Annotated in this window: 43 protein-coding genes; 15 read left to right on the forward strand and 28 right to left on the reverse strand. The window is 72.2% G+C overall.

The features are described 5' to 3' along the window. A partial coding sequence (locus OQ02_RS47340) for a Clp protease N-terminal domain-containing protein (RefSeq protein WP_156077520.1) occupies positions 1-99 on the reverse strand: 99 nt, incomplete at its 3' end. 344 nt (positions 100-443) lie between these two features. Here OQ02_RS47340 and OQ02_RS41700 point away from each other — a divergent pair. Next, entirely contained in the window at positions 444-1,973 is a 1,530-nt protein-coding gene (locus tag OQ02_RS41700; RefSeq protein ID WP_051773251.1) for a DUF6239 family natural product biosynthesis protein, read from the forward strand. A 19-nt stretch (positions 1,974-1,992) separates the two neighbouring features. Next, a complete protein-coding gene (locus tag OQ02_RS44430) occupies positions 1,993-2,163 on the forward strand; it encodes a hypothetical protein (RefSeq protein WP_156077537.1) in 171 nt (56 codons plus the stop codon). Here OQ02_RS44430 and OQ02_RS36630 read toward each other — a convergent pair. From OQ02_RS36630 to OQ02_RS36645, 4 genes are all read right to left on the reverse strand, one after another. Next, positions 2,115-2,771: a winged helix-turn-helix transcriptional regulator gene (locus tag OQ02_RS36630; RefSeq protein WP_231500389.1), complete on the reverse strand. Its 657-nt coding sequence runs from the start codon at positions 2,769-2,771 to the stop codon at positions 2,115-2,117. The genes OQ02_RS44430 and OQ02_RS36630 overlap by 49 nt on opposite strands. 86 nt (positions 2,772-2,857) lie before the next feature. After that, the gene (locus OQ02_RS36635) at positions 2,858-3,820 is read right to left on the reverse strand and encodes a DUF1702 family protein (RefSeq protein WP_051773252.1); all 963 of its coding nucleotides are present in this window, start codon (positions 3,818-3,820) and stop codon (positions 2,858-2,860) included. 122 nt (positions 3,821-3,942) lie between these two features. Continuing rightward, entirely contained in the window at positions 3,943-5,667 is a 1,725-nt protein-coding gene (locus OQ02_RS36640; protein ID WP_081916200.1) for a selenium-binding protein SBP56-related protein, read from the reverse strand. 175 nt (positions 5,668-5,842) lie between these two features. Next, positions 5,843-6,688, reverse strand: coding sequence for an SAM-dependent methyltransferase (locus tag OQ02_RS36645; RefSeq protein ID WP_033443276.1), 846 nt, complete (start codon positions 6,686-6,688; stop codon positions 5,843-5,845). 166 nt (positions 6,689-6,854) lie between these two features. On the opposite strand from OQ02_RS36645, the gene OQ02_RS36650 reads away from it, so the two are divergent. From OQ02_RS36650 to OQ02_RS36680, 7 genes are all read left to right on the forward strand, one after another. Beyond that, positions 6,855-7,577, forward strand: coding sequence for a class I SAM-dependent methyltransferase (locus OQ02_RS36650; RefSeq protein ID WP_197043663.1), 723 nt, complete (start codon positions 6,855-6,857; stop codon positions 7,575-7,577). A gap of 4 nt (positions 7,578-7,581) precedes the next feature. After that, positions 7,582-8,514, forward strand: coding sequence for an NAD-dependent epimerase/dehydratase family protein (locus tag OQ02_RS36655; protein ID WP_051773254.1), 933 nt, complete (start codon positions 7,582-7,584; stop codon positions 8,512-8,514). Between the two features lie 57 nt (positions 8,515-8,571). Continuing rightward, the gene (locus OQ02_RS36660; RefSeq protein ID WP_231500390.1) at positions 8,572-10,014 is read left to right on the forward strand and encodes an NDP-hexose 2,3-dehydratase family protein; all 1,443 of its coding nucleotides are present in this window, start codon (positions 8,572-8,574) and stop codon (positions 10,012-10,014) included. A 97-nt stretch (positions 10,015-10,111) separates the two neighbouring features. Beyond that, positions 10,112-11,254: a nucleotide disphospho-sugar-binding domain-containing protein gene (locus OQ02_RS36665; protein ID WP_033443277.1), complete on the forward strand. Its 1,143-nt coding sequence runs from the start codon at positions 10,112-10,114 to the stop codon at positions 11,252-11,254. A 34-nt stretch (positions 11,255-11,288) separates the two neighbouring features. Then, positions 11,289-12,113, forward strand: a complete 825-nt coding sequence (locus OQ02_RS36670; RefSeq protein ID WP_033443278.1) for an SAM-dependent methyltransferase — start codon at positions 11,289-11,291, stop codon at positions 12,111-12,113. A 184-nt stretch (positions 12,114-12,297) separates the two neighbouring features. Beyond that, the gene (locus tag OQ02_RS36675) at positions 12,298-13,929 is read left to right on the forward strand and encodes an MFS transporter (protein WP_051773255.1); all 1,632 of its coding nucleotides are present in this window, start codon (positions 12,298-12,300) and stop codon (positions 13,927-13,929) included. Further along, a complete protein-coding gene (locus OQ02_RS36680) occupies positions 13,926-14,468 on the forward strand; it encodes an EF-hand domain-containing protein (protein ID WP_033443279.1) in 543 nt (180 codons plus the stop codon). The genes OQ02_RS36675 and OQ02_RS36680 overlap by 4 nt, the downstream gene beginning before the upstream one ends. A gap of 28 nt (positions 14,469-14,496) precedes the next feature. On the opposite strand, the gene OQ02_RS36685 is transcribed toward OQ02_RS36680, so the two are convergent. Both OQ02_RS36685 and OQ02_RS36690 read right to left on the reverse strand, forming a co-directional pair. Then, positions 14,497-15,840 carry a cytochrome P450 gene (locus OQ02_RS36685; protein WP_033443280.1) on the reverse strand — a complete coding sequence of 448 codons (1,344 nt, stop codon included), beginning with the start codon at positions 15,838-15,840 and terminating at the stop codon, positions 14,497-14,499. An 18-nt stretch (positions 15,841-15,858) separates the two neighbouring features. Continuing rightward, positions 15,859-16,368, reverse strand: coding sequence for a pyridoxamine 5'-phosphate oxidase family protein (locus tag OQ02_RS36690; protein ID WP_033443281.1), 510 nt, complete (start codon positions 16,366-16,368; stop codon positions 15,859-15,861). A 204-nt stretch (positions 16,369-16,572) separates the two neighbouring features. Here OQ02_RS36690 and OQ02_RS36695 point away from each other — a divergent pair, with 204 nt between their 5' ends. Further along, positions 16,573-17,061 (forward strand): SRPBCC family protein, encoded by a 489-nt coding sequence (locus tag OQ02_RS36695; protein WP_051773256.1) that lies wholly within the window; start codon positions 16,573-16,575, stop codon positions 17,059-17,061. 361 nt (positions 17,062-17,422) lie between these two features. Here the strand turns inward: OQ02_RS36695 and OQ02_RS36700 are convergent, their stop codons facing one another. From OQ02_RS36700 to add, 13 genes are all read right to left on the reverse strand, one after another. After that, on the reverse strand, positions 17,423-18,259 hold the full coding sequence (locus tag OQ02_RS36700; protein ID WP_033443283.1) for an ArsR/SmtB family transcription factor: 837 nt from the start codon (positions 18,257-18,259) through the stop codon (positions 17,423-17,425). Between the two features lie 64 nt (positions 18,260-18,323). After that, positions 18,324-20,084 carry an ABC transporter substrate-binding protein gene (locus OQ02_RS36705; RefSeq protein ID WP_197043664.1) on the reverse strand — a complete coding sequence of 587 codons (1,761 nt, stop codon included), beginning with the start codon at positions 20,082-20,084 and terminating at the stop codon, positions 18,324-18,326. Between the two features lie 110 nt (positions 20,085-20,194). Then, positions 20,195-20,866, reverse strand: coding sequence for a crotonobetainyl-CoA--carnitine CoA-transferase (locus OQ02_RS36710; RefSeq protein WP_033443284.1), 672 nt, complete (start codon positions 20,864-20,866; stop codon positions 20,195-20,197). A 73-nt stretch (positions 20,867-20,939) separates the two neighbouring features. After that, positions 20,940-21,581: a hypothetical protein gene (locus OQ02_RS36715; RefSeq protein WP_033443285.1), complete on the reverse strand. Its 642-nt coding sequence runs from the start codon at positions 21,579-21,581 to the stop codon at positions 20,940-20,942. Positions 21,582-21,747: 166 nt separating this feature from the next. After that, positions 21,748-22,434, reverse strand: a complete 687-nt coding sequence (locus OQ02_RS36720) for a winged helix-turn-helix transcriptional regulator (RefSeq protein WP_231500391.1) — start codon at positions 22,432-22,434, stop codon at positions 21,748-21,750. Between the two features lie 159 nt (positions 22,435-22,593). Continuing rightward, positions 22,594-23,481, reverse strand: a complete 888-nt coding sequence (locus tag OQ02_RS36725; RefSeq protein WP_033443287.1) for a homocysteine S-methyltransferase family protein — start codon at positions 23,479-23,481, stop codon at positions 22,594-22,596. Then, on the reverse strand, positions 23,478-24,665 hold the full coding sequence (locus OQ02_RS36730) for a trans-sulfuration enzyme family protein (protein ID WP_231500392.1): 1,188 nt from the start codon (positions 24,663-24,665) through the stop codon (positions 23,478-23,480). Before OQ02_RS36730 ends, OQ02_RS36725 begins: the two co-directional genes overlap by 4 nt. A 21-nt stretch (positions 24,666-24,686) precedes the next feature. Continuing rightward, positions 24,687-24,989 (reverse strand): winged helix-turn-helix transcriptional regulator, encoded by a 303-nt coding sequence (locus OQ02_RS36735; RefSeq protein WP_051773257.1) that lies wholly within the window; start codon positions 24,987-24,989, stop codon positions 24,687-24,689. A gap of 57 nt (positions 24,990-25,046) precedes the next feature. After that, positions 25,047-25,472: an acyl-CoA thioesterase gene (locus OQ02_RS36740; protein WP_033443288.1), complete on the reverse strand. Its 426-nt coding sequence runs from the start codon at positions 25,470-25,472 to the stop codon at positions 25,047-25,049. Position 25,473: 1 nt separating this feature from the next. Then, positions 25,474-31,011: a type I polyketide synthase gene (locus OQ02_RS36745; RefSeq protein ID WP_051773258.1), complete on the reverse strand. Its 5,538-nt coding sequence runs from the start codon at positions 31,009-31,011 to the stop codon at positions 25,474-25,476. Next, the gene (locus OQ02_RS36750; protein ID WP_197043665.1) at positions 31,008-32,000 is read right to left on the reverse strand and encodes an enediyne biosynthesis protein UnbU; all 993 of its coding nucleotides are present in this window, start codon (positions 31,998-32,000) and stop codon (positions 31,008-31,010) included. The genes OQ02_RS36745 and OQ02_RS36750 overlap by 4 nt, the downstream gene beginning before the upstream one ends. Beyond that, the gene (locus OQ02_RS36755) at positions 31,997-33,898 is read right to left on the reverse strand and encodes an ASPIC/UnbV domain-containing protein (RefSeq protein WP_033443290.1); all 1,902 of its coding nucleotides are present in this window, start codon (positions 33,896-33,898) and stop codon (positions 31,997-31,999) included. Before OQ02_RS36755 ends, OQ02_RS36750 begins: the two co-directional genes overlap by 4 nt. A 448-nt stretch (positions 33,899-34,346) precedes the next feature. Beyond that, positions 34,347-35,483, reverse strand: a complete 1,137-nt coding sequence (gene add / locus OQ02_RS36760) for an adenosine deaminase (RefSeq protein WP_051773259.1) — start codon at positions 35,481-35,483, stop codon at positions 34,347-34,349. 203 nt (positions 35,484-35,686) lie between these two features. Between add and OQ02_RS36765 the strand changes: the two genes are divergently transcribed. From OQ02_RS36765 to OQ02_RS36785, 5 genes are all read left to right on the forward strand, one after another. Next, entirely contained in the window at positions 35,687-37,165 is a 1,479-nt protein-coding gene (locus OQ02_RS36765) for a TldD/PmbA family protein (RefSeq protein WP_033443291.1), read from the forward strand. Beyond that, a complete protein-coding gene (locus OQ02_RS36770; RefSeq protein ID WP_033443292.1) occupies positions 37,162-38,532 on the forward strand; it encodes a metallopeptidase TldD-related protein in 1,371 nt (456 codons plus the stop codon). Before OQ02_RS36765 ends, OQ02_RS36770 begins: the two co-directional genes overlap by 4 nt. Positions 38,533-39,085: 553 nt before the next feature. Further along, a complete protein-coding gene (locus OQ02_RS41705; protein ID WP_156077539.1) occupies positions 39,086-39,538 on the forward strand; it encodes a hypothetical protein in 453 nt (150 codons plus the stop codon). A 5-nt stretch (positions 39,539-39,543) separates the two neighbouring features. Then, positions 39,544-41,061, forward strand: a complete 1,518-nt coding sequence (locus tag OQ02_RS36780; protein WP_051773265.1) for a PP2C family protein-serine/threonine phosphatase — start codon at positions 39,544-39,546, stop codon at positions 41,059-41,061. Between the two features lie 59 nt (positions 41,062-41,120). Next, a complete protein-coding gene (locus tag OQ02_RS36785) occupies positions 41,121-41,891 on the forward strand; it encodes an SDR family oxidoreductase (protein ID WP_051773261.1) in 771 nt (256 codons plus the stop codon). 6 nt (positions 41,892-41,897) lie between these two features. Here OQ02_RS36785 and mmuM read toward each other — a convergent pair whose 3' ends face one another. The 8 genes from mmuM to OQ02_RS36825 form a co-directional block, all read right to left on the reverse strand. After that, positions 41,898-42,788, reverse strand: a complete 891-nt coding sequence (gene mmuM, locus OQ02_RS36790; protein ID WP_033443293.1) for a homocysteine S-methyltransferase — start codon at positions 42,786-42,788, stop codon at positions 41,898-41,900. Next, positions 42,785-43,387: a phosphoribosylanthranilate isomerase gene (locus OQ02_RS36795; protein ID WP_033443294.1), complete on the reverse strand. Its 603-nt coding sequence runs from the start codon at positions 43,385-43,387 to the stop codon at positions 42,785-42,787. Before OQ02_RS36795 ends, mmuM begins: the two co-directional genes overlap by 4 nt. A gap of 87 nt (positions 43,388-43,474) precedes the next feature. Beyond that, the gene (locus tag OQ02_RS36800; RefSeq protein WP_197043666.1) at positions 43,475-44,698 is read right to left on the reverse strand and encodes a hypothetical protein; all 1,224 of its coding nucleotides are present in this window, start codon (positions 44,696-44,698) and stop codon (positions 43,475-43,477) included. A gap of 249 nt (positions 44,699-44,947) precedes the next feature. Then, on the reverse strand, positions 44,948-45,631 hold the full coding sequence (locus OQ02_RS36805; protein WP_033443295.1) for a polysaccharide deacetylase family protein: 684 nt from the start codon (positions 45,629-45,631) through the stop codon (positions 44,948-44,950). A gap of 132 nt (positions 45,632-45,763) precedes the next feature. Next, positions 45,764-46,438 (reverse strand): hypothetical protein, encoded by a 675-nt coding sequence (locus OQ02_RS36810; protein WP_033443296.1) that lies wholly within the window; start codon positions 46,436-46,438, stop codon positions 45,764-45,766. A 41-nt stretch (positions 46,439-46,479) separates the two neighbouring features. Further along, a complete protein-coding gene (locus OQ02_RS36815) occupies positions 46,480-47,874 on the reverse strand; it encodes a hypothetical protein (RefSeq protein WP_033443297.1) in 1,395 nt (464 codons plus the stop codon). 143 nt (positions 47,875-48,017) lie between these two features. Further along, positions 48,018-49,424 carry a cellulase family glycosylhydrolase gene (locus tag OQ02_RS36820; protein ID WP_033443298.1) on the reverse strand — a complete coding sequence of 469 codons (1,407 nt, stop codon included), beginning with the start codon at positions 49,422-49,424 and terminating at the stop codon, positions 48,018-48,020. A gap of 344 nt (positions 49,425-49,768) precedes the next feature. Beyond that, positions 49,769-50,330: cellulose binding domain-containing protein (locus OQ02_RS36825; protein ID WP_033443299.1), on the reverse strand; the 562-nt coding region annotated here is incomplete at its 5' end.

A 50,330-nucleotide genomic window follows, 5' to 3' on the forward strand; every position in this document is an offset into this window, starting at 1 on the left:
GATGTGTTCGGTGCCGATGTAGTTGTGGTTGAGCATCCTGGCCTCTTCCTGGGCCAGGACAACCACCCGCCTCGCGCGGTCGGTGAACCTTTCGAACATGTGCCCACCCTCCCAAGACAGATCCCAAATAGATATTTTATCGTATAGTTATTTACCGGGGAGGTCGACCCTCAGGACGGTCACGACCTGGGGCGAATGGCCTGTGTTGAGCCGAACGGCTGCCGCCGCTACCCGCCGTCAGCGGCACGTAGTACGATCGGCACAGTTCAGCTCGCTATAGCGAACACCCCGCCGCGCACGGCATCGGCTCCGCTCGACCCAGGCAGCAACCGGACCACCGCTTCGGCCGCGACCGTCAGGGGGACCGTCCTTGCACACGACATGGGCGCACACGACACGAGCGCGCGCAACAGCAGTTCGTCGGCGGCGTCGGGGGAACACCCGTGTCCGCCCTCGTTGACGCGCTCCTCTCGGCAACGCTCCTCTCGGCCGGACCCGAGCACGGCCACGCCCCACCGGGGGGAGCCGTCGCCGGTCCGGCGACGGCCGTCCTCCTCGCGCTGCCCTTCGTCGCCGGGTTCGCCCTGCTGCGACCGTTCGTCCCGGCGCCAGGTCGCGGTTCGCGCGAACTGCTCGCGACGGCCACGGCCGGCGCGGTGTTGTGGGAGGTCTTCCGGCTCCCGGCCGACGCACCCCGTCCGCTCGTCGCCGCCCTGGTCGCCCTCGCCCTGCTCGTTCCCCTGGCAGTCACGCTCAGCCGGTCGACCAGCGCACGCACGGACGCGGTCCAGTCCTGGCTGTTCGCCGCTGCCGCTGCCACCGCCGCCGTGGCGTTCCAGCACGCACGTGGACCGGCGGGGGTGGCCGTCCTGTGCGGGATGACCGCCCTCGCGTGGTACCCGTTGTGCGCCACCCGGTCGCGCGGCGGCACCGTCGTCCTCCGGACCGCCGCCGCGGTGCTCGCACTGGCGCTGATCGGCGGCGTGGCCCAGGCGGTGATCGTCGGGACCGGCGGTCCGAAGCCGGGCGTCCCGGTCCTCGCCCGGATCACAACGGGCACGACCACGCTCGACGTGGTCGTCGTGCCGCACCTGCCCGGCCCCAACCTCGTCCACGTCACGCCGGCCCGCGGCCTGCTCATCACGTCGGCCGCGGACAGCGCCACGACCGCCACGCGACCGGGCACGACCGGCGAGTGGGCGGTGATCGACCTCCCGGAGGGGCAGTCCACGCTGCGTTTCGGTGCCGGCACCGTCCCCGTGGACACCGGCGACGCGGTGCCGGGCGCACCGGACCTCACCGGCGCGGACGGGCCGGAGTGCGCGAGCGCCCTGCTGGGCGGCCTGGTCGGGGAGCCCGCCGCGCGGCGTGGCACGTCCACGTGCCCGGCCGAAGCCCTGACCACCCCCGACGCGGAGGCCCTGCGCGTGGTGCCCGCGTTCCTCGCCGGTCGCGGGCAGCGGACCATCTCCCTCGTTGCCGACGACTCCCCCCGGTCGGCAGCCGCCGCGCGCACCGTCCGGGAATCAGCCGAAGCCCGTGGCATCCGGGTCGTCGACGACCCGACCGCGCCCGTCGTGGTGGTCTCCGGGTGGGAGGCCGCCGCCGCGACCGTGGCCGCCATCGCCGCCGGCGACCACCCCGCCCAGGGCAGCTACCTGGCGCCCTGGCTGCTGACTCCCCCGCTGCTCGAACCACCGGCGGGCCAGGTCGTGCCGCTGACGTTCACGCCGACCGACGAGTCCCCGATGCGCTACGTGGCCGCGCTGACCGACCGTGCGCCCGGCGCGGCGCCCAGCACCTCCGGCTACCGGGCCTGGCTGCGAGCACGCGGCGATCACCCGGCCGCGACCGTGCGGCTCCACGCCGCCGGCACCGCCGCCGTCCCGGGGACCGGCCACCACGACCACCGCCCGTCGTGGCTGCACGGCGGCATCGTCATCCCCGTCACCGGCCCGCTCGACCCGGGCTGACACCAAGAGGAGGAGCACCATGGCACCGGCGCACGACGAATCGTCCTATGTGGAGCACCTGGCCGGGGTGGAGTCCGTGCTGCACGGCGAAGGGCGGGAACCCGACGTGCCGCCGCCGGACCGGTCCGAGCCGGGCGCGGATCACACCAGGCCGAGCATCCGCGTGCACCGCTGGATCGCCTCGGGCTGACCCTCGATCGACACCCGCCCGGTGGCGATCGCGGCGAACGGCGTGATCAGGCGGGCGCCGATGCGGACGAACGTGTCCGGGTCACTGGTGATCACCAGGTCCGGCTGCTCCGCCTGACCGCGGCTGAACGCCACCTCGCCCGCCTTGACCGCGACCGTGAACGCCTGGTCGCCGACCCGGAACTCGTACACCTCGTCGATGTCCGGGATCTCGGTCTCGACCACCATGGCCTGGATCGCCAGGAAGCCCCACTCCGCGCGGACGACCCCGGTGCTCGCGGACTCGTCCAGGAACGACAGGCCCCACCTGGTGAGCGACAGCACGGGTCCGGACAGCTGCCGGCCCAGCTCGGTGAGCTGGTAGAACTTGCCGCGCCCGTCACCGGGGACCGGCACCTGCTCGATCACGCCGTGCTCGGTGAGCGTCTTGAGCCGTTCGGCCAGGAGGTTCGGGCCGATGCCCGGCAGGTTGTCGATCATCTCGTTGAACCGGGACGGGCCGATGAGCAGCTCCCTGATCACCAGCAGGGTCCAGCGCTCACCGATGACGTTCATCCCGGCGGCCAGTCCGCAGAACTGCCCGTAGTCCCGCTTGCCGACCACTGCCACCCCTAGCCTCACCGACGGACAGGTCGGCCAAGCCTAGCAACGGGGGTGGCGGACCAGCCGTATTCCACCCGGGTGCGCGCAGCCGGTCACCGGCCACCGCCGTCGATCAGGGCGCGCAGCCGCGCCTTCCACTCCAGGTACGCGTGCACGTGGCGGTACCCGAGCAGGTCCGCGGACGTCTCGTCGGTCCAGCGCGCCGCTTCCTCCACCGTCACGCCCACCAGCTGGGCGCACGCGTCGCGGGTGTGGTCCGGCACGACGCCCGAGCGTGCCCTGGCGCCGACCGCGAAGACGACGCCCTGGGCGAAGTGAGACCGGTGGGGCCGGGCCAGGTCCAGCAGCGCGGCACGACCGGCGTCGTCCACCGCACCGGCGTAGGCGCAGGCCAGCCCGACCCCGCTCCACAGGTGGGGCCTCGCGGCGACGGGTGCGCGTTCGATCACCTCGGCCACGCCGTCCGGGTCGGCGGACTGCACGAACCACAACGCCCGACCGCACCCCGCGAGACGTGCCTGCCACACCGGCCCCGGGGTCCGCCCGGCCCGGCGCAGCAACGCTTCCACCCCGCCGAAGTACACCTCGCCGAAACCGTTGCCGTCGAGCGCGAGCCAGCGCAGCAACGGGGCGGACGGCAGCCGCACCACGGCCGGCACCCGCGCCGCGGTGAACAGCCAACCGGCGCCGACGTGCACCAGGTGCGGGTACCCGGCGCCCGGCCCGGCGAGCAGGCGGTCGAGCGCACGCGCCCGACCGGCGGTGGCCAGGTCGAGCAACCCGGCGAACATCGCCGCGCCCTCGTACGCGAACCCGCGCTCTTCCTCCGCCACCTCGCTCAGCGGCTCGTGCGGCGCACGCCACGACCGCACGGCGAGGTTGAACCCGCCGAGGAAGTTGCCCGCGTGCCGTTCCAGCACCGCCCGCTGTGTCGGCCGGTCGAGCCGGAACCCGCGCCGGGCGAAATCGGCCATCGACAGCGGCAGCCGCGGTCGTAGTCGCGCGAGCGGGTTCGTCGTGCCGGGTGTGGACGGAACCGCGCGCGAACGCCCCACAACTCCTCCAGGCCAGGAATAGTCCGTCAAACTATAGTGAATTCCTTTCCTACCAGGTCGACCGGTGGCAGACCAGAGGGCGGGGCCCGCTGACCCCGCCCTCGGCGGCCCTTGCGGCGCGGTCAGCGCCTCGGGGCCTCGGACACGGCGAACAAAACGCCGTGAGGCCTGGCGAAGCCGGTGGCGCCGTGCGGCCACCGGGTCCGGTTCATCTGGACGCACGGGGTGCCGGTGTGCTCGTCGCGGAACGAGACGTCCTCCGACAGCGTCCCGTCGGACGCCTGGTTGATCATGCACACGCGGTGGTCGCCGTCCAGGCCGACCGCGGCCACGAAGTAGTTCGACACGGCCAGCCTGGTCACCCGGTCGGTCTCCCGGACCTTGCCGTTCGGCAGCCGCTCGAAGGTGTCCAGCGTGCCCCAGTGCGGGCCGACGCCGACGTCGGGCGACACGGCGTCCCGGATCGGCACCGCGTCGACCAGCTTCGGGCAGTCCGGTTCGAAGCCGCCGCGCTCGACCTCGGCCAGCTCGTCCACGGAGCACGTGGTCCGGTCGCCCGACGCGACGAGGTCGCGGATGTCGAGCACGTACACCATGCCCGTCTGCTCCTGCCGCGGCAGGAAACCGTTGGTGCCCATGACGGTGTGGTAGAGGTACCGGTCGTCCGGGCTGACCTGCAGCCAGCTCGCGCCGTCGTACGCGCCGCTGAGCCGGCTCTCGTGCTGGAACGAGGCGTAGGCCGCGGTGTCGTCGAAGACCTCGCGCCACTGCGGTGACGGGCTGGTGATGTCCGGCGTGTAGAAGACGGCGCCGCCGAGCATGGTGGAGGCGAACGCGCCGCGGTGGCCGGGTCTGTTGGTCACCGCCACTTCCATCACCATGCGCTGCTCGTCGGAGTAGCCGTCCGGGTCCGGTGGGCGCGGCCCCTTGGGCAGGGACGCCTTCGACACGACCCTGGCGTCGTCCCGGTCGCTGATGTCCCAGATCCGGACCGTGTCCCGGTAGAGGTACGGGCTGCCGGGGCCGGTCTGCTCGCCGACGAGGTTGCGGATCTCCACGTAGTCGCTGGTGATCATCCGGTCCAGGTCCTCGCGGACCTGGATGCCGTGCGGGTTCGCGCAGGACGGCACGGGCAGCGCGGGCACCGACGGGCACGTCACGGCGTCCTCCGGCGCGAGTGAGGCGGCCGGCAGCTCGGCGAGCGTCCGCCCCTTCTCGTCCAGTCGGACGACTTCGCCCGGCGTGCCCGCGAAACCGTTGCCCTGGCGCACTTCGCCGTTGGTGTAGGTGCACGGGCCCGGCACGTTCGGGCCGCCCATGTAGGTGCCGTACGCCGTGCCGTCCCGGAGCACCGCGAAGGCGTCCGGCGCGGTGCCGCACGGCGTGTCCATCGGCAGGTTGACGCCGGTGATCCGGACGAGCGGCAGGTCGTCGACGTCGAGGACGAACACCGTGTCGCTGAGGATGCCGCCGGCGTAGAGCCGCTGCCCCTGGTGCCAGGTGTACTGGAGGTGGTGCGGCTCGTTGCCGGACTGCGGGCCGACCGTGGCGGTGTTGACGACCTTGCCGTACGTGGGCGAGTCCGGCGACGCGTCGACCACCGCCAGGAAGTCCGGCTCGGCGCCGTCGGCGGTCGGCGCGCCGCCCGCCCAGACGAGCAGCCATTCGTGCGACTTCCACCGGTCGCCGTAGCCGACGAGGTGGTTCGTCACCGTGTAGGTCCCGCCGTCCGTGCCCACCACGCTGGTGGGCACCACGCGGACCGGGTCGGCGGACGCTGAAGGGGTGAGGAAAGCGGACGGGAGCAGGATGGCGGCGGCCACCCGGCCCCAAGCGGTTCTGATCATGGGGTTACCCCAATCGGGCGCGACCGATCGCGGTGGCACGTGTCGCCCGCGGCGGTTCGGCGGCGCGTCATGGGCCCCAAGGTCGGCGGCAGTGGGCTTGCTACGACGGGCGTCGACCGCAATCGACGCCGACCGGCGTACCGGGGTGACCGGTGTCCGCGACGGCGGGGGCGGGTCAGCCCCCGGCCTTCGCCATCCGCTCCGCGGAGAGCAGCAGGTAGCCGGGTTCTCCGACTTCCAGGCACTCCTCGAACACCGAGATGAAGGCGTCCAGCATCCCGGGGCCGTACACGGGTTCCAGTTCGGCGCGCTGCCGCTGCACGGCGAGCACCATCTCGCGGTGGTGGCGATCGGTCTGGCGGGTGATGTCGAGGTACTCGGTCAGGTGGAACCCGGCCGAGCGCAGCAGCGGCGGGTAGTCCTCGACCACCAGCAGCTCGCTGTTGAGGGCGAGCCTGCGATAGGCCTCCACGGCCGCGAGCCGCCGGCCTTCCGGCGGCTCCTTCACGAAGAAGTCGGTCAGCACGAAGCGCCCGCCGTCCCGCAGCACGCGCCCGAGTTGGCCGAACACCCTTGGCAGGTCGGGCATGTGCACGATCGACTCGATGGCCAGCACCGCGTCGAACGAGTCGTCGGGGAACGGCAGGTCGAGCGCGTCGGCGACCTCGAAGCTCACCAGATCCGTGAGCCCTTCCCCCGCCGCGCGGGCCCGTGCCTCCGCCACGAGGGACGGGCTGGTCGCCACGCCGACCACGGTGGCGCCCGTGGTGCGGGCGAGCCGGACGGCGGGCATGCCGAGCCCGCACCCGAGGTCGAGGACCCGGCTGCCGGGGCCGACGCGCAGCCGTTCGACCATCATGTCGGTCAGCCGGTCGGTGGCCTCCTGCACGGTGCTCGTGTCGTCCGCCGAGTCCCAGTAGCCCAGGTGGACGTTGACCCCGACCAGCCGGGTGATCAGCGGGATCGCGTTCTCGTAGAACTCCACGACCTCTTCCTTGGTCGGTGTGTACGACGAGACCATGCGGATCCTCCCGAGGGGCTGTCCGGTCGCTGCGGCGCATTCCACGCCACTCGCTTGAGTAAGCTATACCTTACTCGGGTAAGCGGACAAGACTGCCCAGGTGAACTGCGCACACGTCCGTTCATCGGCGGTTTTCGCTTAACTAACGGAGTGCTAGCGTCACGCGGTGACCACCGTGTACCGCGACGGCTACGCCGAGGTCTACGACCGGGTCATGCGGGCCAGGGGCCGCGACCACGCCGCCCAGTCGCGTGCGATCGCCCGGCTGGCGCGCGACCACGACTCCGGCGCGACCCGCCTGCTGGACGTGGCCTGCGGCACCGGGCTGCACCTGCGGTTCCTGCGGGAGGAGTTCGACGTGACGGGCGTGGACGCCTCGGCCGCCATGCTGGCCGTCGCCGAGGCCAGGGTGCCGGGACTGCGGACGCACCGCGCCGACATGCGCGAGGTCGAGCTGGCGGCCCGCTTCGACGTGATCACGTGCCTGTTCGCCGTGCCGCACCTGGCATCGACCGCGGAGTTGGAGCAGGTGGTCGCGCGGTTCGTCCGGCACCTGGCGCCGGGCGGCGTGCTGCTGGTCGAACCGTGGTACGAGCCCGGTGAGTTCATCGAGGGGCACGTGTCGCGGGACGTGGTCGAGGAGCCGGAGCGCACGACGGTCCGGCTCTCGCACTCCACCCGGCTCGACGGCTCCCGCGTCCGGATGGTGGTGCACCACGCCGAGGCGCACTCGGTGACCGGCATCCGGCACGCCACCGACACGTTCGACATGACCCTGTTCACCGCACCGGAGTTCGAGGCCGCCTTCGCGGCGGCGGGGTGCGACGCGGAGCACGTCCCGGCCACGCCGTTCCGGTGGGGGCTCTGGGTCGCCCGACCGCGGGGCTGACCCGGTGGCCGCCGGCAGGAGGGTGCTCGTGCTCGGCGGCACCGGGTTCGTCGGCACGCACGTCGCCACGGCGTTCGCCTCGGCGGGCTGCCGCGTCTCGGTCGTCGCGCGGCACCGCCCCGACGACGTCGCCCACCACTTCATCCCGGTGGACCTCACCACCGCGCGGGACGCCGTGCTGGCCGACCTCCTCGCCGCCGAGCGCCCGGACGTCGTGGTGGACGCCACCGGCAGCAGCTGGGGCCTGTCCGCCGCCGAGATCACGGCCCGCTGCGCCGGCGTGCCGCGGCGGCTGACGGACGCCCTGGCCCGCACCCGCCGCCGGCCGCGCCTGGTCCACCTGGGCTCCGTGCTGGAGCACGGCCGTCCGCCACCCACCCACTACGGGCGCGCCAAGCTGGCCGGCACCGCCGCCGTGCTGTCCGCGACCGCGGCGGGCGACGTGGCCGGCGTGGTCCTGCGGCTGGCGAACGTGATCGGCCCCGGACTGCCCCGCGGCAGCCTGCTCGGCCGAGTGGCCGACTCCCTGCTGACCGCGACCCGGTCCCCCGCCGTGGTGCGACTCTTCCCGTTGATCGCCGAACGGGACTACGTCGACGTGCGCGACGCGGCGGAAGCGGCGGTCGCGGCGGCGGACGCCCAGGCCGTCGGGCGCGTGGTCGACATCGGCCGCGGCGAGGCCGTGCCGGTCCGGTCCTTGGTGCGGTTGCTGGTGGACGTGAGCGGCGTACCGGCCACGGTGGTGGAGCAGGAGGACGCGGTGCGGGACTGGCGGTCGCAGGTGGGCTGCACGCGGGTAGACCCTGGCCCCGCCCGGGAAGCGCTGGGGTGGCGGGCGCACCGGGAGCTGGACGAGGCCGTGCGCGCGTTCTGGCGCCACGTGGCCGGCGGCTCGGAGCGTGGTCGCCGGCCACCCCCTCCTGTTACTGTCGATTAGTGTAGTTATCTGGCGCGCAGAGCCCGACGGGAGTGGGAGCTCATGGCCGGAGGCTCCTTGGCCGCACGGACCCGGCGCGACCGGGCGCTGGCGATAGCCCGGTCCGCGTCCGCGATCCGGGCACCCGAATCGGACGCGGTGCGGCGGTGGCTCACCACACCCGGACCGGCGTCCCGGATGACCGCGGACGTCGTGCCGCTCACCGCGTTGCAGGGGTGGCGCCGCGACCCGGCGACCGGCGACCTCCACCACGAGAGCGGCCGGTTCTTCACCGTCCAGGGCCTCACCGCCGAGATACCCGGCGCGCCCGTGGACCGCTGGAGCCAGCCCATCATCAGCCAGCCGGAGATCGGCATCCTCGGCCTGCTGGCCCGGGAGTCGGACGGTGTGCTGGAGTTCCTGATGCAGCTCAAGCGCGAACCGGGCAACCACAACGGTGTCCAGCTCGCGCCCACCGTTCAGGCCACCCGCAGCAACTACACCAGGGTGCACGGCGGTCGGAGCGTGCCGTTCCTGGAGTTCTTCCGCGATCCACCACCGCACGGGTTGGTCGCGGACGTGCGGCAGTCCGAGCAGGGCGCCTGGTTCTTCCGCAAGCGCAACCGCAACATGATCGTGCTGACCGACGGGCACGTCGACCCGCCGGAGGAGTTCCGCTGGCTCACGCTCGGCCAGGTGCACCGGGCGCTGGCCGAGGACGACCTGGTGAACATGGACGCCCGGACCGTGTTGTCCTGCCTGCCTTTCGCGGACGCCGGCCTGGCCCGCGAACTCGGCGGCGGATCGGGGTTCCGGGCCGCGCTGGTCCGATCGTGCGACGAGGACGAGCCGTCGAGGCACACCACCGACGACCTGCTCATGTGGATCACCGACGCGCGCAGCCGGCACGAGATCCGCACCAGTCGCGCGCCGCTGGACGGCCTGCCGCACTGGCGGCGCACCGACGAGAAGATCAGCCACGAGAGCGGGTTGTTCTTCGACGTGGTCGGCGTCGACGTGCGGGCGGGCAAGCGCGAGGTGCTGCGCTGGGCACAGCCGATGATCAGGCCGCACGGCGAGGGCGTGGTCGCGTTCCTGGCCAAGCCCATCGACGGCGTGCTGCACGTGTTGGCGCACGCCCGCGTCGAACCGGGCTACGTCGACGTCATCGAACTGGCGCCGACCGTGCAGTGCACCCCGGCGAACCTGGCCTGCCTGCCCGCCGACGCGCGGCCACCGTTCCTGGACGAGGTGCTGGGCGCCGGGCCGGAGCGCATCCGGTACGCGGCCACGCTGTCGGAGGAGGGAGGCCGCTTCCACCACGCGCGCAACCGCTACCTCGTGGTCGAGACGGACGTCGAGGACGCCGAATCGGGTGATTACCGCTGGGTCGCCCTGCACCAGCTCGCCGCGCTCGTGCGGCACAGCCACTACGTCAACGTGCAGGCCCGGAGTCTGCTCGCCTGCCTGCACAGCCTGTTCGGCGGCTCGGGTCGTGGCGGCGCGGCATTGCCCACGTGATCCCTCTTCGCTATATTCGCCGATAGTATTCGCGGTCCCGGGGCCCACCGCCCGCAGCTGATCCCGCCCACACCTCGACCCCCGACTGGGGTGGACCATGCGCGTGCTCTTCCTGCCCGCACCTGCCATCGGCCACACCTTCCCGCTCGTGCCGCTCGCGTGGGCCTTCCAGTCCGCCGGGCACGAGGCGGTGTTCGTCACCGGCGGGGACGGGCTGGCCGTGGCGAACGCGGGCCTGCCGGTGCTGGACGCGCTGCCGGGCCGCACCACCGGCGAGATGCTGGTCGGCTTCGCCGCGGCGCTGCCGCACCTGTTCGCACCGCTGGACGGTCCGCCGCTGGCGACGATGAACAGCCGCAAGCCGCACATCGTTGCCGCGTGGGACCCCTACGTGGACGCGCACGTGGCCGTGGCCGCGCGGGTCCGGCCCGACCTGGTGGTCTACGACCCGATCTTCGCCGTCGGCGCGGTGGTGGCCGCGGTGCTGGGTGTGCCCGCCGTCGCGCACGCCGTCTCCATCTCCCGCTACGACGCCGACCTGGTCCGCGACCTGCCCGGCGCGGTGTCGCTGCGGCGGTACGGGCTGGCCGCGCCGGCGGTGATCCGGAGCGTGGACGTGGCGCCGCCGAGCCTGGCCGAGGGCGTCGCACCGGACCTGCTCATGGGCCACGTGCCCTACAACGGCTCGGGCGTGCTGCCCGCCTGGCTGCTGGACTCGCCGCGTAGGCCGCGGGTCGCGGTCACGTGCGGTGCCACGTACGGGACGCGGGCGTTCATCGGGCGCGCGGCGCAGGTCGCGGCGGCGGACCCGGAGGTGGAGTTCGTCGTCACCCTCGGCGCGGACGTGCCGGGTGACGTGCCAGGTGACGTGCCGGACGACCTGCCGGACGACCTGCCGCCCAACCTCCGGCTGACCGGCTGGGTTCCGCTGAACGCGCTGCTGCGGACGTGCGACGCGGCGATCCACCACGGCGGGGACGGCACCCTGCTGACCTGTTGCGCGCTGGGAGTTCCGCAGCTCGTGCTGCCGAACGCGCCGGACGAGTTCGTGAGCGCCGAGCTGCTGCGGGCGCGCGGCGCGGCGCACGTGCTGGACGAGGCCGAGCTGGACGCCGCCGCCGTGCGCGAGCTGCGGTCGGACGAGAAGCTGCGCCGGGTGGCCGAGGAGCTGCGCGCCGAGATCGCCGCGATGCCGTCGCCCTCGCAGGTGGTGGCGCAACTGACCCGCAACGGTAGTTGACCTGGAGCAGGAACGACGAGCGGAAGGGTGGCCGATGTCCGCGAGCGACACGTCACGGACCGACGAGATCGGCGAGGTCTACGACCAGATGGCCGAGCTGATCGAGGTGCTGGGCGGGAACATCCACGTCGGCTTCTGGCTGGGCGACGACGATCCGACGCCGTTCCTGGAGGCCATCAACCGGACCACCGACGTGGTGGGCGAGAAGCTGGGGCTGAGGCCCGGTCAGACGCTGCTCGACGTCGGCTGCGGCGCGGGTGTGCCCGCGATCCGGCTGGGCCAGCGCACGGACGCCGTCATCACCGGCATCACCAACAGCACGTGGCAGGTGACCGAGGCGACCAGGCGGGTGAAGGCGGCCGGCCTGAAGGCGCAGGTCCGGATCGAGTTCGGCGACGCCGCCGCGCTGCCGTACCCGGACGCCGCGTTCGACGCGGTGCTGGCGTTCCAGTCGCTGCAGCACGTCGAGGACAGCGCCGTGTGGATCCGCGAGATGGTGCGCGTGGTCCGCCCCGGCGGCCGGGTGGTGCTGACCGAGTTCACCGAGGAGGAGCCGCTGACGGAGGAGGAGCTGGAGATCGCGCGGGCCGGCGGGATGGAGCGACCGCGCCCCGCCGACGAGGTGGTCGCCGTGGCGCGGGACAGCGGTCTGGAGATCGACGAGGTGGTGTCGTGCGGCGACAACATCCGCCGGTCCTACCCCGAGTACTTCAAGCGGCTGGAGCGGCTGCGACCACACCTGGTGACGGCGCTGGGAGAGGACAAGGTGGACCAGCAGCGGGACGCGATGGGCAGGCTCCTGCCCATCTACCGGGACAAGATCGGCTACCTGATCATCACCGGGCACCGACCGGACTGACGCACGCCACCGCCCGTTCGGGCGACACGGCGCGATTGACATGCAGACAGATGGTTGCCTATATTGACCCGGGCATGGCTATAGCTTTACGAACGGTGACGACGCCCGTCGGCCCACTGCCGACCGCTGCCGTCACGCACCAGCGCCTTCCTCCCTCTCGCCCAGATCCGTGAGGACACCAGCGATGGACGAGCAGACACCCAGTGCCACCGGCTCCGCGGACCCGGGCTCACCGGCCGCCGCCCCCGACGAGAAGGTCCCTCCCAGGCTGTGGCTCGGCCTGACCGCCATGGCGCTCGCCGCGATGATGCTCGGCGTGGACGCCATGGTCGTCACGGTGGCGAACCCGACCATCAGCGCCGAGCTCGGCGCCACGCTCACCCAGCTGCAATGGGTCACCACCGGCTACATGCTCGCGTACGCGGCGCTCCTGGTCGCTGCGGGCAAGGTCGGCGACCGGTACGGGCACCGGAAGGTGTTCCTGGCGGGCATCGTCGGCTTCGTCGCGAGTTCCGTCCTGGTCGGGTTCTCGCACAACATCGAGGCGCTGGTCGCCTGGCGTGTCCTCCAGGGCATGTGCGGCGCGACGCTGATGCCGTCGGCGCTGGCCATCCTGCGGCTGACGTTCCCACCGAGCAAGATCAAGATCGCGATCGGCGTGTTCATCGGCACGTTCGCGCTGTCGTCGGCGGGCGGGCCGTTCTTCGGCGGGCTGGTCGTGGAGTACGCGGGCTGGCGCTGGGCGTTCTTCATCAACGTCATCGGCGGCGCGGTCACCCTGCTCCTGGCGAGCACCCTCATCCGCGCGGTGCCGCCGGCGGACGCGAAGCGCGGGCTCGACCTGCCCGGCATCGCCCTGGTGGCGGTGTCGCTGGCGACCCTCGTGTACGGCATCACCGAAGTGCCCGTGTCCGGCTGGACGGGGTTCGTGCCGCTCGCGTGCTTCGTCGTCTCCGCCGTGCTGATCGTGCTGCTGGTCCTGCGCGAACGCACCACCACCGAGCCCTTGCTGCCACCGAGGCTCTTCCGCTCCCGGACGTTCGTGGCGGGCAACCTGATCCTGCTGGTCAGCTCGGGCCTGATGTTCTCGGTGTGGTTCTACCTCTCGCTGTTCCTCCAGAACGTCCAGGGCGCGGGCCCGCTGGACACCGGCCTCCGGCTGCTGCCGATCCCGGCCGCGGGCATCGTCGTCGCACCGCTGAGCGGTCTGCTCAACCAGAAGTTCGGCCCGAGACTGCCGCTGGCGCTGGGCCTTCTGCTGTGCGTGGTGAGCCTGTTCGGCCTGTCCCGCGTCGGTGTGGACGACGGGTACGCCTCGATCTGGCCGTTCCTGGTCACGCTGGGCATGAGCATGAGCTTCGTGGTGCCCGTCGGCACCGAGGCCGTGGTCAGCAGCGCGCCCAAGCGGTTGGCCGGTGTCGCCTCCGGTGTCGGCGAGACGATGGACAGCCTCGGCCCGGCGCTAGGCGTGGCCTCACTGGGCACCGCGCTGACCGTGGTCGTCCAGGGCGACTGGGAGGAACGGCTCGAAGCCGCCGGTCTGCCCGCCGACACGGTGGCACAGGCCCGCGACGGCGTGCAGTCCGTCGCGCAGGGCGTCGCGCCGGAAGGCCTGGGCGGGACGGTCGCCCGGATCGCGCAGGAGACCTACACCAGCGGCCTGCACGCGATCCTGCTCGGCTCGGTGGTCGTCGTGCTCGTGTTCATCCCGCTCATCATGCTGATCAAGCCGACCGATCCCGAGGCCGAGGACGCCGCCGACGCGGCGGAAGCGTCCGAGGGAACCGCCGCAACCGCCGGGGAGGCCGCTCGATGACCACGGAACTCAGACGCCTCAAGCTGGAGAAGGCGTACTACTCCATCGACGTCGACCGGGACGGGGTGATCGACGAACTCGACGTCACCGCGCTGGCCCAGATCTGGTGCGACACCTACGACCTGGAACCGCGCTCGGAGGACTGGCGCCGCATCCACTTCCACGCGCACAAGCTCTTCCGGGGCATGCCGGGGAAGACCGACGGCGAGGGCGTCAAGCGGGTCACCGTGGAGGACTGGGTGGCCTGGGGCGACGACCCGGCGTTCCCCGCGTTCGTCGAGGACGCCGCGATCCCGTTCAGCATCGCCGTGTTCACCGCCGCGGACAAGGACCGCGACGGCAGGATCACGGCGCCGGAGATGATGGCCGCCCAGATCCGCGGCGGCATGTCCGAAGAGGAGACGACGCAGGCCTTCGGCATGCTCGACACCGACGGGGACGGCTACGTCACGACGCAGGAGTACGTCGAGGCGGCCCGTGCGTTCTACCTCAGCGACGATCCCGATGAGCCGGGCAACTCCATCGCCGGTGACCTGTAGCCGTGCCGTTCCGGGGCGACCGACCTGCTCAGTCGCCCCGGCGGTGCGCGGTCATCGGCAGCGAGTCCACCGGCATGGTGACGGCGGGCTTCGGCTTCGGCGAGTGGCCGGGCACCGGCACCAGCCGCCAGCGCGCGGCCACCGTCGCCAGGGCGACGATCATCTCGGCCCACGAGAACTGCTCGCCGACGCAACCGTGCACGCCGAGGCCGAACGGCGTGAAAGCGCCGCGTGGCACCGATTCGACGCGTTCGGGCAGCCAGCGGTCCGGGTCGTACCGCCCGGGATCGGCGTGGACGTCCGGGTTGTGGTTGAGCGCGTGGAAGCTGTAGAGCACGGTCGAGCCCGCCGGGATGTGGTAGCCGCCGAGGTCCCGGTCCGCCGTGGTCACCCGGCTCTGGAAGTACCCCTGCGTCCGGAACCGGAGGGTTTCGGTGAGCACCCGGCGGGTGTAGGGCAGCCGGGCGATGTCCTCGTACCCGGCGGGCCTGCCCGCCAGCACCTCGTCCACCTCGTCGTGCAGCCGCCGTTCCAGCTCGGGCCTGAGGGCGAGTTCGTGCCACGTCCAGGCGAGCGTGTTGCTGATGGTGTTGCTGCCGGCGATGAAGAACGTCATCACCTCGTCGTGCAGCTGGCCGTCGCTCATGGCGGGCGCGCCGTCCGCGCCGTGGGCGAGCATCATCATGGACAGCAGGTCGCCGTGGTCGGCACCGCCCTCTCGGTACGCGGCGATCACGTCGGCGATCGTGCGGCGCAGGTGCGCCATGGCCTGCCGGTAGCGGCGGTTCGCGGGCGTCGGCAGCTTCGTGAGCACGCCGGTGGCGTCGGTCATCCACCGGAACAGCCCGCCGAGGACCAGGGCGGTGGCGGCGGTGAAGCGCTCCCGGTCCAGCGCCACGTCACCGTCGAAGAGGACCCGGGTGATGTTGGCCAGGGCGAGCTGGTCCATCTCCTGCTCGACCGCGAGCCGCTGACCGTCCTGCCAGGACCGGGTCCGCTCTTCGACTTCCGCGCTCATCAACGCCGTGTAGTGGATGATCCGGTTGCGGTGGAACGCGGGTTGGACGAGGGCGCGCTGCCGGCGGTGGAACTCGCCGTCGGAGATGCCGAGGCCGTTGCCGAACATCAGCCGGAACCGCTCGGCGATCGGGCCGCCGCGGCCGAAGACCTCCGGGTCGCGCATGACCTCGCGCATCAGCCGGTGGTCGTTGACCACGTACATGGGCGCGCGGCCGAGCCGGATCACGGTGACCGGGTCGCCGGACTGGAGGGACAGGAAGAAGGCGCCGGTGTCCTTCTTCATCCGCAGCGCGTGGCCGAGCAGCGGGAGACCGCCGGGCGCGAGGCCGGGCGACTGGAGCGTGCCGGTCATCGGTTCGCCTCCGCCGGTCTAGTCGCCCGCGTGCCACACGCGGGAGGAGCCGATGGTCTGGCCGTGCGCCAGATCCTGGAGGGTCACCTGGACGCGCCATGGGTCCAGCCGCAGCACCTCGAACTTCGGATCCTCGGCGCCCTGCGCCCAGATGCCGAGCGGGTCGAAGCCCTGCCGGGTCGCCTCGGCGGCCACGATGCCCCACACGTGCCGCTTGTCACCGGGCTCCTCCACCCACGACGCCCGGCAGTCGGCGAAGACCGCGTCGTGCGCCGAAGTCCAGTAGCCGCACGAGACGTAGGGCGTGTGCGCGAGGTGGGCGACCTTGGTGGGCGAGCGGCGGGTGCTGACCCACCCGATCGGCGTGTCGCCGTCGATCTCCCACGTCACCCGCAGCACCCGCGTCCTCGGGCGGCCCTTGGTGTCGACGGTCGCGACCGTGCACCAACCGATGTCGCTCGTCAGCCGCACGAAGTCCTCGCGGAGTTCGGCGAACGGCGTTTCGACGCTGAACAGAGTGGAGGTCACCCGGGAAGAATAACGTCCACGATGGAATACTGCTACTGCTTTCTAAAGTGTTCACCGCAACGGCGGAGCCGCACCAGTGCGCATGACCGCAAGAGAATCGCCCGAAAGGGTTAAGAAAAGCGGCAGCACATGCCTCTGGGCACGCCGTTCACCGTGATAACTTCCGCCACACGAGAATGAATCGAACAGAAGGGTTCCACCACGATGTCCAGCGCAGTTCCCCAGCTTGAGAACATCCCGGTCATGGAGACCGGGATGCTGATCCGCAAGCCGGCGAACGAGGTTTTCGAGGCGATCGTGGATCCCGCGATCACCACGAAGTTCTGGTTCACCGACAGCACCGGCCGGCTCGAACCCGGCGCCGAAGTGCGCTGGACGTGGTCGATGTACGACATGTCGTCGCCGGTCAAGGTCAAGGAGTTCGAACAGGACCGCCGGCTCGTCGTCGAATGGGGTGACGAGCCCGCCACCACCACGGTCGAGTGGACGTTCGACGCGCGCGACGACGGCACGACGTTCGTCGAGGTGAAGGAGACCGGGTACGCGGGCGAGACGGGCGACGAGATCGTCGGCTGGGCGATCGGCTCGATGGGTGGGTTCACCCAGGCGCTCGCCGGGCTGAAGGCGTGGCTGGAGCACAAGGTCCAGCTGGGACTGACCGAGGACCGGTTCCCCGACGGCCACCCCGCCTGATCGGACGAGGGGTGCCGCCCAGGACGGCGCTCCGGGCGGCGCGGCACCGGGTCTGCCGCGTCGCCTTGGGCGGCATCCCTCATCCGGCCAGCGGCGCGCGGCACACCCGGCCGGCGGCGTTCGGGGCGGCACACCCGGTCGGCGGCGTTCGGGGCAGCGCACCCGGTCGGCGGCGCCCGGGGCGGCACACCCGGTCGGCGGCGCCCGGGGCGGCACCCCTCATGCCGCGTCGTCCCACGCGAACCCCCGTCCGGCCGGCGTTTCCACGGGGCGGCAGAGCTCGTCCGGCTGGAGTCGCCTTCGGGTGGCGCACCTCATCCCCTCGGCGTTGCCCTGTCGGCGTTGCGGGCTCAGCGCGCGATCACCACGACGGCGGCAGGGGGTCGCCGGTTTCCAGCAGCGTCTTCAGGTTCGCGATCAGCTCCGGCCAGCCGCCGCTGCCGGGCAGCTTGCCGCTGATCGCCGCGCACATCACGCTGTCCGGGTCGAAGTCGTCGTGCGTCACGGTGAGCCGGACGGCCTTGACCGCCGCGTCCTCCGGCGCCGGCTCGATCTCGAACGTCACCTTCGACCGCTTCTCCTTGAGCAGCTCGGCGAACTTCTCCTCGCTCCAGCCGAAGTGCTCGGCGTGCTCGGGCTGGAACAGGTGCCAGCTGTAGGACAGCCGCCGGTACGGCTCGGCCTCCAGGACCACCTGCTGGAGGTCCTTGGCCTCCTCGGTGGGCGCGTTCTGCCACAACACCGGCGACCCGACCTGCCAGTCCGACTCCAACGCGACACCGGACCAGTAGCGGCGGGTGAAAGCGGGGTCCGTCAACGCCTGCCACAGCCGTTCCGGCGTGGTGTTGATGTAGGTCGTGTAGACGAACTCGGTGTTGCCCATGGGGATGTGCTCCGATTCAAGCGCTCGTTTGAGGTCATCGAGGGTGCGCACCCGTTCCCGCGCGTACTGGTCGATCCAGCGGTCCGCGATGGCGTTGATCGGCGCCGCGTTCAGGTGGTGCAGCTTCTCCCGGCCGCGCCACATCGTCGTCACCAGGTTCGCCGCTTCCAGCACGGCCAGGTGCTTGCTCACCGACTGCCTGGTCATGTCCAGGCCCGCGCACAGCTCGCGCAGGCTCTGGCCGTTGCGGGCGTTCAGGCTGTCGAGCAACCTCCGCCGGCTGACGTCCGCCAGCGCCTTGAACACCTCGTCCATTCCACACCACCCGGACATGCAGTCTCTCGGCTGCCTGAACAGTAGGTAGACCGGCCGCTGCGTGTCAATTCGACGGCTCACCCCGAGCGTCGTCGGCGAGCCACAGGTTGGTCAGGTCGCCGTTGAGCACCGGGTAGGGCAGCCAGTTGCGGACGCGGGTCGAGTGGAACCAGTACTGGTGCGCGAACAGCACCGGCACGATCGCGGCGTCCCGCAGGACTTCCGCCTCCACCTCCCGGAACAGCTCGCCGGCTCGCTGCTCGTCGGCGGAGGTGAGGGCGGCGGTCAGGAGTTCGTTGACCCGCTCGTTGCGGTAGCGGCCGAAGTTCGCGCCCCAGTCGCCGTCCTCCGGCACGTCGCGGCTGTCGAACAGCGGCTGGAGGTAGGTCCGGGCGTTGTTGCCGTACCAGTCGGGTTCCCAGCCGGTGAGGGCCAGCTCCCAGTCGCCGGTCCGCGCGGATGCCGTGGAGGAGAAGAACTCCGAGAACAGCTCGGTGATCGACGCGGGCACGAGTTCCACCCGGATTCCCGCCCTGGCCAACGATTCCCGCACCGCCTCGGCCGTGGCGGGGTGGATGTCGCGGTCGCGGAAGACCAGCCGGAGGGTCAGCCCGTCCGGGTAGCCGGCCTCCGCCAGCAGTCGCCGCGCCCGCTCCGGGTCCCCCCGGCCGGCGTCCGTCCCGTGCGGCCGGGTCTCCCGGTGTGCCAGGCACAGCGGTGGCAGCACCTGGTCGGCGATGTCGTTCAGCCGGGGGCCGCCCCACACCTCCGACACGGCGGCCTTGTCCACCGCGTACTGCAGCGCGGTGCGGACGGCCCGCTTGCCGGTGGCACCGTCCTGCGCGGGGCTCGCGAAGTTGACCACGATGTAGGGGCTGAACAGTCCGGCCGGGTAGACCTCCAGCCTCGGGTCGTCGGTCGCCAGCAACGGCGGCAGTTCCTCGGTGAGGGGCTGGATGTCCCACAGCATGTCCGCCTCGCCGACCGCCACCAGGTCGTGCGCTTCCCGCTCGTCCAGTCCCTCACGGATCACGATGCCGTCGATGTGGGCGGCGCGGAGGTCGTCGGTCGCCGGGTCCCAGGCGGGGTTGCGGCGCAACTCGATCCGCTCGCGCGGCACGTACCCGGTGAGCCGGTACGGCCCGCTCGCGATGATCGCCTGGTCCAGCTCGGGGCTGCCGGGCACGAAGTCCAGGTACTCCACCGGCGCCGGCGTCGCGAACGGGAGCGCCAGCATGTTGAGGAAGTCCGACATGGGGTACCGGGTGGTGAAGACGACCTCGGTGTCGTTCAGCGCCACCACGCCGCTGATGGGGGTCTCCTCCAGGCGTTCCGCGACTTCCTGCGCGGTGCCCGGTGCGTCGGCCAGCGCGTCCCTGAACTCGGCCATTCCGTCGACGGCGTTGAGGTAGTAGGCCAGGCCGGGGCTGTTGGCCATCGGGTGCGCGAGCCGCTTGATCCCGCGCACGACGTCCCCCGCGGTGATCGGGCGCGGCCCGCCCGGGGCGTCCCAGCGGATGCCGTCGCGCAGGGTGAACGCGAACCGGGTGCCGTCACGCGTCACCAGGCCGTTCGCCGCGGTCGGCACCTCCACCGCGAGGTCCGCGACGAGCTTGCCCGCCTCTTCGCGGTTCCGACTGGCGACGTACCCGACGAGCTGACGGGTGTACGCACGCAGGATTCCCCTGGTCACCGTGTGGTAGGCCAGCGCCGGGTCGAGGTGGTCGACGTCCCCCGCGCCCACCATGGTCAGCGTGCCGCCGCGCCGGGGCGTCGTGCGCCCGTCCGCGCCGCGGGTCAGGTCGAGCGTCTCCGGTCGCGCCACGGACGCACTCCTCCCAGTTGCTAACATTTCTAGTAGCAACATACCGGGAGGGTGCGGCCGGGACCAGCCTGCGGGCGGCGGTCACCGACGAGCTTGTCACTGGCGAGCGGTCACTGGCGAGCGGGAGCACCCGTTTCCAGGCCGAGCAGCTCGCAGCACCGGACCACGGCGTCCATGTCGCCTTCCAGCACGAGCCGGCCCGTCACCATCGCCATGAGCGGGGTGAGGTGGCCGCCGCCGATCTGCACGAACGTGGCCGCGTCGGTCTTGGCGCGCATCACCGGCTCGGTCGCCGCGCCCTTGACGGCACGGGCCCGACCGTCGGCCACGGCGACGTGGAACACCTGGTCGTCCACCTGGAACTCGTAGCTCTCGGCCGCGTCGGACGCCCGCCCCTGGTCCAGCATGGCCTCGACGGCGAGGAAGCCCCACTGCGGGCGCACGGCGTCCTCCGCGCGCAGCTCGCCGACGAACTCCATGCCCCAGCGGGCCAGGCCCAGGATCACCGGGCGCAGCTCCTCGCCGACCGGCGTCAGCGCGTAGGCCAGCTGCGCGCCGGTGCCGCGCACGTCGACCTGCTCGATGACGCCCTTCGCGACCAGGAACTTCAACCGCTCGGCGAGCAGGTTCGTGCCGAGTCCGGGCAGGTTCGCCAGGAGGTCGCTGTACCGCGCGGGCCCCATCAGCAGCTCACGCACGATCAGCAGGGTCCACCGCTCGCCCACGACGTCGAGACCCGACGCGAGGCCGCAGAACTGCTGGTAGGTCCGCTTGGTCGTCATCGTTCACCTCCACCACACCCCGCTATTGTATCCGATAGCGGCCTTGCTGCGGTGCGATGCGGGATCTACGGGTTCACTCGGTGCCGTCGATGCCCGGCACCTCGATCGCCCGCAGTTGGAGGTTGGTGTGGTCGCAGTACCAGATCCGGCTTCCGTCCCAGGTCAGACCGGTCGGGTTGCCCGCGACGTGGTAGGACGCGACCTCCCGACGCCGGGCGATGTCGACCAGGTTGATGGTCCCGCCGCCGTAGTCGGCGTAGGCGAGGAAGTGGTCGGAGACGGTCAGGCCCGCGATCGGGTGGGAGACCGGGATGGAGTCGAGGAGCCTGCCGTCGTCCGCGTCGCGCAGGTCGAGCACCCGCAGGTCCTCGTAGCCGAACCAGATGCCGTCCCGGGCGGCCTCCAAGCCGCACAGCACGTTGCCGGGTCGGGGGTTGGGGATCTCCTCCACGACGTCGCCACCGGCGGGGTCGACCACCTGGAGCGCACGGCGTTCGCCGACGACCTGGACGAGGTTGCCCGACAGGGTGGTGAGGTCGGTGCGCACCTCGGGGCACGGGACGCGGTGCTCGACCTGCCCGGTGACCGGGTCCAGCGCCATGATCTCGTTGGACACCGACTCGGAGAACCACAGGAACTCCCCCGACCAGGTCAGGCCGCACAGCTTGAGGGCGCGGACCGGGATGTCGCGGACGGTGCCTACGGAGATGGGCATTCGGGCGCTCCTTCGTCGGGGAGGTCGCGCAGCGGGATCGCACAGTGTGAGCCGTGGAGCGGGGTCGCGCAGGAGGTCGCGCAGTCCAGGCGCAGCGAACACCCGATCGACTGCTAGCCGAATTTAAACCAGTGCCGGCGGCCCCGCAACCAGGCGCCCGAGGCGGTTAGTTCGACACCGGGAGATCCGACCGCGCCGCCTCGGACCAGCCCAGCATCCGCGTGCAGCGGTCGATCGCACCGGGATCGCCCTCGATCCGGACCCGGCCCGTCGCGATGGCGATGAACGGCGTGACCAGGTTCGCGCCGAGCCGCACGAACGTGCGGGGATCGCCCACCACCACGAGGTCCGGGTCCGCCGCGCCACCGGAGGCGAACGTCGCCTGGCCTCCCTTCACCTCGATCAGGAACGCCTCGTCGCCGATCCGGAACTCGTAGACCTCGTGCACGTCGGGGACCGCGTCCTCCCGCACCATCGCCTGCACCGCGAGGAACGCCCACTTCGGGTGGGCGACGCCTTCCGCGTCGCCCTCGCCCAGGAACGCCATGCCCCACCGGGCGAAAGCCAGCAGCGGCGCGCGCAACTCGCGCCCGCGCTCGGTGAGCTGGTAGAGCTTGCCCCGCCCGTCGCCCACGACCGGCAACTGCTCGACCACGCCCGTCTCGGCCAGCATGCGGAGGCGTTCGGCGAGCAGGTTGGGGCCGATGCCCGGCAGGTTGTCCATCATCTCGTTGAACCGGGCGGGGCTGACCAGCAGCTCGCGGACGATCAGCAGCGTCCAGCGCTCGCCGACGACGTTCAGCCCGGCGGCGAGGCCGCAGAACTGCCCGTAGTCCCGCTTTCCAGCGACCACCAGCGCCACCATCCTCGACCCGGTAGGGGAACGTCGAGCGTAGCAACGGCGCGGCGGGCGTTCTCCCCCCGATTCGGGAGGTCGAGCGGAAGCCGCGCCGGCCGGAGCGGTGGCGGAAGCGCTGGAGGGAACGGTGGTGTGGGCGGGCGGAGGCGCCCCTCACGAAGCCCGTGCGCCGGCGAGGTCGAGGGCGGTGCGGAGTGCGGCGATGTGGTCGGGTGTGCTGCCGCAGCAACCGCCCAGAACCCGCGCGCCGTGCTCGTCGTGCCAGCGGGCCAGGGTTTGGGCGAACTCGTCGGAGGTCACCGCCGTGGCCGGCGGCTCGTCGTGCTCGGCCGGACGTCGCTCCAGGTTCGGGTAGGCACCGATGACACCCGAACAGGCGGCGCGCAGGACTTCCAGGCACCGCTCGGTGCGGTCCAACGACGTGCAGTTGACCAGCACGGCCTCCGCTCCCCCGTCCTCGACCGCTCGGGCGGCCTCGGCCAGCGACTCACCGGACAGCAGCCGGGCGTCGTCACCGCAGACGAAGCCCACCCACGCGCGCAGACCGGCGTCACGGGCGGCGGCCAGCGCGATGCGTGCCTCCCGCACCGTGTTGACGGTCTCGACCAGCACGAGGTCCACCCCCGCACGCGACAGTTCGGTGGCTAGCCACCGATGCTCTTCGCGCAGCTCGTCGTCGGACGGCACGAGGTCGGGACGGTAGGCGTCCTCGACCGGCGCGACCGATGCCGCGACCAGCGCGTCCGGGCAGTCGGCGGCCCGACGTGCGGACTGCGCCACCCCGACGGCCGCGTGGACCATCCACGCGAGGCCCGCGGCGTCCAGGCCCATCCCGCGCAGCGCCCGCAGGTTGCAGCGGAACGTCGCGGCGGTCACCACCTCCGCGCCCGCCTCCAGGTAGCGCCGGTGCACGTCGCGCAGCCGGGTGCGGTTCGCCTCCGTGATCAGTGCCTTCGTCGTCCACCACGGTGGCCGCACCACCAGCCCGCCGCGTTGCAGCTCGGTGGCGACACCCCCGTCGAGCAACGTCGTCCCGTTCATCCCCGACTCCTCTCCGCGCGTGCGGCCACCGCGAGCGCGGCGGTCAGGTCTTCCACCAGGTCAACCGGGTCCTCGATACCGAGGGACAGCCGGACCAGGCCGTCCGTCACGCCCGCCGCCAGCCGCACGTCCCGCGGCACCGACCAGTGGCTCATGGACGCGGGGTGCTCGATCAGCGACCGGACACCGCCCAGGCTCACCGCCGCCGCGAACAGCCCGGTCCGGCGCATCAGCGCCTCCACGTCGCCCCGGTACTCGAACGCGACGATCGAGCCGGGCGCCGACATCTGCCGCGCGGCGAGCGCGAAGCCGGGGTGCTCGGGCAGCCCCGGGTAGTGCACGGCGCCGACGGCGGGCGACGCGGTGAGCACGTCGACCACCGCCCGCGCGTTCGACACCTGCCGCGCGACCCGCAGCGACAACGTCTTCAGCCCCCGGTGCACCAGGTAGCAGTCGAACGCCCCCGGCACACCGCCGAACGCGGTGCGGTGACCGACGAGCCGTTCACGCAGCCCCGGGTCGTCCAGCACGAGCGCGCCACCCAGCACGTCGGAGTGACCCGCGATGAACTTCGTGGTGCTGTGCAGGCTGATGTCGGCGCCCTCGGCCAGCGGCTGCTGGAGCGCGGGGCCGGTGAACGTGCCGTCCACGACCACCACCGCGCCGTGCCGGTGGGCCGCGTCGGAGACGGCCGCGATGTCCGCGATCTTCATCACCGGGTTGGTCGGCGTCTCCAGCCAGACCAGGTCCGCCGGCTCGGTCAACGCGCGGGCGGCGGCGACCGGATCGGCGAGGTCCGCCCGGTCGACCCGCACCCCGCGAGCGCGGAACAGGTCGAACAACGTGTGCGTGCCGCTGTAGACGTCGTCGGAGGCGACGACCCGCCCGCCCGACGGCACCAGCGACAGCACCGCCGCACCGGCCGCCTGCCCGGACGAGAACGCCACCGCGTACCTCGCGTCCTCCAACGCCGCCAGGCACGTCTCCAGGTTCTCGCGCGTCGGGTTCTCGCCGCGGCCGTAGTAGTACCGGGCCGGGTCCTGGGCGAAGCGGTCGTAGGTCACCGAGAGGTGGATCGGCGGCACCAGGTCGCCCGCGGCGCTGTCGGTGCGCATACCTCCGTGCACCAGCTTCGTGTCGAACCGCATCGCCCGCGCCCGGCCGTTCGCGTCACGTCGCTCCACAGCAGCACCTTTCGCCGTTCGCTAGTCCTGAGTCGTGCAGCCGCGGCCCCAGCGGGCCAGGACCGTGAGCGGGCCGTCCAGCCTGCGGCCGAGCCCGGTCAGCCGGTACTCCCCGTCCTCGTCCCCTTCGACGACCCCGTTGGCGCGCAACCAGTCCAGCCGGTCGCACAGCAGGGCGCGGTCCATGCCGGGGATGCCGTTCAGCAACGCGTCCTCGTCCGCCGGCGCCACGAGCAGTTCGCGGACCAGCAGCATCGACCACAGGTCGCCCACCACGTCGAGCCCGGCGGCCAACGCGCAGAACTGGCGGTCGTCATCGGTCATGGGCATCGCTCCTCGTCGTCTTGCGGATCACCCTCGTGCGGACCGTGCGGACGGCGGTCATGTCAACACCTCCGCCGCGTACGGCCTCAGCGCACCGGCCAGTTCCTCGGGGACGTGCACGGGCCGCACGCCGTCGTCGCCGCGCCGCAGGCACGACACGGTCTGGTTGCCCCGGGCCACCAGCCGTCCGGCCCGGCGGAACTCGTAGTCCATCTCGACCCGGTTGCCGTGCGTGCCGCGCAACGTCATGCCGACCTCGATCTCGTCCAGCGCGAAGGACTCCGCGAAGTACTCCATCGAGCACGACACCGTCACCAGCACCAGTTCGCCCCGGCGCAGTTCGGCCAGCACACCGGGAGCGTGATCGGCGAGGAACGACTCGCGGCAGTGGCCCTGCCAGTGCAGGTAGTGGGCGAAGTAGACGTTGCCCACCACGTTGGTCTCGTCGAACGTGACCCGGTGTCGGAAGATGTACTCGCGCACGTCAGACCCCTCCCACGGCGATCGCGATGACGGGATCGCCCAGACCGACGACCCGCGGCCTGGCCACCACCACCGCGGCGTCCGCGCCGGACAGCACGAGCAGGCCGTCGTCGGTGATCTCGTCCAGTTCCAGCGGCGCCGAGCGGTCTCCGCCGAGACCGGCCAGTGCCGCGCGACCGGCGGCCACCCGGCCGGCGGTCACGTCGACGGGTTCGTCCAGCTTGCCCGCGGCGCACACGACGACCTCGTCGTCGGCTTTGGTCACCGGTTCGTTCGCCGGCGCGCCCCACGCGATGCCGACGGGTCGGTCGGCGCGGGCGAGGAGCACGTGGTCGTCCCGGGTGGCGGTGGTCCAGTCGTCGCCGGGCGGCACGGGCCGGTCCGTTCCCGCGACGACCAGCTCCACGTGCTGCGCGACGTCGAGTTCGATCAGCCGGCGGCTGAGCAGCGGTCCGACGAGCGGCACGAGCAGCGGCTCGTCCCACCTGGTCGGGCCGATCGCACGGAGGCGGAGGGCGTCCCAGCGGGCCACGAGTGCGCCCGTCGAGTCCGAGACGTCGACGTCGAACACGTAGTCGTCGGCGGTGTGGGCGCGTTCGAGCGCGTGCACCCGCAGCACGCCGGTCGGTGCGCGCCACACCGTGAACCGGTCCGCGCCCACGGGTAACGCGCGTCGGTGCGGCACGCAGGCCAGCAGCACGTGCAGCGCGGCGTCGTGCGCTCCGGGGTCGCCGAGCAGCAGTCGTTGGTGGTGGAACTCGGAGAACCACGTGGTGTCCGGCTCGGCGCGGACGCGGGCCAGGACTTCGAACGCGGACAACAGGTCGTAGCCGAGCAGCCGGCGGAACCTGCCGCGGTGGAACAGCAGCGGACCGTAGAACGGGTGCGCGTCGTGCGTTCCGGCGCCGTCGACCGGCGGGAAGCTCCGGTCCTGCGCTGCCGCGTCGCGGACCGTGGCGGTGAACCGGTCGGTGCGGAAGCCGTCGGACTCGTCGCTCAGCGCCACGCGCACGCCGTCCTCGCCGTCGTGCAGCGCGAGGACGCGCACCAGGCGGGAGCCGCGGTCCTCCACGGTCACCGGGCTGCGCAGGTCCACGTCCTCAAACGCCCACCCGCGCCGTTCGCCGGTCACCGCGTCGACGGCCTGCGCCATCGCCTCAAGGCCGACCACGGCGGGCAGCACGGGCACGCCCTCGATGCGGTGCTCGTCCAGGTAGGGGTCGTCGCCGAGGGACAGCGACGCCTCCAGCACGGCCTCGACGCCGGCGAACCGGACCGGCAGGTCCTCGGTGAAGCGCAGCGGCTCCGGCGGCGGGCCCGCGGCGGTGAGCGTCGGCCCGGCCGGGAAGCGACCGGTGAGCAGGACGGTGACCGGCGCGTCCCGGTCGGCCAGCACGCGCATCATGGCGGGCGGCCCGTCCTGCGCCGCGATGGGCGTGATGCCGGTCGCGGCGAGGCCGGCCACGACGCCCATCCGCTCCCCCATGCCGATCCCGGACCACAGCGACCACTCCAGGAGGTGGAAGCGGCAGTCGGTCCGCGCCGCCGCGGCGTGCTCCACTTCGGCGCGCAGCCAGTCGTTGGCGACGCAGTACTCGGCTTCGCCCGGCAGGCCGCGGCGGCCGATGATCGAGCCGAACGCGATCACGAGCCGCAGTGCCGGTGCGGCGTCGAGCAGGGTCCGCAGGCCGACCACCTTGGGGGCGAGGGTCCGCTTCAAGGTCTCCGGTGTCACCGCGCCCATGCGCTGCGGCGAGTTGACGCCCGCGCCGTGCAGGAGCCCGCGCACGGTGCCGAGGACGCCGGCGGCGGTGACGGCGCGCGCGACGTCCGCCGGGTCGGTGACGTCAGCCTGCACGTAGTGCGCGCGGATGCCGTCGGGGAACGACGCGAGAGCGGCCCCGACGCGCGGCGAGTCCGGCGCCGAACGACCCAGCACGACCAGCGTGCACCCGGTGCTGCGGGCCAGCGCCGCGCCGCACGCGCCGGTGATGCCGTCCACGCCGCCGGTGACCAGGCAGACGTCGCCCCGGCCCAGCGGCAAGTCGCTTTCGGGGCCGTGGTGGCGTGCGTGCGTGGTGACGTGCTCCACCCCGTCCTGGGTGACGCGCAGCTCCCGGTAGCCGGTTCCGGCGACGAGGCGCGCGTCGAGCGTGTCGCCTCCCACGTCCACGACGGTGACCGCGCAGTCGTCCAGCTCGACGGCGGCACTGCGGCCGACCGCAGCCGCGGCCGGATGACCGCGGTGCGCCACCACGAGGCGGGACGGTCGGGCCTCCGCGATGAGTGCCAGCGCGCGGGCCACTGCCGCGGGTTCTTCGCCCTCCAGCCAGAGCGCGAGGCCGTTCCCCGGCAGGGTGACGTCGTGCAGCCAGTGGCCACGCGGTGCGTCCACGGTCCAGTCGCCGGGTGGTGTCGCGGCGCCGATGGGCTCGAAGGGGGTCCACCGGTGCTCGAAGGCACGCACCCACCGGGCGATCCCGTCGGGCGGTGCGCCGGTCTTCTCCTCGGTCGCGGACGGCTGCTCGGCCAGGAGGTCGGCGATGTCCGCGACGGTGCTGTCCACAATGGACAGCGCGGCGTTCGGCGGTGTGCGGCCCAGCAGGCCCGCCATGGCGGCGACGAGCTGGACCACCTGGAGCGAGTTCAGGTGCAGGTCCCCGAGCAGCGTGCTGTCGGGCCGGATGCTCCCGAGCGGCAACTCCAGGACCTGGCTGAGGTGCGCCCGGACGACGTCCAACGGTTCCCCACCCACGGACGGTTCGAGCACGGCCGCTTCGGATGGCATCTGTTGGCGCACAGGTGTTTCAGGGGCAAGATCGACCGGAACCCCCGACATGCCGGGGAGAACGGTCTCGCACGGGTTGGCGAGCAGTTCGATGCCGGTGTCCAGGTCGAGCGGGCGGTGCACCCGACCGGCGAACCAGGCGTCCAGGTCACCGGCGGCGCACGCGGCGAGCGCGGCCGTCGCCATCGCGTGGCGGTGCGGGTGCGTGCCGTCCAGCGAGATCGCGGGCACGTCCGGCACGGTGGTGCGCGCGATGTCTGCGAGCGTCGTGCCGGGTCCGGTCTCCACCAGCAGCTCGCAGCGCTCGGCGAGGCGCCGCACGGCCTCCGTGAACCGCACCGGCCGGGTCACCTGGCCGACCAGCAGCGCGGCGAGGTCGGTGTCGGACGTCAGCGGACGGCCCGTCACGGTGGAGAACACGGGCCGTCCTGGTCGTCCGAACGGGACACCGGCGAGTTCGGCTCGCAGCGGCTCGACCACGTCGTCCATCGCGGTGCTGTGGAAGCCGTGGGACACGGGCAGCGCGGTGGCGGCGATCCCCCGCGCCCGTGCCCGCGCCACCAGCCGTTCGACGTCCTCGACGGCGCCGGCGACCGTGGTCTGCTCCGGGCCGTTGAACCCGGCCACCTGGACGGCCGTCCCTTCGGTCAAGGCCTCGACGTCGGCGGGCGGTGCGCCGATGCCCGCCATCGTGGTGCCCTCACCGCCGTGCTCGGCCATCAGCCGACCGCGGGCGACGGCGAGCGCCAGGCCGGTGGCGGGGTCGAGCGCGCCGGCCCACACCAGGGCGCCGATCTCGCCGAGGCTGTGGCCGACGGCGGCGACGGGCCGGACGCCGCACGCGTCGAGCCACGCTAGCCCGGCGAGGGACTGGCGCAGGATCGCCGGTTGGGCGACCGCCGTGTCGCGTGCGCCGTCCACGAGCGTGACGCCGCACGGTGTCGGCACGTCCAGGTCGGCCGCCCACGGGCCGAGGTCGGCGCGCACGGGCGCGGCCTGGCCTGGCAGGAGCAGGCCGACGCGCGGTGCGGGACCGGAGGCGAGCACGACGCCCGCCGGCTCGTCCAGCAGAAGGCGTCCGTCCCAGCCGGGCAGGTGGTCGCCGGCGGCGGTGGCGGCGCGGTGCAGCCGGTCGGGCGTGTCGGCGACCAGCGCGCAGCGGACCGCGCCGGGACCGCGTCGACCGGCGTGCGTGGTGGCGGCGAGGTCGTGCACCTCGGCCGTGCTCAGCCGGGGTGCGAGGGCGGCGACGGCGTCCAGTCGCTCCCGCAGCCCGTCGGTGTCCGCGGCGTCGAGGAGCAGGATCGCGTCGCGGTGGGGGCGGCGGCTCAACGCGACGACGCGGGGCGGCAGCGACCCGACGGGCCGGGCGGGCAGACCGCGCAGCACCACGTGGGCGTTGACACCGCCGAAACCCATGGAGGACACCGAGGCCAGCGGTGTCGTCGTCGGCCAGGGCTCGGGTTCGGCGAGCAGGCGCAACGGCGTGCCGGTGCGGCGCAGCAGCGCGTGCGGCGACTCCACCCCCGTGGTGGGCGGCAGCACGCGGTGGTGCACGGCGAGCGTGGCTTTGATCAGTCCCGCCACGCCCGCCGCGGCCTTGGTGTGGCCGATGTTGGCCTTCACGGAGCCGAGGGCCGCGCGGTGCGCGCCGTCACCCCGGACCTCCGCCAACGCGGTCAGCTCCACCTCGTCGCCGACCTTCGTGCCCGTGCCGTGTCCCTCGACCAGCTCGACGTGGTGCGGCTCGATGCCCGCCATCCGGTAGGCGCGGGCCATCGCGAGCGCCTGGCCGTGCGATCGGGGCCGGGTGAGGCCGCCCGAGCCGTCGGTCGACGTGCCCCAGCCGGTGAGCACCGCGTAGATGCGCAGGCCCGCGCGTTCCGCGTCCTCGGCGCGCATCAGGGCGACGACGCCGCAGCCCTCGCCGGGCAGGAACCCGGTCGGCGACTCGTCGTAGACCCGCATCCGGTCCACCGCGAGCGCGCCCGTGCGGGCGAAACCGACCAGCTCGAACGGGTCCAGGCTGAGGTCGACGCCGCCCGCGAGCGCGAATTCGAGGTCGCCGTCGAGCAGCGCGCGGCTCGCCGTCATCACCGACAGGAGGCTGGACGCGCACGCGCCGTCCACGGTGAAGCCGGAGCCGTGGAAGTCGAAGTGGTTGCAGATCCGGCCCGCGATGGTGTTCGACAGCGCACCCGCGAGCGATTCGTCACCGGGGACCGGGAACGGCGTCCGCACGAGGTCGCCGAGCAGGCTGATCACGTGCTCGGCGCGCCCCGGGTCGACACCGGCACCCGCAAGCGCCACGGCGGCGGCACGGCGGACGAACGGCCACCTCAGGCGCAGCTGGGCGGCCCGGGAGAACTCGCCGGTCATCGTGTTGCCCAGCACCACGCCGACGCGGTCCCGGTCGAGCCCGCGCCCGTCCGGGAAACCGGCGTCCACCAGGGCGTCGGCCGCCGTCTCCAGGGCGAGCCAGTGCACGTGGTCCACCGCCCGGTGCAGCGGCCCCGGCACGCCGAACCGCTTCCGGTCGAACCGCCAGTCGCGCAGCAGCCCGGCGTGCGTCGAGTAGGTGCGGTCCGGGTCGTCGGCCGGACCGAGGTACGCGCTGGACAGCCGTTGCTCGGGGAATCTGCGGAAGCCCCGGCGGCGGCCGAGCACGGTCTCCCACAACCGGGTCGGCGAGTCGGCGTCGGGGTAGCGGCACGCCATGCCGACGATCGCCACCCCCTCCGACGGGCTCACGACCGCACCGCGTCGGGATCGGCGGGTGTCGGCGCCGGCCGCTTCGACGCGACGACCAGCACCACGGCGCGCAGGACGCACGTGGCCACCAGGGCGAAGAACAGCCCGAACGAGACCTCGGCGAGGACGAGGGTCGCGTAGACCGCCGCCGCGGTCACGCCGAACACCACCTGGTTGCGCGTGACGAACGGCGTGCTGCCCGGGTCGGTGATCATGTAGTTGGTGAACAGGATGAACGCCAGGCCCGTCATCGGTGCGAGCGCGCCGAGCAGCGAGTGGTCCAGCAGCAACCAGCGCAGCACGGCCTGGAGCGCGAACGCGCCGAGCCAGGCGAGGATCAGCGGCATCTTGCCGGTGAGCTTGGCGTTCAGCACGGTGCCCGCCATCAGCACGCCCAGCGGCAGCAGCCAGTCCAGGGTGCCGGTGGTGAAGCTGGTGAAGTGGTAGGGCGGCGCGATGCCGACCCACGGGAACAGCAGCAGCGCCACGACGATGCCCGTGTTGGACGGGTTGAACACGTGCCGGACCTTGCCGTTGACCCGCAGCCGCACCAGGTACTTGCTGGCGTTGCCGACCGTCACGGCGAAGATGTAGGGCCACAAGGACTCGTTGCCCCACAACAGCATTCCGCACGCCAGGCCGGTGATGTGGGCGGGCAGCAGGAACACGACGAGGGCCTTGGCCCCGCCCGCGCAGGTCGGCGTGCGCCCGGTGACCCACGCGTCGAGGAGTTCGAACAGCAGCGCGGTGGCGTAGCTGACGAGGACGACGACGATCGGCGTGATCGGTGCCTGCTCGAAGCCGAGCAGGAGGTGCCCGAGGATGTTGAACACGGTGATGGACGTGGCGAACCGGGCGAGCGCCTTGACCCGCCGCTGCTCCGGCGTCAGGCCCGGCCGCGCGGGCGGGGCGGTCGACGCGGTCGGGCGCGCGTCGGCGGCCGGTGCGCCGCCGCGGTGCACGTCGGGTGGTGTCGAAGTCGTCGTCATCGAACTACCGCCGTTCCGTCGCTGTCGAGCAGGATGGTCGAGCGACCGGACCTCACCTCGACGTCCGCCTCGTGCGACCCGGCGGCGTCGCGCCAGGTCACCGTGGCGCGGACGGGGTCGCCACCGGGCAGGGCGAAGTGCAGCTCCGGGGCCGACACCCCGGTGTGCCCGTTGGCGGGGAAGAGCTGGGCCCGCTGCGGTCGCTCGGGGTGGTGCAGCCGTACCTGTGCGCCGATGGCGGGCGTGGTCGCGCCCTCCTGCCCGGCCCGCGCGGGCCGCACCAGGCGCAGACCGGCCGACGGTCCCGCGTCCGAGGTGTTGTGCAGCAGCACGGAGTCCTGCCACTGGTTGGCCACGACGGCGTCCAGCTTCCCGTCGCCGTCCACGTCGCCGAACGCGAGCGCGCGGGTGTTGTCGTCGGCCGCGACGCCGGTCCCGCCGGCCACGTCGGCGTACCGGCCGTCCGGTCCCCGCGCGTAGAACCGGTTGGGCTCGTGGCCGGACAGGTCGTCACCGGGCTCGAAGTCGGGCCAGAACGCGGGGTTGTGCAGCAGGTCGTCGTTGGCCATCGCGAGTTCCTGGAGCAGCGGCCACCGGTTCACGTCTCCCTTGAGGAACCCGTTGGCCTGCATGAGCTCGTCCGTGCCGTCGTTGTCGAAATCGCCCGCGCGGACGTCCCAGCACCAACCCGACCGTGCCAGGCCGAGCTGCTCGCTGCGGTCCCGGTACGGCAGCTCCCCCGCCGCGAAGTCCTCGGGCGAACCGGTCGGGGTGAACACGAAGTTGCTCTCGTGCAACGCGTAGGGGGTGGTGATGTTGCTGACCACGATCGTCGGCAGCTGCGCGTCGCCGTCGTAGCTGAAGGTGACGCCCATGCCCTTGAACGAGTCGTAGCCGAGCGCCATCGACTTGGGCGTGACCATGTCGCGGTCGCCGCGGATCTCGGTGAACTCGACCCGGCCGGGCGTCGACTCGTTGAGCATCAGCTGGTCCGGACCGAAGTCGTTGGCCTGGTACACCTCGGGCCTGCCGTCGCCGGTGAGGTCCTGCAAGCCGGTGGCCAGGGTCCACGACCCCGCCGCCTCCCGGCTGAGCGCGGTGCTCGCGTCGGTGATCCCCGGCAGCTCGTCGGGGCGGCCGGTGGGCGTGGTGAGCAGCAGTCGGTTGGTGCCGCCGTTGCGGGCGAAGGACATGGAGTGCTGCATCTCCATGCGGGTCTCGTCGTCGGCCGTCGGGTCGAGCACCCGCGCGCCGTCCGGGAAGTAGTTGCCGACCAGCAGGTCGAGGTTCCCGTCGCCGTCCACGTCACCGACGTTCAGCGTCTCGCTGTTCCACACCTCCATCGGCGTGACCAGCTCGACGGCGCGGTGCCCGGCCGCGGTGGGCACCCCGGCGCCGGCGGTGTTGAGGAACACCACCGGCGAACGCCCCCAGTAGTGCACGACGTGGTCGGTGTCGCCGTCGTCGTCGATGTCCACCGGGACGCAGCCCATCGGCGCCATGGTCGCGTCGTACGGCAGGTCGGCGGGCGCCAGCCGGACCGGGGCGTAACCGTCCTCTTCGGACGGTCGGGCCGGGCGCAGCGTGACGGAGTCGTCCCGCGGGTCGACCAGGCAGAGGTCGGCGGCGCGGCCCAGACCGCGCACGTCCGACAGGCCGGCCGCGGCGCCGACCGCGGAGATCCAGGACCGGATGTTCCGCAGGCCCGGCGCGACGGCGCGTTCGGTCCGGGCGTCCGCCGGCGCCGAGTTCACCGCCTCGGTGGCGAACCGGTAGCGGGCGGCGAGCGCACCGGCGTCCTGCTCGCTGAGCGCCGGCCGGACCACCATCAGGCCCGACGCCACGCAAAGCGCCAGGATGACCGCCGTGACGAGCAACTTCCGTGCTGATGTCTGCATGTGGTTTCGCACTCCCGGTCGGAAGCCAGGTACGTGGAAATAGCCGTCAACATTGACAGGCGGCGCGGCGAACAAATTCGTGATCCGCTGTGCACCACTCTGGCACCACCGGATTCACGCACTGCCACCCCCATGATCGACAGTCTTGCGCGAGAGTGGGAACCCGTGTTCGCGAAGATCTCCCAACCACGCTCAAGCAGTGTCTACCAGCAACTTTAGGACGATTCAACCCGTCCTACCAGTTTCACACGTTTGTCGTAGGCAATCATCCGGACCCCTCTCCGGGCGAAATTCAAACGCACGCGGAATACAGTCAGCCACAGGTGTCGCATTTGCCGGCGACTTAAGGTCGACAGTCTTGCCCGACGATCCGAACGGCCGTGCATTCGTGACAAATGCGCGGGCGAACCGATTGCTGAATTCGGTCGACACGTCGCCGGCGCACGGGTCAACCCGGTGCGCGTTGACCGCCGGAATGCGGTGCCGGGCCGACCGCTACCGCCCCTGCCCACCGCGCGACGTACGCGTCGTGCGCGGCGACCATGCGACTGCGTTCGCCGTCGTCGACGAGGCTCGCCAGCAACGACGTGCGCGCGGCGGCCACCAGGTCCGCGGGGAGGAAGCCGAGACCCGTCGCCGCGGTCCGGTACTCGCCGAGCGTGGACGAGCCGAACAACAACGGGTCGTCTGAGCCGAGCACCAGCGGCACGCCCGCGGTGCGGAGTCTTCGCGCCGGGTGGTCGGCCAGGTCGGCCACCACCCCGGTGCGCAGGTTGCTGGTAGGACAGATCTCGAGCACGGTGCCGCGGCGCGTCAGCTCCGCGACCAGTCCGCGCTCGTCGGCCGCGCGGAAGCCGTGCCCGAGCCGAACGGGGTCGAACGCCAGCGCGTCGCGGACGCCCTCGGCGCCCACCGCCTCACCGGCGTGCGGGACGAACGGCACGCCGCGGTCGCGCGCCCACCGGATCGCCCCGCTGAACAGCGAAGCGGGTCGTCCGGGCTCGAAACCACCGAGTCCCAGCGCCACCACGCCGCGGTCACGGCCGCGCACGCACCACTCCGCCGTCCGCTGACAGTCCTCTGTGGACAGATCACGCACGTGGTCGAGGACGAAGCGCACCACGACACCGCTGTCGCGCCGCGCCGCCTCCGCACCGGCCCACAGCCCGTCCACCACCTCGTCGAACGGGATGCCCCGGTCGCGGTGGTGGGTGATCGCGGAGCACGTGACCTCCGCGTGCACCACGCCCTGCGGCGCCAGGTCGGCGGCCAGCTCGATTACCGCACGGGCGAAGTCCTCCGGACCGCGGAACACGTCGGTGCACGTCGTGTAGAGGTCGGCGAAGTGCCGGAAGTCGCGGAACCGGAAGCGCTCGGCGAGCCACCGCTCGTCCAGGCCGGCGAACTCGCTCCCGTTGCGGTGGGCGAGGTCCAGCAACGTCGTCGGACGCAGCGCGCCCTCCAGGTGGACGTGCAGCTCGGCCTTGGGCAGTCCCGCGACGAACGCCTCCAGGTCGGGCGTCCACGGGTCGTCTCGACGTCCGCTCGCCGCGGGCGTGCCCCAGTCTTCGACGTCGGTCCACATCACGAACCCATCAGATCACTGGCTTGCGTCCTGTCTGCCGCCAGCCTCGCTACTACTTTCTCAACCCCCAATGTGCCGCAGACCACATGTCGGAGTCAACGGAGTCGGCCATGTCGACAGGGTCCACTTCCGCCGATTGCATACGCTTTAGTTTTAAGTAGTATCAATGCAGGTCTCCACGGCAGGCGAGGAGGGGGCACGCAGTGGACCACGCGTTCCTCGCCCTCCCCCTGCGCCGGCTCGCCGACGCCGCGCTGGACCGCGCGCGGCGGCTGGGGGCGCACCACGCCGCCGTGCAGGTCGTGCGCACCCGGAGCGGTCACCTGCTGCTCCGGAACGCGCGGACCGCCGCGTCGTCCGACACGGCGCGGACCGGGTTGTCCGTGCGGGTGTTCACCGCGCGTGGCCGCGGGTTCGCGTCCACCGTCGAGCTCACCGCCGAGGCCGCCGCCGACGCCGTGGACCGGGCGTGGGAGGTCGCCCGCTCCGGCTCCTCCCCCACCTCCTTCAGCGACGAGCCGGTGCACCACGACGCGGAGTGGGTGTCGGCGTACGACGTGAACCCGTTCGACGTGCCCGAGTCCGACCGCGCCGCGCTGCTGGCGGACTGGAGCACCGCGCTGCTCGCCGCGGCGCCGGTGTCCTCGGTGCTCGCCAAGTGCAACGCCACGCAGGAGAACCGCTTCTACGCCGACCTCGCCGGCACCACGACCACGCAGCAGAACGTCCGCGTGCACCCCCAGGTGCTGGTCGCCGGCGTGCACCCGCGCACCGGCGTGATGCGGACCCTGCGCTCCGTCGGCCCGCCGACCGCACGCGGTTGGGAGTACCTGGGCGGCGACGGGTGGGACTGGGCGGGTGAGCTGGCGGCGCTGCCGGACCAGCTGGCCGCCAAGGTCGGCGCGCGTCCCGTGGAGCCCGGTGTCCACGACCTCGTGATCGACGCCTCCAACCTGTGGCTGACGATCCACGAGTCGGTCGGGCACGCCACCGAACTGGACCGCGCGCTCGGGCACGAGATCAGCTACGCCGGCACGACGTTCGCCACCCCGGATTTGTTGGGCTCGCTGCGTTACGGCTCGGATTTGATGACCGTGACCGCCGACCGCACCGCGCCGCACGGTATGGCTACCACCGGCTTCGACGACGAAGGAGTCGCCGCGCAGTCGTGGCCGCTGGTGGAGCGGGGTGTGCTGACCGGCTTCCAGTCCGACCGGTCCACCGCGGCGGCGGTGGGTGCGGCCAGGTCGACGGGCTGCTCGTACGCCGAGTCCGCGTCACACGTGCCCCTGGCCCGGATGCCGAACGTCTCGCTCGCGCCGGCCGCGGGGCCGTGCTCGACGGACGACCTGATCAGCGGTGTCGAGGACGGCATCTACCTCGCCGGGTCGGACAGCTGGTCGATCGACGCCACCCGCTCGGACTTCCAGTTCACCGCCCAGCGCTGCCACCGCATCCGGGCGGGGCGGCTCGCCGAACCCCTGGCCGGGGTCGCCTACCGCTCGTCGACGACCGAGTTCTGGTCGTCCCTCGCCCGGCTCGGCGACGAGAGCACGGTGACGGCGTTCGGTGCGGACCTCTGCGGCAAGGGACGGCCCGCGCAGGCCGCGGCGGCGAGCCACAGCTGCCCGTCGGCGCTGTTCACCCGCGTGCCCGTGCACCACGTGGGTGACGCGACGTGATCGCGGCACACGAACTGGTGGAACAGGCGATCGCCGCCGGACGACCGGGTGACCAGGTCGTGGTGATCGTGGACGACACGGCGCACGCGCACCTGCGTCGGGCGGGCGAGGTGACGACCAGCGCGGCGCACGTGCTCGACCGGCAGGTCCACGTCGTGGTGACCACGCCGGGTGGCGCGGCGGGCGTGGTGTCTGCGGGCGTGGTGTCGGCTGGTGGGGCGCTCGACGCGGCGGCGGTGCGTGACCTGGTGGAGGCCGCGTCGATCCTCGCTCGGCGGTCCACTGCCGACGTCGACCCCCTCCCTCCCGCCGACCGGCCCCCGGCGTCGGACTGGCACGAACCGGCCGTCACCGCGCCGGCCGGTGTGCTCGCCGGTCTGGCGGCCGACCTTTCCGGAGCCGCACGTGGTTTCGCCTTGCACTGCTACGCCGAGCACGAGGTCCGCACCACGTGGCTCGGGACGTCCTCGGGTGTGCGGCGGCGGCACGTGCAGCCGTCCGGCGTGGTGGAGCTGACCGCGCGCACCGCGACGTCGTCCGCGTGGGTGGGGGTGGACCTGCCCGATCTGTCGGACTTCAACCCGCACCCGTTGCTGGACGAGCTTCAACAGCGCCTCGGCTGGGGCGCCACGCGGGTCGACGTGGCGTCCGGTCGGCACGAGGTGCTGCTCCCGCCTTCCTGCACCGCCGACTTGCTGAAGCACCTGTACCGGTCGGCCGGTGGTCGTGACGCGGCCGACGGGCGGACCGCGTTCTCGGTGCCCGACGGCGGCACCCGGCTCGGCGAGCGGGTCGCCGCCCTGCCCGTGACGTTGCGCAGCGACCCGGCGCACAAGGGCCTGGAATGCGATCCGTTCGTGGTGACACGGGTGTCGGGCGCGGACACGTCCGTGGCGGACAACGGTCTTGCGCTCGGCCCGACGAACTGGATCACCGACGGGGTGCTGACGGCGCTCGTGCACACCAGGGCTTCGGCGCGGCAGGCCGGGGACGCCTTCACGCCCCGCATCGGCAACCTCGTGCTGGAAGGCCCGCCCGGTGAGCGGTCCACGTTGCCGGAGATGATCGCGGCGACCCGGAACGGCCTGCTGCTGACCTCGCTGTGGTACCTGCGCGAGGTGGACACGCGGGCGTTGCGGCTGACCGGCCTGACCCGGGACGGCGTGTACGTGGTGCGCGACGGCGAGGTGATCGGCGCGACCGACGACTTCCGGTTCAACGAGAGCCCGTTGCGGCTGCTGGACCGGATCACGGAGATCGGTCCGACCTCGGTGACCCTGCCCCGGGAACCGGACGACGAGCGGCCCCGCACGGCGATGCCTCCCGTGCGGGTCGCGGACTTCTCCGCAGTTGCCGCTCGGGCATGACGTTGGTGGCCGGTCGTTGGAACAGCGTGTAGAGGTACGCGAGCGCGCCGATCGCGAGGGCGATGCCGAGGGCCATGAGGGGCTGGCGGCCTTGGGCTGCTTGTTCGACGGTGAGGCCGGGAAGCAGCACGTACGGGTACTGCCCGACGGCCCAGCCGACGAGGATCGCCGTGACCGCCAGTGCGGAGGCGATGCGCGCGAGTGCGTAGCGGCGGGTCAGCAGGACCCATGAACGCCGCCAGCCACATGTGCGTGAACTGCGGCCACGTCGACGGACCGAACATCGCCGCCCACGGCCGCGGGTCCACCACGTCACCCCACGCGTCGAGCCGGAACCCGGTCGGGTTGTTCACGAACTCCAGTGCGGCCACACGACCCCACGTAGCCAGGGCACAAGCCGTCCACCGTGTACCCGGCACGCCGAACGCGCCCCCGCCGCACGTCCCCCGACCGAGACCGCGCAGCCACGACTCGAACGGGTTAGAAGCACGCCGCGGCGGGTATGCGGCGGTGTGGGCAGCGGCCGACCCCGGTCGCGCCGGGGGTGGTGCGGATGGCCTCGGAGTTGCCGCCCGTCGACGCGTGGGTCGACGCGCCCCGGATCGAGCCGACCGACGAACCGGCCGACGAACTGGCCGCCGTGTTCGCCCGCGTTTCCGCTCCGCTGCTGCCGAGCGGCACCGTGGACACCTCGCTGAGGCTGATCACGTCGTCGGCGAAGGAGACCTTCCCCGGCGCCGCCGGGTCCGGCATCACCCTGTCGGGTTCGAACGGTGACCGGGTGACGGCGGCGGCGACCGATGTCGTGGTGGAGCGCGCCGACGCCCTCCAGTACGAGCTGGGCCAGGGACCGTGCCTGACCGCGTGGGAACAGCGGACCGTGGTGCGCGTCGACGACGAACGGGCCGCGTTCCTGATCCTGGCCTACATGGCCCGACGACGCGGCAAGCCCCTGCGACAGGCAGCGGACGACCTGGTCAGGTCGACGATCCGCCGTCCCCGGTGACCACCATGGCCGACCAACGCCCAGACCAACGCCCCGACCGGCACTCGGACCGGCAACGGCACAACATCGCCGTGGCCCTGCGGCACTCGGGGCTGACCACGAAGGAGCTGTGGGTCCGCTACGTCGCCCTTGGCGGCGACGCCGGGTTGACCGAAGTCGCCGCGTACGTGCACGGCGCGGGTGGGCTGCCTCCGTTGCAGCGGGACGTCCTCGCCCGAGCGGTCAACGAGCGCCTGGACGAGTCGGCACCACCGCACCGCGCCGACTACAGCCGCCTGACGCGCGAGACCAGGCCTCACGGCCAAGCGCTGTCCGCGCTGGTGGCGCTGCTCGAAGGCGCGGAACTGGCCCCGCCCGACCGGCTGACGACGCTGGTCGACACCGCTGCCCGGATGCTGGACCTGCGCATCACGATGTACCTGGTCGACTACGAGGAACGCCACCTGCACCGGTGGCCGGCCCACAGCGACCTCGACAACGACCCAGACGGCAATTCCGACGGCGACCACGGCAGGACGCGGCTGGGCGTGGACAGCACGCTGGCCGGGCGGGCGTTCCGGCAGGTGCGCGCCCTGCCCGCGCGGAACCCCGACCACCCCCGCCTGTGGGTGCCGCTGGTGGACGGTGTGGAGCGGTTGGGCGTGCTCGACGTCCGGGTGGACGAGGTGAGCGACCTCGACGACCCGGGGCTGCGCACCCAGTGCCGCTGGCTGTCCATGCTGGTGGGACACCTGGTGACCCTCCTCGACAAGTACGGTGACGCGGTCGACCTGGTGCGCCAGACCACCCGCCGGACGGTCGGCGGCGAGTTGATCTGGTCCTTGCTGCCGCCGCCGACCGCGGGCGTGGACAGCTTCGTGGTGACCGGCGTGGTCGAGCCGCGCCACGCCGTCAGCGGTGACGCCTTCGACTACTCGCTCTCCGAGACCACCGCGACGTTGATCGTCCTGGACGCGGTCGGGCACAACCTGCGCAGCGGCCTGATCGCCGCCACCGCCCTGGCCGCCCACCGGCACGCACGCCACGCGGGCCAGGACCTCGCCGCACAGGCCCGCACCGTCGACGAGACGATCAGCGCCCAGTTCGGCCGCAGCACGTTCGCGACCGCGGTCCTGGCCGAGGTCGACCTGGCCACCGGTCGGCTGCGCTACCTCAACGCCGGGCACCCCGAGCCGCTGATCATGCGCGGCGGCCGGGTCGTCAAGCCGCTGACCGCCGGCCACGCGCCACCGCTCGGCGTCGGGATCGGCGACCGGGCCGTCGCCGAGGAAGTCCTCCAGCCCTACGACTGGCTCGTCCTCTACACCGACGGCATCACCGAAGCCCGCAACGCGCGCGGCGAGTTCTTCGGCGAGGCGCGGTTGACCGACTTCCTGCACCGTGAAGCAGCCGCCGGCAACCCGCCGCCCGAGACCGCCCGGCGGCTCATCCAGGCGATCCTCACCCACCAGGGCGGTGTCTTCCAGGACGACGCCACCGTCGTGCTGGCCCGGTGGACCCACCCGCAGGCGCTGCTTCCTTAGCGGCCCGACCGGTCCGAGTGGACGACCGCGGGGACACGTCGACGGGCTAATCTGCACCGGTGACTCCCACACCGCCCGACGTGGCCGCGCACCCGGTTTCCGTGGTGACCGGCGCCGGTTCGGGGGTCGGGCGCGCGGTCGCCCGAGGGCTCCTCGAAGCCGGGCACCGGGTGGCGCTCGCAGGGCGGCGGGCCGAGGCGCTGGCCGAGACCGCCGCCGACGCACCGGCCGGGTCGGTCTTCGTCGTGCCGACGGACGTCACCGTCGAGGCGTCCGTGGACGCGCTGTTCGACGCGGTGCGCGAGCGGTGGGGCCGGGTCGACGTGCTTTTCAACAACGCCGGGACGAACGTGCCCGCCACGCCGCTGGAGGACTTCACCGTCGAGCAGTGGACGACGGTCGTCGACACGAACCTGACCGGCTCGTTCCTGTGCGCCCGCGCCGCTTTCCGCGTCATGCGCGACCAGACGCCGCAAGGGGGGCGGATCATCAACAACGGCTCGGTGTCCGCCCAGACCCCGAGGCCCGACGCGGTTGCCTACAACGCGAGCAAGCACGCGATCACCGGGTTGACGAAGTCGATCTCGCTGGAGGGCCGCCGGCACCGCATCGCCTGCGGGCAGATCGACATCGGCAACGCGGCGACGCCGATGACGGACCGGATGAGCCGCGGCGTGCTCCAGGCGGACGGGTCGGTCGCGGCCGAGCCCACGATGGACGTCGCGCACGTCGCCGACGCGGTCCGCTACATGGCCGGGCTGCCGTTGGACGCCAACGTGCAGTTCATGACCGTCATGGCGACCACGATGCCCCTCGTCGGTCGCGGCTGAGACAGGTCACCGCGACAAGGCCGCGGCCAGTTCCCCGATCAGCTCCGGGCCGACCTGGCAGCAGCCGCCGACGAGCCGCGCGCCCCCGTCGACCCACCCCGCCACCCGCACCGGGTCGAACGCCGGGACGCCCGTCCAGCTCCGGGTCACGGCGTCCCAGCGTTCACCGCTGTTCGGGTACACCACGACCGGTTTGCCGGTGACCCGCCGGGCGATCGCCACCGCCTCGTCCACGTCGGCCGGGTCGCAGCAGTTGACGCCGACCGCCACCACCTCGTCCACGCCCCGCGCCGCCTCGAACGCCTCGGTCAACGGCTGGCCGGCGCACGTCCGCGTGCCGCGCGCGCTGTAGGACAGCCAGACCGGCACGCCGGACCCGGCGACCACCCCGAGCACCGCCTCCGCTTCCGCGACGTCCGGGATGGTCTCGACCGCCAGCACGTCGGCTCCCGCTTCCGCCAGCACCTCGATCCTGGGGCGGTGGAACGACTCCAGCGCCTGCCGGGTCAGCCCGTACCGGCCCCGGTACTCCGAGCCGTCGGCGAGCATCGCCCCGTACGGGCCGACCGACGCCGCCACCCACCGCGATCCGTCCACTTCGGACGCGGCCTGTCGGGCGACGGTCACGCTGTCGCGCAGCAGGACGGCCGTCTCCGCACGGGTGAGCCCGCGATCCGCGAAGCCCTCGAACGTGGCCTGGTAACTGGACGTGATCACGACGTCGGCCCCGGCCCGGTAGTAGGCCAGGTGGGCGGACCTGATCGCGGCCTGGTCGGTCAGCAGGAGCCGGGCCGACCAGAGCGCGTCGGACAGGTCGTGCCCCGCGAGCTCGAGCGCGGTCGACAGGCCGCCGTCCAGCACGACCGTCCGACGGGCCAGCGCCTCGGGCAGGTTCATGTGGCCGACCGCGCCGCGGCGACGAACTCGCGCATCAGCCCGTGGTCCTTCACGCCCCGGCTCACCTCGATACCGCTCGACACGTCGACACCCCACGGGCGCGCCCGGGTGACGGCCTCGGCGACGTTGTCCACGCCGAGCCCACCCGCGAGCAGCCAGTGCCCCTCCGGCCGCGCGCCGTCCAGCGCCGCCAGGTCCCACCGGTGCCCGGAGCCCGCAACGGGCGAGTCGAGCAGCAGCATCTGCTCGCCGAAGGCCCCGACCCGCACATCGGTGTCGGCTTCGAGCGCGACCGCCCGGACCAGCGGCACGCCCACCGCCGCCACCTCGTCGAACGCGGCCCGCGGGTAGTCGCCGTGCAGCTGGACGGCACCGATGCCCGAGGCGTCGGCGAGCCGGCGCACCTCCGGTGCCGCGACCCCTCTGAACACCCCGATGGCGAGCACACCCGGCGGCACTTCGCGCACCAGCCGCCGCGCGGTGTCGACGTCGACCTGCCGGACGCTCGCGCTGAGGACGAACCCGACCGCGTCGGCGCCCGCGTCCACGGCGGCAGCCACGTCGGCTTCGGTGCGCAGCCCGCACAACTTCACGTACATGGGTCGAACAGTAGCGTCAAGGCGCGTCCAGCAGCGTTCGTGCCACACGGCCGAGCGGTCGCCGGCGAGCCCGGGCACGGCCGCGGTTCATCGGTGCACGACCGGGTTGCCGCGGAGGTTGCCCTCGCCGCACGGCCACACGCCGGTGTCGAGTGGACCGAGGCCGGTGTCGCTGAAGACGAGCAGTTCGTCCTTCAGGGCGAAGACGACCTTTCCCTGGTCGAGCAGCAGAATCCTGCTCATCACCGCCCGGTCGTCGTCCACGGCGGACAGCTCGTGCAGCTCGAAGTCGGCGTCGACGGCCAGCAACCGGCCGTCACGCCAGAAGATCGCGGTGCCGTCGTGGTCCAGCGCCGGGTAGGTGGTGTAGTAGCCCGAGAGGGCCGGACCGTCGCGCAACGTGCCGCCGGGGCCGAGGCCGCGGAAACGCGACCGGGATGGCATGACGTTCTCCGACTCCGGGCCGCGGATGTGGCCATCGCGGTCCACGAGCGCCATGGTGTGGCTCTGCCACTGGTCCGTCACCGCGCCGGACTGGTCGTACCGGGCGGTGCTGAAAGCGCCGTAGCCCTGCGATCCGACAAGGAACTCGCCCGGCCCGACGATCGCCTTGTGGGTGAGTGGACCGGGCCGGGTGGTGGCGACGACCTGCCCGGTCGCGGTGTCCAGGAAGGACGTGACGGCGATGCCGCTGCCGCCGTCGGCGAAGGTGGCGGCGATCCGGTTGCCGGAGACCAGCAGCGGCTGCCAGTGGGACGCCTCGATCGTCCGCGGTGTCCAGGGCTTCACCGGTCGTGCCCTCCCGTCGTCGTCCGCTCTCGTCGCCACGCCGCCCGGGTGGGCGAACTGGTCGAGCCCGGCCGGCGTCGACCAGTGGCAGGCGCCGTTCTCGTCGTAGCGGGCGACGCGGGGGCTTCGCCCCGGCGGAACGACCCGGCGGGGTGCCGCGGGCAGCCACGCGACGCAGATGCCGTCGGGGAGCAGCACGAACGCCCCGAGGTGTTCGTCCGGCGCGTGCTCGGGGGTGATCGAGCGCAGCACCGCTCCGGCGGCGTCCACCTCGCTCAAGGTGTGGCCTCCGGCTCCGGCGTGGGCGATCCACACCGTGCCTCCGACGCTGACGCGCGGCACTTCGGGGTGCCCGTCGAACGCACGGCGCCACAGCACCGTTCCGTCCGGGTCGACCGCCGTGAGCACGGTGGTCGACTGGTTGTGGCCGTCGTAGCCGGTCACGAACAGCGGTCCCGTCACCCCCGGTGCGGCCAGACCCCAGACCTGGCCGGGCATCGCCACCTTGCGCGGACCACTCATCGTTCAGTTCCCCCACCTGATTCCGACAACGCCGCATCGTTCCAGAGCGGAGTGGCGGGACATGGGGTCGCGCCGAGTCGGCCGCGTCGGAAGCAGTGAGGTCGACGGAGGGCACCGGGCTGCGTGGCGTCTCGAGCACTGCTCCGGCGGGGTGTGCGCTGGACGCGGCGCCGTCACCCCCGCCGGACGCGGCGCCGAGTGGGACGCCGCGGCCGGCGACAGGGGTTTCCGCCTCGTGGTGCCGCCGGCTCAGCGACGGGCGGGCAGGTCGAAGCGCCAGCCGTCCGCGCGCAGCCTCGGGATGACCTGGTCGACGGCGTCCACCGTCTGACCGCGGTCGTTCGGACCGTCGTGCATCAGCACCACGGCGCCCGGCGTGACACCCTCCATCACCCGGCGGACGAGCTCGTCGGTGCCCGGCGGCTCCCAGTCGGAGATGACCAGGCGCCAGCCGATCGACGTCATGCCCAGCTCGGCGGCCACCCGGGGCGTCTGGCCCCAACTGCCGTACGGGGCGCGGAAGTACTTGATCGGCACGCCCGGCACGGCGCGGTGGATCGCGGCGTTCGTCTCCTCCAGGTCGGCCTTGATCTGCTCCGGCGTCCACGTGCCCATGTCGTCGTGGTGCATCGTGTGGTTGCACAGCTTGTGGCCACCGGCGACGATCGCGCGCACCAGCTCCGGGTGGGCTTCGACGAAGTCGCCCCAGAGGCAGAACACGGCCTTGACGTGGTGCTTGTGCAGCACGTCGAGCAGACGCGGCGTGTCGACCGGGTTGGGACCGTCGTCGAACGTCAGCGCGAGCGAGCGCCCGGCGTGGCGGGTCGAGTCGACGACCACGGCCTCGCCCTCGTCCGGCTGACCGGCCTGGGCCGGCCCGGCGGCCAGCCCGAGCGCCAAGCCGGTCGTCAGCACCACGGCTCTCCACTTCATCGTGAAACCCCTTTCGTCGGACGGGACGCCCTCAGGGCGCGGCCAACTATCAGGTCATGATTCGGCCGGGTGCCAGCAGTTTCGCGGAAGTTTCGAGTCTTGACTGGCGTCTCGACTGGCACTTCTCCCCGGTCAGGGACGGGGTAGGCAGGCGGCGACTTCCGCCAACGCGTCAAGCGTCTCCCGGTCGACGTGGCCGGTCGCCGTTTCCGCTTCGGCGACCGTGATGGACGTGCCCGTGGTCTGCACCCCGTAGTTCAGGCCGGTGAACGCGATGTCGGCCAGGCCGAGCACCGGTGCGCCGAGCGGGTGGACGTCGCCGCTGCCCTGCCGGTCCTCGATCCGCTTGAACTCGCGCAGATCGCCCTTGTTCCGGAAACCGACCCAGACCAGCGACACGACGGCGCTGTTGCCGACGTCGTCCCCGACCGCGATCACCATCCGGTCGAGCGACGTGCACGGCGTTCGGGTGAAGAACTCCCTGATCTCGCCGTGCGACGCCGACAGGCACTCCCACTGCCGCTCCAGCTTCTCGTTGAGCCGACGCATCCCCATCCGCTGCCACGCGCCGTCGCGGTCGCCCCGTCTCGCCGCCTTCTGCCCTTCCGCCTTGCGCGCGGCCACGTTCGACGAACCGACCGAACCGGCCGAACCTCCCGGACTCGACCCGGACGAGCCGACCCCGCCGCCCAGGCCGGCCGAACCGGTCAGGCCCAGCACGACGACCACCGCCGCGACCGCCGCGCCGCCCTTGCCGTTGTCCAGCGGTATGCGGCGGCCGTTCTTGGTGATGAACCTGGTAGCCACGTGGCACTCCCCCTGATCGGCGTGGATCCCCGATCCGCAAGTTAGTGACGGGCACCGACAATTCCGGCCCCTTCGCCGGCCTGGTCACCCGATCGAGCGACGGCAGCGCGCCGCGCGTCGAGCACGGCGATCACCACCAGCAGGACGGTCGCGATGCCGAGCAGGACGGCCCACTTCTCGGTGTGCCTCCCCTCCGGCAGGGCGGTGCCGCTCGACCCGTGCAGGATGAACACCTGCATCAGGTCGCGGATCGAGAGCACGAAGCCGATCAACAGCGGACCCAGCACGACCGGGAGAGCCCGGTGGTGGGACGCGAGCGGCACCGCGGTCGTCACGGCAACGGTCGCGGTGGCGACGACCAGGGCGATCAGCGGCTCGGCGGGCATGATCAGCGGCCCGTCGGTGGCCATCTCCGCGTACGTCCCGGTCAGCCGTCCCATCGTCGCCATCACAAGGCCGAGCCCGGCGCAGCCCAGCGCGGCCAGGGCGGCTCGATGCCGACTGCGGCCCAACGCCACGCCGCCGACGAGTCCGGCGAAGGCCCACGGCCACACGACCGTCATCTGGCCGGCGGTGAAGTAGATCGCCAGGGTGACCGGCGCCGCCACGGCGTACAGCACGAGACCGGCTGCCGCCGCGCGCAGCACCATGCCCGAGCCCAGCGCCAAGGCCAGTCCGCAGGCGCACAGCAGGGTCAGCACCCCCGCGCCACTGGTCGGCACGCCTACCACCGGCAGCGCGAGGTTCAGCAGGTAGCCCGCCACGGTCAGCACGACCGGGAGCAACGCCGCCGCCGTGCCGACGATCGCGGTCCGCACGGTGAGCAGAGGGGCCTCGGGTCGGGCGATCCGGCCGGTGCGCACGGCGAGCACGGCCAGGGCACCGCCCAGCAGGCCGATCCCGGCGAAGCCGTAGTTCATCACTGCAGGGCGGTCCGGCTGGTCCAGCCAGCCCAGGCCGACGAGCACCGTGCCGAACAGCATCGTCCCGACCGCCATGCCCGACAGGGCGGCGGCATGTCCCGCCGATCCGTCGGAGGTCGGAGCGGAGGTCGAAGCGGCGGCAGCGCACAACACGCCGAGGACGATCAGCGCGGTCCCGGCCGCGCCGGCCGCCCAGATCAGGTAGTGCGCCCCGGGTCGGCCGCTCAGGAAGAAGACTTCGGACCTGACCACCTCGGGAACCTTGCACAACGCGCCCGCGACCAGGAGCCACGGCCAGTGCCACGGCCACCGCCGGATGGTCCAGAGCCCGACCGACGTGGCGACCAGGGTCAGCCCCAGCAGCGGGACGCTGTACTTCTCCAGGTGGATCGCAGTGCCGTGCGTCACCTTGAGGTCGGGGCTGTGGGCGCCGATGTTGAACAGCGCCACCACCGCCAGCGCGGTCACGCCCCAGGTCCAGCCGAGCTGACGACGTGCCGCCGTGTTCTCCATGGGCGACAACCTATCCGGGTGACCGGCGGGGCCGCGCCGGAACGCGGCGAATGAAACGGGGCCCCGCCGTGAAGGCGAGGCCCCGGTCCATTGTGGAGCGATCAGTGCGAATCTGTCAGTGCGAATCGGTCAGTGCGAAGAGGTCAGCTGGTCGGGAAGTTGTCCGGGGTGTTGATCCGGCTCTTGATGAACGCGCCGGACTCGGTGAGCACGCTGCTGCCGGTGTAGGTCCCACCGTTGCAGGTGCCCGACCGGAACGCGGCGCTGCTCTCGCCGGCGTCCGAGTACGTCCAGTTCACGTAGCTGATCTTCAACTGGTCGAGCAGGTCCAGCCACGCCGCGCTGCTCGTGCGGTCGTAGGTGCCACCGCCGGTGGCGAGGACCGTGCCGAACTCGCTGACGAACAGCGGCAGGCGGGACGCGGCCCGGCTGACCGTCGCCCGGTAGTTGTCCTTGTGCGAGGCGGCGTAGAAGTGGAACGTGTACATGATGTTCGTCGCGTTGACCGGGTTGTTGATGATCTCGGTCTCGTTCGAGCCCTCCGACACGCCCAGCGACGACCATGCGCGGGTGCCGACGAGGATGACCGCGTCGGGGTCGGCCGCGCGGATCACCGGGATGACCTGCTCGGCGTAGCTCTTGATGCCGGCCCAGCTCACGCCGTTCGGCTCGTTCGCGATCTCGTAGATCACGTTGTCCTTCGCCGAGTTGCGCGCGGCGACCGAGCGGAAGAACGTCTTGGCGCGCTCCAGGTTGTAGTTGGGGTCACCCGGCGTGAGGGTGTGGAAGTCGATGACCGCGTACATGCCGCGGGCCTCGGCCATGTCGACCAGGCTGTTCACCTGGTTGGTGAACCCGCTCGGGTTGGTCTCGTAACCCTGCTCCTGCACGTACATCGCGATCCGGAACAGGTCGGCGTTCCAGTCCGTGGCCAGCGCGTCGAGCGACGCGTTGTTGTAGCACTTGGCGAACCACTGGATGCCGTGGGTGCTCATGCCGCGCAGCTGGATCGGCCGGTTGTACTGGTTGCACAGGTTGACCCCGCAGACGCGGAGCCGGCCGTTGATCGCGACAGGGGTGCGACCGACCGGCGGGTTCGTGGTGGTCGTGGTGGTCGTCGTCGTGGACGTGGTCGACGTGCTCGTGGTGGAACCGGTGCAGGCGACGCCGTTCAGCGTGAACGACGTGGGCGCCGGGTTGCTGCCGGACCACGAGGCGACGAAGCCGAGGTCCGTCGACGCGCCGGTGCCGAGCGTCCGGTTCCAGTCGACGTTGGTGGCGGTCGCCGTGGAGCCGGACTGCGCCCACGTGGCGTTCCAGCCCTGGGTGACCCGCTGACCGGCGGTGAACACCACGCCGAGCGACCAGCCGCTGACGGTGTCACCGAGGTTGGTGACCTTCACCGCGGCCTGGAACCCGCCGTCCCACTGGCTCGCGACGGAGTAGTCGACCCGACAGCCCTGGGCGGCGGCCATGGCGTGCGGCAGGACTGTCGCCGCACCGCCCAGGACCATCGCGCAAGCCGCAATAGCGGCGGTGGAGCGCTTCACTGAGCCCCTCCTCATCTGGACAAACGTCTGGGAGCGCTCCCAGACAGGGCGGGACGGTACACCGGGAAACGTGCGCAAGTACAGGGTGTCGACCTGCGGTGGCGCGGCGTGGCTCCGCTGCCGAACGGCCACACCTGCGGACCTGGCCGCGGACGGATCACGGATCGACGTCCACGGGCTGAAACCCGGCTAACGCCCGTTCGCAGGGCGGAATCGGGAGGATTTCGTCGGCGATCACGCCGCGTCATCGGCACCGGAGAGCGTCACGGTGCCGGTAGTGCCCGGCGCGATGCCGGATGGTGCCCGGCGCGGGGGCTGGAAGATCCCCCGCGCCGGGCGGCCGATCAGCCCGCGGAACAGGTCGGCGTCATACCCGCGCCGGAACCCGTGCCCTGGAAGCCGAACTCGGTCGACATGCCGGCCTGGACGTTGCCGTTGTAGCTCACGTTCCTCCACTGGATGTTGCCGGTGTTACCACTGCGGTCGGCACTCCACGCGTTGGTCACCGTGGCGCCGGACGGCAGGTTCGTCGTGACCGTCCACCCGTTGAGGGGCGACGATCCGGCGGTGACCTTCACCGTGGCGACGAAGCCACCGTTCCAGGAGTTGAGCGACACCGAAGCGGTGCAGCCGCCCCCACCGGGGATGGTGGTCGTGGTCGTGGTGGTGGACGTCGTGGTCGACGTGCTGGTGGACGTCGTGGTGGACGTCGTCGACGTGCCGCCGCTGTTGAGGGCGTTGAGGGTGGAGGTGTAGGCGGCCTTCTTGTTGCCCGAGCCGTCGAACAGCAGCGGGGTGCCCGAGGCACGCCACGAGTCGGTGTCCCGGATGCCCCACACCGTGATGCCGGCGCAGCGCGCCACGGCCAGGCAGGCCTTCACCACGCGCTCGTAGTTCGACGCCTGC

The organism is Saccharothrix sp. NRRL B-16314, assembly GCF_000716595.1.
Taxonomy (GTDB): domain Bacteria; phylum Actinomycetota; class Actinomycetes; order Mycobacteriales; family Pseudonocardiaceae; genus Actinosynnema.

What these genes read in the sequence shown, in the direction of transcription:
- OQ02_RS36725 (WP_033443287.1), bottom strand. Translation starts at nt 23,481, where the DNA reads ATGAACGGGACGACGTTGCTCGACGGGGGTGTCGCCACCGAGCTGCAA.
- OQ02_RS36750 (WP_197043665.1), bottom strand. Translation starts at nt 32,000, where the DNA reads ATGACGACGACTTCGACACCACCCGACGTGCACCGCGGCGGCGCACCG.
- OQ02_RS36800 (WP_197043666.1), bottom strand. Translation starts at nt 44,698, where the DNA reads ATGAGTGGTCCGCGCAAGGTGGCGATGCCCGGCCAGGTCTGGGGTCTG.
- OQ02_RS36640 (WP_081916200.1), bottom strand. Translation starts at nt 5,667, where the DNA reads ATGATCAGAACCGCTTGGGGCCGGGTGGCCGCCGCCATCCTGCTCCCG.
- OQ02_RS36665 (WP_033443277.1), top strand. Translation starts at nt 10,112, where the DNA reads ATGCGCGTGCTCTTCCTGCCCGCACCTGCCATCGGCCACACCTTCCCG.
- OQ02_RS36710 (WP_033443284.1), bottom strand. Translation starts at nt 20,866, where the DNA reads ATGACGACCAAGCGGACCTACCAGCAGTTCTGCGGCCTCGCGTCGGGT.
- OQ02_RS44430 (WP_156077537.1), top strand. Translation starts at nt 1,993, where the DNA reads ATGGCACCGGCGCACGACGAATCGTCCTATGTGGAGCACCTGGCCGGG.
- OQ02_RS36815 (WP_033443297.1), bottom strand. Translation starts at nt 47,874, where the DNA reads ATGGAGAACACGGCGGCACGTCGTCAGCTCGGCTGGACCTGGGGCGTG.
- add (WP_051773259.1), bottom strand. Translation starts at nt 35,483, where the DNA reads ATGTGGACCGACGTCGAAGACTGGGGCACGCCCGCGGCGAGCGGACGT.
- OQ02_RS36700 (WP_033443283.1), bottom strand. Translation starts at nt 18,259, where the DNA reads ATGGACGAGGTGTTCAAGGCGCTGGCGGACGTCAGCCGGCGGAGGTTG.
- OQ02_RS36645 (WP_033443276.1), bottom strand. Translation starts at nt 6,688, where the DNA reads ATGGTCTCGTCGTACACACCGACCAAGGAAGAGGTCGTGGAGTTCTAC.
- OQ02_RS36780 (WP_051773265.1), top strand. Translation starts at nt 39,544, where the DNA reads ATGGCCGACCAACGCCCAGACCAACGCCCCGACCGGCACTCGGACCGG.
- OQ02_RS36680 (WP_033443279.1), top strand. Translation starts at nt 13,926, where the DNA reads ATGACCACGGAACTCAGACGCCTCAAGCTGGAGAAGGCGTACTACTCC.
- mmuM (WP_033443293.1), bottom strand. Translation starts at nt 42,788, where the DNA reads ATGAACCTGCCCGAGGCGCTGGCCCGTCGGACGGTCGTGCTGGACGGC.
- OQ02_RS36795 (WP_033443294.1), bottom strand. Translation starts at nt 43,387, where the DNA reads ATGTACGTGAAGTTGTGCGGGCTGCGCACCGAAGCCGACGTGGCTGCC.
- OQ02_RS36715 (WP_033443285.1), bottom strand. Translation starts at nt 21,581, where the DNA reads ATGCCCATCTCCGTAGGCACCGTCCGCGACATCCCGGTCCGCGCCCTC.
- OQ02_RS36755 (WP_033443290.1), bottom strand. Translation starts at nt 33,898, where the DNA reads ATGCAGACATCAGCACGGAAGTTGCTCGTCACGGCGGTCATCCTGGCG.
- OQ02_RS36695 (WP_051773256.1), top strand. Translation starts at nt 16,573, where the DNA reads ATGTCCAGCGCAGTTCCCCAGCTTGAGAACATCCCGGTCATGGAGACC.
- OQ02_RS36685 (WP_033443280.1), bottom strand. Translation starts at nt 15,840, where the DNA reads ATGACCGGCACGCTCCAGTCGCCCGGCCTCGCGCCCGGCGGTCTCCCG.
- OQ02_RS36675 (WP_051773255.1), top strand. Translation starts at nt 12,298, where the DNA reads ATGGACGAGCAGACACCCAGTGCCACCGGCTCCGCGGACCCGGGCTCA.
- OQ02_RS36805 (WP_033443295.1), bottom strand. Translation starts at nt 45,631, where the DNA reads ATGAAGTGGAGAGCCGTGGTGCTGACGACCGGCTTGGCGCTCGGGCTG.
- OQ02_RS36670 (WP_033443278.1), top strand. Translation starts at nt 11,289, where the DNA reads ATGTCCGCGAGCGACACGTCACGGACCGACGAGATCGGCGAGGTCTAC.
- OQ02_RS41705 (WP_156077539.1), top strand. Translation starts at nt 39,086, where the DNA reads ATGGCCTCGGAGTTGCCGCCCGTCGACGCGTGGGTCGACGCGCCCCGG.
- OQ02_RS36735 (WP_051773257.1), bottom strand. Translation starts at nt 24,989, where the DNA reads ATGACCGATGACGACCGCCAGTTCTGCGCGTTGGCCGCCGGGCTCGAC.